Source organism: Prescottella agglutinans, assembly GCF_004011865.1.
Lineage (GTDB): Bacteria > Actinomycetota > Actinomycetes > Mycobacteriales > Mycobacteriaceae > Prescottella > Prescottella agglutinans.
This window is the reverse complement of record NZ_RKLP01000001.1, coordinates 1-56,225: the sequence shown is the minus strand read 5'-3', so window position 1 is coordinate 56,225 and position 56,225 is coordinate 1. Positions and strand designations below refer to the sequence as shown.

Genomic DNA, 56,225 nt, shown 5'->3' with positions numbered 1-56,225 from the left:
GACACCACCCGGCCGACGAGCACCTGCGCAAGGGCGGTCCGGCACTGGTCGACGTCGCGCACTGGGCCAGCGAGCAGCCGTGGTGCGCGCAGGCCAAGGAGGTGCTCGACGAACGGTTCGCCGGCGTCGACGGTTGGGACGTGCGGGTGACGGAGCTGCGGACCGACCCGTGGACCGTGGCCTGTCACTGATGTGGTCGGTGCCGGGTGTTTTCGGGGGTACGGTTGACGTCTGATCTCGGGCCGTCCGAGCACCCCTGAAGAACAAGAACACAGCAGGAGCTTCCACGCGTGAACGTCGATCCCTCAGTGCAGTCCAAGCTTCTCCAGCTCGCCGGTGTGGACACCGAGCTGGCACGGCTCGCGCACCGTCGCTCGACGCTGCCCGAGCAGCAGGAGGTGGAGCGCCTCGAAGCCGAGCGGGTCTCCCGTAAGGACGCGTCGGTGGCCGTGGAGATCGTGCTCGACGACCTGGACCGCGACATCAAGAAGCTCGAGGGCGAGGTGGACGCCGTCCGCCAGCGCGAGGCGCGCGACAAGAAGCTGCTCGAGGGCGGAACCCTGGCCCCGAAGCAGCTGTCGGAACTCCAGCACGAGCTCGGCAGCCTGGAGCGCCGGCAGAGCGTCCTCGAGGACGAGCTGCTCGAGGTGATGGAGCGTCGGGAGGCCTCGCAGGCCGACCACGACCACGCCGGTGCACGACTGACCCAGGCCGAGGACGAGCTGATCGACGCCGAGCGTCGCCGCGACGACGCGGTCGCCGACCTGGAGAAGACGCAGGAGCGGTGCGACACCGACCGCGCGGCCCTGGTCGGGCTGTTCCCGGACGAGCTGCTGGCCATCTACGAGAAGCAGCGCGAGCAGCGGGGCGTCGGGGCGGCGTTGCTGCAGGCCCGCCGCTGCGGCGCGTGCCGCATCGAGATCGACCGTGGCGAGATCGCCCGCATCGCGGCCACGCCCGCCGACGTCGTCGTGCGGTGCCCCGAGTGCAGCGCAATCATGGTGCGCACCAAGGAATCCGGTCTGTGACCCAGAGCCGGGTCGTCGTCGAGGCCGACGGTGGATCCCGGGGCAACCCGGGCCCGGCCGGCTACGGCGCGGTGGTGTTCGATGCGGACCGCGGTCGTGTCCTCGCCGAGCGCCGTGAGTCCGTCGGCATCGCCACCAACAACGTCGCCGAGTACCGCGGTCTGATCGCGGGCCTGACCGCGGCCCGCGACCTCGGCGCGCACGAGGTGGACGTGCGGATGGACTCCAAGCTCGTCGTGGAGCAGATGTCGGGCCGGTGGAAGATCAAGCATCCCGACATGATTCCGCTGGCGCAGCGGGCGCGGGAGCTGGCCGGATCGTTCGCGCGGGTGACCTACACGTGGATTCCGCGCAGCGAGAACTCGCACGCCGACCGCCTCGCGAACGAGGCGATGGACGGCGAGGACGCGATCACGGAGGGCGTCGCCGCCGACGAGGGGACCACAGAAGCCGCACCGGCCGCATCGGCGGCGCCGGCCGCCGCCGCGGCGCCGGGCTGGACGGGTGCCGTCGGCGCCCCGACCCGGATGCTGTTGTTGCGGCACGGGCAGACGGAGCTGTCGATCGAACGGCGGTATTCCGGTCGCGGGAACCCGCCGCTGACCGAGTACGGCCGCGCCCAGGCGCGCGCGGCGGCCGAGCGGATCGCGTCCAAGGGTGCGATCGCGGCAGTGGTGTCGTCGCCGCTCGGCCGCGCCCGGGAGACCGCAGAGGCGGCGGCCGGCGCGCTCGGGATGCCGGTCACGGTCCACGAGGGGCTCACCGAGACGGACTTCGGCAAGTGGGAGGGCCTGACGTTCGCCGAGGCCCAGCAGCGCGACCCGGACCTGCACAGCCGCTGGCTGTCGGACACGGCGGTGCGTCCACCCGAGGGCGAGAGTTTCGACGAGGTGCGGGCGCGGATCGAGGCCGTCCGTGACGACCTGACCGCCGCCTACGCCGGGGCGAACATCCTCGTGGTCACCCACGTGACGCCGATCAAGACGCTGCTGCAGATCGCGCTCGGCGTGGGCCCGTCGCTGCTGTACCGCCTACACCTGGATCTCGCGTCGCTCAGCATCGCCGAGTTCTACCCGGACGGCGGCTCGTCGGTGCGGCTGGTCAACGATACGTCGCATCTGTAGGGCCGTCGTCGTGTCGGGGTAGCGCGACACCGAGGAAGACGAGCGTCACCCCGGTGACGAGGTGGAGCCAGCTGGCGGTGCGGTCGATCGGCATGAAGTTCGACGCCGTATCGGCGTCGATGACCAGCCCGTACACGCCCAGCAGGATCGCCACCAGGCCCGTGCCGATGAGGAACATCTCGGCGGAGGCCAGCGTCCGGGACAGCACGAGGCCGAGGATTCCCGTCGTGATGTGCGCGGCGTTGTGGAGCACGGACACGTCCGTCCACCCGAGCAGTTGGGCGTCGGAGCCGGGACCGGCCCAGGTGATGTCGCCCAAGCCGAAGGTGACCCCCGGGACGAATCCGAGGACTCCGATCACCAGGATGGTCACCGAGACGGCAATGGTGGCGAGCTGGGTGGTGGTGCGGGCCAGGCCCTCGTCCATCGCAATCGCTCCTCGCACGGCGGCTGGTACGTGTTTCAGACCTCACGTTCACCGCTCATTGTCCGCCACCTCCCACCACGTGGGTGCCCGATTGGATTCCACACGAGCGCGGGGCGTAGCCTCATGCGCTGTGAACGCCCTGCTGACCTGTCGCCGCTACGTCGACAACTGTCTGCAGGCGAGCGCGGTCTGTCACTGCTGACATCCGGTCGACCACTCGAGTCCCGGATCGGCTCGTTCTTCCGAGCCCGCCGTGCGTCCCTCTTCGGTCGCGCACGCTGTCGTCGTGCGCCGCCGTCTCCACATCTCCACCCGAAAGGCCCTCATGTCGGCCCCCACCCTCGACGCGCCCCGGCGCGCCCTGCCCAAGTGGGCAACCTCCTTCGGCCCGCAGATCGTCGCGGGCCTGATCCTCGGCGTCGTGCTGGGTCTGATCGCCCGCACGATGCCCGATGCCGCCGACGGCAACGAGAACTGGCTCGTCGGCACGGTCAAGACGATCGGTTCGAGCTACGTGGCGCTGCTCACCGTGGCGGTCATCCCGCTGATCTTCACCGCGATCGTCAGTTCCATCGCGAACCTGCGCAACGTCGCGAACGCCGCCCGCCTCGCGGTGCAGACGCTGCTGTGGTTCGCGATCACCGCGTTCATCGCGGTGCTGATCGGCATCGCGGTCGGCCTGATCACGCAGCCCGGGTCGAACACCACGGTCGACGCCGAGACCGCGTCCGCGCCGAAGTCGTCGGGCTCGTGGTGGGCCTTCCTCACCGGCCTGGTGCCGCAGAACTTCCTCGGCCTCGGCGCCAAGACCACCGTCACGGGCGACGCCGCGTCCGGGTTCTCGGCGACGACGTCGCTGAGCTTCAACGTCCTGCAGCTGCTGGTCGTCGCGATCGCGATCGGCATCGCCGCCCTCAAGGTCGGCGAGAAGGCCGAACCGTTCCTGAACTTCAACGCCGCGCTGCTCGCGATCGTGCAGAAGGTCCTGTGGTGGATCATCCGCCTCGCCCCGATCGGCACCGCCGCGTTGATCGCCAAGGCCGTCGCCACCTACGGCTGGGACGCGATCGGTCAGCTCGGCGTGTTCACGATCGCGGTGTACGTCGGTCTGGCGATCGTGTTCTTCGTCGTGTACCCGCTCATCATCCGCGTGCACGGGCTGTCGGTGAAGAACTTCTACTCCGGCGTGTGGCCGGCCACGCAGCTGGGCTTCGTCTCCAGGTCCTCGATCGGCACGCTGCCGCTCACCGAGCGGGTCACCGAACGCAACCTCGGCGTGCCGCGCGAGTACGCGTCGTTCGCGGTGCCGCTCGGCGCCACCACCAAGATGGACGGCTGCGCGGCCGTGTACCCGGCGATCGCCGCGATCTTCGTCGCGCAGTTCTACGGCGTGGATCTGAGCCTCACCGACTACCTGCTCATCGTCGTGGTCTCGGTGATCGGTTCCGCCGCCACCGCCGGCACCACCGGTGCCACCGTGATGCTGACGCTGACCCTGTCGACGCTGGGCCTGCCGCTGGCCGGTGTCGGTCTGCTGCTCGCCGTCGAGCCGATCGTCGACATGGGCCGCACCGCGCTCAACGTCACGGGCCAGGCGCTGGTCCCGACGATCGTCGCCAAGCGGGAGGGCATTCTCGACGAGGAGCTGTACAACGCGCCGCGTCAGGGCGATCCGTTCGCGGACGAATCGCTCGAACCGACCCGCTGATCCCGGTCACAGGACCAGCCACACCGTCGTCGTCGCCGCGACGACGGTGAGGGGCGTGGTCGCCAGCCCGAGCTTGGTGAACGTGCCGAGCTCGGGCCGGCACCCGCCGTCCGCCGTGACGCGTCGCCACAGCATGGTCGCGAGCGAACCGACATAGGTGAGGTTGGGGCCGAGGTTCACGCCGATCAGCAGCGCCAGCACCAGCCCGGTCGGTGCCGACGGCCCGAGGACGGGGAGCAGCAGCAGCGTCGCCGGCAGGTTGTTGAGCAGATTCGCCTCGACTGCCGCGACGACGGCCACCGTGAGCATGCCCGCGAGGTCCGCGTCGTCGGGCAGCAGCCCGCCGAGCCAGTCCCCGATCGGGCCGGCCGCGACCCCGGCGACCACGACGCCGAGCGCGAGCACGAACGCGCAGAACCACAGGTCCGCCGCGAACAGCATCCGCCGCGGCGTCGTGCGGCCGTCCCGCAGTGCGGGCACGGCGAGGACCAGCGCGCCCGCCGCGGCCACCCAGCCGGGAGCGATCCCGACGAGACCGCCGATTGTGAACCCGACCAGTGTCGCGGCCAGCACTGCCAGCGCCGCGACCGGCGCCGGGCGCGACTCGGACGGGGGAGCCGGGGCGTCCACGGGGTCGGGCGCGGTCAGGTCGCGGCGGAAGAAGACCCGGAACACCGCCCATTCGAGGGCGATCGTCACCGCCCACGGCAGCGCCATCACCGCCGTGAAGTGAACGAACGTCAGACCGGTCGCGGCGAACGCGATGAGGTTCGTCAGGTTCGACACCGGCAGCAACGTCGACGCCGAATTCGACAGGTGCGCGGTGGCGTACGCGTGCGGCCGGACCGGCAGGCCGAGTGTGCGGGCGGCCCGGATCACGACGGGCGTCAGCAACACCACCGTAGCATCGAGGCTGAGGACGGCCGTCGTGACCGACGCGACAGCGAACACCGCCGCGAGCAGGTGCACGGGACCGCGCGTGCCGTCGCGCGTGAGGATCCCGGCCACCCAGGCGAAGACGCCCGCCGCGTCCGCCAGGTGCGCGAGGACGAGGATCGCCGCAAGGAACCCGACCGTCGGGGCCAGCGTGGTGATCTCCGACCACGCCTGCGCCGGAGTCACGACGTCGATCGCGACCGCGAGCACCGCCGCCGGTCCCGCCACCACGATCTCGGGGAGACCCCGAGGGCGGACGATCGCGAAGACCAGCACCGCGGCCACGAGCAGCGCTGCGGCGATCGCGAGCACGCTCACTTCAGGAGCTTGACCAGGGTGCGCAGGTTCCGGGTGGTGGTGACCGCCTTGAGTTTCGCCTTGCCGGTGTTCTTGCCGAAACTGCTGGTCAGTGTCATCCCGCGCTCGACCTCCCAGTACAGGACGCCGTCTCCGCCCTGGATCCGCTCGATCGCGGGATCGAGGTCGCCCTGCACCGTGAGCAGCCCCTCGAGGACGGTCGGTTCTGCGGTGAACATCACGTAGGGGTGCCAGCCGTCGCGTTCGGGATCGAACGGATACGCCTCGACGATCCCGGACAGGGTCGCGGTGTCGAGGACGAACACCCACGCCTCGTAGCCGAAGACCTTCCGCAGCGCGGCCTCGATGCTTGCTTTCAGACCCGCAACGTCCGCCGAGTCCGAGGAGAACAGCACGTTGCCCGACGCGAGGACCGTCTTCACGTCGTCGAATTCGAGGTCGACGAAGACCTGGCGCAGATCGGCCATCTTGATGTTGATGCCGCCGACGTTGATTCCTCGGAGAAGTGCCACGTAACGCGTCATGGCGCGACGATAGTGCGGGGCACCGACACCGCGGGTTCGGACACGGCGACCGCACCCAGTAGTCTTGTCGTGCGGACGAGTTGGCCGGGCGGCCGCGGCGACGGGAACCGGCATCCACGAGATGTCAGGCCCGGTGCCGAGGAAAGTCCGGACTCCACAGAGCAGGGCGGTTGCTAACGGCAACCCGAGGTGACTCGCGGGACAGTGCCACAGAAAACAGACCGCCGGCGCGTGAGCGTCGGTGAGGGTGAAACGGTGCGGTAAGAGCGCACCAGCACCCCAGGTGACTGGGGTGGCTAGGTAAACCCCGCCCGGAGCAAGGTTGAAGGCCGCACCGGTGTCCTCCGGGACGCGGTGTGCGGCTGCGCAGGTGTTCGAGGGCTGCTCGCCCGAGCCTGCGGGTGAACCGCTCGAGGTACCCGGCGACGGTGTGCCCAGATGGATGGTCGCCACCCGACGCGTGAGCGTCGGGGACAGGATCCGGCTTACACGCCGACTCGTCCGCCCAGTCCTCATACGACGAAGGCCCCCGGAATCATCCGGGGGCCTTCGTCGTACAGGCTCTACTGGAAGAAGCCGCCGATCGGATTCACGATGAGCATCTTGGCCCAGTACTCGGCGCCGGCCTGGCCGAGGTAGGGGAGCAGGGTGTCGAAGATGATGTAGGACATGCAGAACTCCGATCTCTGACGCATCGCGTCGGTACAAAGGTAGGTGGGGTGAACCGGCGGTTCGGTGACGCGGAGGCGTCGACGCGAGTGCGCCGTACGCGCAGAGATTAGCAGGCCGAGCGGTTTTGTCACAGGTCTACGTCGACAACTTCTCGACGACTTCACACAACGATCACATCGCGTCGGCGGATGCGATGGTGACCGCACCGGTCGCGGGGCACACTGAGAGCATGAGCGACGACGACAAGCAGTGGTATTTCAGCCTCTCGGACGGCTCCGTGAGCCAGGGCAAGTCGCCCAACGTCTTCGACCGCATGGGCCCGTATCCCGACCGGGAGAGCGCCGAGCGAGCGCTGCAGACGGCGGCGGAACGCAACAAGGCCGCGGACGCCGCGGACGCCGAGTGGAACGACTGAACGGCAGACCGCGGGCCGTCGGAATGGCCCGGGTCACCGCGCACGGCGTCGACTTCGACGCGGTGCGAGCCGAATTCGCCCTCCGCGACGAATTCTCGCCCGAGGTGCTCGCCGAGGTGGCCGGCGCCGCGGACACGTGGGTCGGCGAGCGCGAGGACCGGACCGACCTCGCGCTGGTGACGATCGACCCGCCGGGTTCGATGGACCTCGACCAGGCGCTGCACCTCGAGCGCACCGCGTCCGGGTTCGTGCTGCACTACGCCATCGCCGACGTGGCCGCCGTCGTGCGTCCGGGCGGCGCACTCGACAGCGCGACGCGGGACCGGGGGCAGACCTTCTACCTGCCGGACGGTTCGGTGCCGCTGCACCCGCGGGCCCTGTCGGAGGATGCGGCCAGCCTGCTGCCCGACGTGGTGCGTCCGGCGGCGCTGTGGCGGATCGAACTCGACGGGCGCGCCCGGCCGACGTCGGTGGCCGTCACGCGGGCCCTCGTCCGTTCCGTCGCCCGCTTCGATTACGAGACGGTCCAGGCGCATTCGGAGACGGGGACGCTGCACCCGTCGATTCGGTCGCTGCCCGAGTTCGGCAGGCTCCGCGCGGTGGCGGCGATCGAGCGGGGCGCGATCGAACTGCGCCTGCCCGAACAGCGGGTCGTGTGGCACGGCGACGGGTGGAAGGTCGAGATCCAGCCGCGGACCGAGGCCGACGACTGGAACGCCGAGGTGTCCCTGCTGACGGGCATGTGCGCGGCCCGGTTGATGCTCGAGGCGGGCGTCGGCCTGCTGCGGACCATGCCGCCACCGCCGGGCGGCGCGGTGGAGTCGCTGCGCCGCACCGCCGGCGCCCTCGGCGTGCCCTGGACCGACGGTCGCGGGGTCGGCGAGATGCTCGCCGGGCTCGATCCGAACACCGCGGCGTCGCTCGTGATGATGACGGAGGCGACGACGCTGCTGCGCGGCGCCGACTACGTCGCCTTCGACGGCGAGTTGCCCGCGGTGCCGGGGCATTCGGGGATCGGCGACTCCTACGCACACGTCACGGCGCCGCTGCGGCGGTTGTCCGACCGGTTCACGACCGAGGTGTGCCTCGCGGTGTCCGCGGGTGTCGCGATCCCGGAGTGGGTGCGTGCGGCGTTGCCGAGCCTGCCCGCGGTGATGCGGGCGTCGGATGCGCGCGCGAACAAGGTGGACCGCGCGTGCGTCGACCTCACCGAGGCCACCCTGCTCGCCGGACGCGTCGGGGAGGTGTTCGACGCGACGGTCCTGCGGGCGGCGGGCGACAAGCGCGGCGCCGAGGTCTTCGTGCCGACGATCTCGGTGATCGCCAAGTGCGCCGGGGATCCGGCGGAGGGCGACGAGGTGAAGGTCCGGCTCGTCGCCGCCGACGTCGTCGGCCGCTCGGTGCAGTTCGCGTTCCCGGCGTAGGCCGTTCCGGCGTCAGGTGGTGAAGTCGAGCTCCCGGTGGGCCCGTCGGATCGCCTTGACGTGCCGCGGCAGGTCGGCGATCGCCCGGGCGCCGCGCTGCTCCTCGGTGGCGTACAGCAGCCCGTACGTGAACGTGTCCTCGTCGTCGTCGCGTGCCTGCGCGACGGTGTCGATGATCCAGTCGCGGGCGAGGACGCCGTCCTGATGGTCGCCGAGCATCGTCTGCAGGGCCTTCGCGGCGGCCCCGATGTCGGCGGCGGACGGCTCGACCTCCGCGACGGCCTCGGCGGCGTACCGGAGCTTCTTGGCGCGCTTGCGCACCCGGTGCAGGGCGGGCCCGACGGCCGCCCCGTCGTCCCGGTCGAGCGCGCGGGCCTTCTTCGCGGCCTTGCGCAGCTGTCGATACGCCTTGTCCAGCCCGCCGCGCAGCGTCATCTCCGCGGGGACGGCGTGGTCGCCCGAGGTGACCTCGTCGAGCAGGGCGCACAACGCCGCGTACCGCGCTTCCGCGAGCACCTCGACCGCGTGGGCCTGCGCCGCCCGGTACAGGTCCTCCTGCGTCCCGACCAGGCGCTGGTGCACCGACCCGACCACGAGATCGGCGGGTTGGTCGTCGATCAGGTCCGAGAACCGGGCCGCGAGGACCTCGGCGTCGCGGGCCCTGCCGAGAACCGATCCGAGCCAGCGCAGTTCGTCCCGGGCCGTGTCGGTGGCCGCAGGCGGGAACGCGTGCCGGAACGAGCCCAGCAGGCTGCGGAGGCGCCGCGCGGACACCCGCATCTGGTGCACCGAGTCCGGGACGTCGGCGCGCACGTCGGCGGCGAGCGACGACAGTCGCTCGTAGTGCTGCCGCGCCGCCGGGACGATCACGTCGGCGACAGCGGTGCCGTGCTTTCGTGCTGCCACGGTTCAGGTCTACCAGTGCGGACCGTGCCCGTCGACCGAAACCGTCACGCGCGGAAGCGGTCCGTGGCCGCCACCAGGTGGTGTGTGATGCCCGGTTCGGCCGCCGCGTGCCCCGCGTCGTCGACGATGTGGAGCTCCGAGGCGGGCCACGTGCGGTGCAGCTCCCACGAGCTCGTCGCCGGGCACACCACGTCGTAGCGGCCCTGCACGATGACGCCGGGGATCGACGCCAGGGTCGCCGCGTCGCGCAGCAGCTGTCCCTCGTCGATGAAACCTGCGTTGCGGAAGTAGTGGTTCTCGATGCGCGCGAACGCCAACGCGAAACGCGGCTCGGACGTCTCCTCGACCCGCCCCGGTTTGGGCAGCAGCGCGCTCGTGGCGCCCTCCCAGCTGGACCATGCGATCGCCGCGTCCAGCGCGACGTCGGGGTCGTCGGCGTGCAACAGCCGGTGGTACGCCTCGACCAGGTCTCCGGAACGTTCCTCGGGCGGAACGGGAGCGAGGAACCGCTCCCAGCGTTCGGGGAACAGGTGCCCGGCGCCGCCGTTGTAGTACCAGTCGATCTCGCTGCGGCGCAGCAGGAAGATGCCGCGCAGCACCAGTTCCGTGACCCGCTGCGGGAACCGCTGCGCGTACGTCAGCGCCAGCGTCGACCCCCACGAGCCGCCGAACACCTGCCAGCGGTCGATGCCGAGATGCTCACGCAGCGTTTCGATGTCGGCGACGAGGTGATCGGTGGTGTTCACCGACAGGTCGGCGCCGTCCGCGACGTGCGGCGTGGAGCGTCCGCACCCGCGCTGGTCGAACAGCACGATCCGGTAGGCGGCGGGGTCGAAGAACTGCCGGTGCGCCGGATCGGTCCCGCCCCCGGGGCCGCCGTGCAGGAACACCACCGGCTTGCCGGCGGGATTGCCGCTCACTTCCCAGTACACGCGCTGGCCGTCACCGACGGCGAGGAACCCCGTCTGGTGCGGCGCGATCGGGGGATACAGCGTCCGCACGGGTCAGAACCCGACGAGCCCGGACGCCAGGTTCGGGATCTCGAGCGCGTAGAGCGCGCCGTCGCGCACCTGCGGGCACTGCGCGACGGTGATGGCGTCGATCTGTCCGCGGTCGCCGGCGAGCTTCAGTAGGTCCATGCCGTTCGCGGTCGCCCACGAGATGACGACCGTGTTCAGGCCGCCCTTGCCGAGCGTGGGCGTGTAGGTCCGCCAGTTCTGCAGCTGCGCCTCGATATCCGAGCAGAGTTGCGCGGCCTGCGCGTCGGTGACACCCGCGACCTGGGCGCCGGTCGAGCCGGGCGAGGGCGCGGACGCCGACGACGTCGCGTCGGCGGAGTTCGCGGTGTTGCCGGGCGTCGGGGACTCGCCGGTGCTGCTGCATCCGGCGGCGAGCGCGGCCAGTGCCGCGGTCACGGCGACGGTCGCCGCGAGGCGTCCTCGGCGTTCGGTCATGATGCACCTCGGTTTTCTCTCGGGGACCGGCTGCGGCGGTCGGGGATATCGAGTGTGCCAAAGATTCGGGGGCGTCGGCCGATGCCTCGGCCGACGCCCCCGATCCCGGACTCGGACGGTCGGGGCGTCAGAAGCTGTGCTCGGGGCCCGGGAAGGTACCGGCGGCGACCTCGGTGGCGTACGCGGCGGCGGCGTCCCGCAGGGCGCCCCCGACGTCGCCGAAGCGCTTGACGAACTTGGCCGTCCTGCCGCTGGTGAAACCGGCCATGTCCTGCCACACCAGCACCTGGGCGTCGCACTCGTGGCCGGCGCCGATCCCGACGGTCGGGATGGTGAGCTTGCGGGTCACCTGGCCGGCGAGTTCGGCGGGAACCATCTCCATCACGACGGAGAAGGCGCCGGCCTCCTGTACCGCGATGGCGTCGGCGATGAGCTGCTCGGCCCCGTCGCCGCGACCCTGGACGCGGAAGCCGCCGAGGCTGTTGACCGACTGCGGGGTGAAGCCGATGTGGGCCTGCACGGGAATGCCGGCCGCGGTCAGCGCCGCGATCTGCGGGGCCACCCGCTCGCCGCCCTCGAGCTTGACGGCGTGCGCCTGCCCCTCCTTCATGAAGCGGAAGGCGGTCTCGAGCGCCTGCTGCGGCGACGCCTCGTAGGTGCCGAACGGCAGGTCGGCGATCACGAGGGCGTGCGGTGCGCCGCGGACGACACCGCGCACGAGGGGCAGCATCTCGTCGATCGTGACCGGCACGGTGGTGTCGTAGCCGTACACCACGTTGGCTGCCGAGTCGCCGACGAGCAGAACGGGGATGCCGGCCTCTTCGAAGAGGCGGGCACTGGAGTAGTCGTACGCGGTCAGTTCCGCCCAGCGGGTGCCCTCGGCCTTCATCGCCTGGAGGTGATGGATCCGGGTCTTGCGCCGGGGCGTGTCGGAGGGTGTGGAACTGGTCGAACCGTACGGAGCGGTCTCGGACATCGTTGTCCCTTTCTGGCCTCGAGGCCCGCGTGTGCGGGTCCCCGGGTTGGGTGATGACGGCTCAAGTCTGCCACCGTGGCGCGGGGCCACGAAGTGCTGTTTCGGTGCCGTTCGTCACACCTGCGCCCCGCGTTTCGCGCACTTGCCGCGCCGGGGAGCCGGGTCCGGTCGCGGCAAGTGCGCAAATCGCGCGGGAGCTGGCGTTTCGGGGCGGCGTGGCACGATCGAAGGCATGCAGTCCAGACCCCGAATGCTCCTGGCCGCCGCGATCGGGACGGTCGCCGTGCTCGCGGTCGGCTGCAGTTCCGACGTGTCCGGAAGCGGCGAGAGCGTCGTGGGAACGCCGGTCGCCGCGGACGCAGGGCCCGGGGCCGGCGTCGTTCCGCCCGGTCTCGAATCCTTCTACACCCAGAGCCTCGAGTGGGGGTCGTGCGACAGCTACGCGACCGGCGGGGAGACGCTGAGCCCGTCGCTCGAGTGCGCGACGGTCACCGTCCCGCTGGACTACGCCGACCCGGGCGGGGACACCGCGCAGATCGCGATCTCCCGCTCGCGGGCGACGGGCGCGCGTCTCGGCTCGCTGCTGGTCAACCCCGGCGGCCCCGGGGCGTCCGGGCTGAGCAGCGCCTCGGTGACCGACGGCACCGAGGTGGCCGAACGGTTCGACGTCATCGGCTTCGATCCGCGCGGGGTGGGTGCGTCGACGCCGCAGGTGCGTTGCCAGACGCCGCAGGAGGCCGACGCCGAGCGCCGCGATCCCGACATCGACATGAGCCCGCAGGGGATCGCCGAGTCCGAACAGGAGAACCGCACCTACGCGCAGCGCTGCGCCGAACGGTCCGGGCTGCCCCTGCTGGCGCACGTCGGCACGCGCGAGGTGGTGCGCGACATGGACGTCATCCGCTCGGTGCTCGGCGACGCGAAGCTCAACTACCTCGGTTTCTCGTACGGGACCCGGATCGGCACCGCGTACGCCGAGACCTTCCCGGCGAACGTGCGCGCGATGGTCCTCGACGGCGCGCTCGATCCCGAGCAGGACCCGGTCGAGGAGGTGGTGCTGCAGGGGGCCGGATTCCAGCAGGCCTTCGACGCCTTCGCCGCCCAGTGCGCGACGTCCGCGGACTGCCCGCTCGGCACCGATCCGGCCGCGGCGAACGCCCGGTTCCGCGCGCTCGTCGACCCGCTCGTGGCCCGTCCCGCGGCGACGACGGACCCGCGCGGGCTGAGCTACGACGACGCGATCACCGGTGTGCAGCAGGCGCTGTACTCGCCGAGCCTGTGGAGTTCGCTGCGCGGCGGGCTGGTGCAGCTGACCCAGGGCCGCGGTGACACGCTGCTGCTGCTGTCGGACATGTACGAGGGCCGCCTGGACGACGGCAGCTACGCGAACATCAACGACGCGTTCAACGCGATCCGGTGTGTCGACGACCCGCCGTTGACCGATCGTGCGGTCGCGGGGGAGGCGGACACGCGGTACCGGCAGGCGGCGCCGTTCCTCGACGACGGGCACGGCACCGGCAACGCCCCGCTCGACATGTGCGCGTTCTGGCCGGTGCCGAACACCGGCGCACCGCACAGCGTCGACGTGCAGGGGCTCCCGAAGCTGGTGGTGGTGTCGACGACCGAGGACCCGGCCACCCCGTACCAGGCGGGCGTCGACCTGGCCAAGCAGCTCGACGCTTCGCTCATCACGTACCGGGGTGCTCAGCACACCGCGGCGTTCGACGGCGACGCGTGCGTGGACGACCCCGTGACCGCCTACTTCGTGGATCTGACCGCGCCGGATCCGGACCTCACCTGTTGAGCTGGGGCGGACGAGACTGGTTTCACCTGATCAGCTTCGACTGACTGGTCAGCGGAAGTCTGGTCCTTCAGGGCCAGGCGGAGGCTGATCCGGTTTGTTTAGAAGACCGGCGGCTACCCCGTGGGTGGTTGCCGTGGTCGATTTCGTCGTTGAACTCGGCGAGCGTAGCTCCGAACTTGTCGTAGGCCTCTGCCATGATCTGCTCGCGGGTCCGGTGAGGGACCACGCCGACCCGGGGCACGAATCGGAAGGCGGTGGGGATGAAGCGGATCGTTGTGGTCAAGCTCGTTCCCACGGGCGAGCAGGCCGCAGCGCTGAAGGCGACGTTGGTGGCGTGCAACGAGGCCGCTGACCGTGTATCCGACGTCGCGCAAACGTCGTCTGATCGTCGTGCGTTCGCGCTGCAGAAGTCGGTGTACGCGCAGTTAAAGGACGCTGGGCTGTCAGCGCAGCCCGCGATCCGTGTGATCAAGAAGGTTGCGGACGCGTATGCTGCGCGGGCATCGAATCTGAAGGCCGGGAACTATGGCCGGGTCGGGTCGAAGCGGTACGTGGCAGTGACGGAGTCCCCGATCCGTTTCCGGGTGTTGGCGGCGCAACCGTTCGACGACCGGTGCCTGTCCTGGCAGGTCGACTCGTCGATGGTGTCCATCTGGACGATCGCGGGACGGTTGAAAGGTGTGCGGTTCGTGTGCGCGCCGTGGCAGCGGACGTTGTTGGCGGACCGCAAGGGCGAGTCCGATCTGGTGTTCCGCGACGGCGAGTTCTACCTGTACGCCACGATCGACCAGCCGTCTGCGGAACCGGTCGTTCCAGCCGAGGATCCGGCCGCAGGATGGCTGGGCGTCGACCTCGGAGTGGTGAACCTGGCAGTGACCACCGATGACGACCCTGACAGCCTCGACGACCGGTGGTCGGGTGGTGCCGTGACGCGGCGACGAAAGAGATACCGCGCTGTACGGACCGCCTTGCAGAAGGTGGGAACGAAGTCCGCGAAGCGGAAACTGAAGACCCGGCGTCGAAAGGAGCGCCGGTTCGCCACCGACATCAACCATCAATTGTCGAAACAGATTGTCGCTCAGGCACAACGCACCGGGCGTGGTATCGCGATAGAGGATCTGTCGGGTATCCGCGAACGGGTACGGCTGGCCAAGAAACAACGAGCACAGGTGCATTCGTGGGCATACGCCCAGCTACGCACGCACATCGAGTACAAGGCGGAGATGGCGGGGGTGCCCGTGCAGGTTGTCGACCCGCGCAACACCTCGCGCACCTGCTCGCAGTGCGGGCACTGTGACGCGGCGAACCGTCGTACGCAATCGGTGTTCCGGTGCCGAGGATGCGGGTGGGCCGCGCACGCAGACCACAATGCCGCCCGCAACATCGCTCTCCTCGGACACAAGGACTATTGGGCCGCCCAATCAACCGAGCCTCGAGCAGCCACCGCTCTAGCACCCAGTTGGAGAAGTGAGCCGCAAACCTGGTCCTTCAGGACCAGGTAGTTGATGATGTAACACAGATTTAACGCTACGTGCTTAGTCTCACGGACATGGATCGCCAAAAGGAGTTCGTGCTTCGCACCCTCGAAGAGCGCGATATTCGGTTCGTCCGACTGTGGTTCACCGACGTGCTCGGATACCTCAAGTCGGTGGCGATCGCGCCCGCAGAACTGGAAGGTGCCTTCGAGGAGGGCATCGGCTTCGACGGCTCCGCGATCGAGGGCTTCTCGCGGGTCTCGGAGGCCGACACCGTCGCCAAGCCCGACGCGTCGACGTTCCAGATCCTGCCGTGGGCGCACAAGGACGGCGCGCAGCATTCCGCGCGCATGTTCTGTGACATCGCCATGCCCGACGGCACCCCGTCGTGGGCGGATCCGCGCCACGTGCTGCGCCGCCAGTTGAGCAAGGCCAGCGACCTCGGCTTCTCCTGCTACGTGCACCCGGAGATCGAGTTCTTCCTGCTCGAGAACGGGCCGATCGACGGCCGCCCGCCGATCCCCGCGGACAGCGGCGGCTACTTCGACCAGGCGGTCCACGACCGGGCCCCGAACTTCCGTCGCCACGCGATCGACGCCCTCGAATCCATGGGCATCTCGGTGGAGTTCAGCCACCACGAGGCCGCGCCCGGCCAGCAGGAGATCGACCTGCGCTACGCCGACGCGCTGTCGATGGCCGACAACGTGATGACGTTCCGGTACGTCGTCAAGGAGGTCGCGATCGACGAGGGCGTGCGGGCCTCGTTCATGCCGAAGCCGTTCGGCGACCAGGCCGGCTCGGCGATGCACACCCACATGAGCCTCTTCGAGGGCGACACCAACGCCTTCCACAACCCCGACGATCCGATGCAGCTGTCGGAGACGGGCAAGGCGTTCATCGCCGGAATCCTCGAGCACGCCAACGAGATCAGCGCCGTCACCAACCAGTGGGTGAACTCCTACAAGCGCCTGGTCCACGGCGGCGAGGCCCCGACGGCGGCCACCTGGGGACCGTCCAACCGGTCCGCGCTGATCCGGGTTCCCATGTACACGCCGAACAAGGCGTCGTCGCGTCGCGTCGAGATCCGCAGCCCCGACTCCGCCTGCAACCCTTACCTGACGTTCGCGGTCCTGCTCGCCGCCGGCCTGCGCGGCATCGAGAAGGGCTACGAGCTGCCGCCGGAGGCCGAGGACGACGTCTGGGCCCTCACCGACGCCGAGCGTCGGGCGATGGGTTACAAGCCGCTGCCCGGCAGCCTCGCGGACGCGCTGCGCGAGATGGAGAAGTCCGAGCTGGTCGCCGAGGCGCTCGGCGAGCACGTCTTCGACTTCTTCCTCCGCAACAAGCGGCGCGAGTGGGAGGAGTACCGCAGCCAGGTCACTCCGTTCGAGCTGAAGGCCTACCTGGGCCTGTAGGGCCGACCCGAGCAATTCGATCCCGAAGAGGTGACCGCGTGCCCCATCCGGCCAGTCCACGTCCGACACGTGACGACGTCCAGACCGGGGGCGACCGGTGAAGCCCCCGTACGCGAGGTCGGCGGTGCCCGGCGCGGGACGGCTCGGGCTGATCGAGCCGACGGCGCCCGCCGAGCTGGCCGCACTCGGATGGTCGAATCTCGACGGCGTCGAGCTGCTGTGGGCGCTGTCCCGCGCCGCGAACGCCGACCTGGCCCTGCGGACCCTGGCGCGCATGCGGGAGGAACTCGGGGACGCGTGGGCCGAACTCGACGCGGCACTGCGCGCCGACAAGGGGCTGCGGGGCCGGCTCTTCGGGCTGATCGGGGCGTCGAGCGCGTTCGGCGACCATCTGGTCGCCGACCCGGCGTCGTGGAAGCTGCTGGCCGGTGACGTCACGCTGCCGTCGAAGACGGAGCTGACGCGCCGACTCCTGGCGTGTGTCGGGGCCACTCCGGAGACGGGGCCCAACGCCTCGCCGATGCTGCACCGCGCCGCGATCACCGGTCCCGAGGCGGTGGCCGCGCTGCGGAAGTGCTACCGCGACCAGATGATGGTGCTGGCCGCTGTCGATCTCGCGGCCACCGTCGAGAACGAGCCGGTGGTCCCGTATCAGACGGTGGGACACCAACTCTCGGACATGGCCGACGCAGCCCTGACGGCGGCGCTGTCGGTGGGGGTCGCGGCCGTGTGCCCGGACGAGCCGTGCCCCACCCGGATCGCAGTGATCGCGATGGGCAAATGCGGTGCCCGCGAACTCAACTACGTCAGCGACGTCGACGTCGTGTTCGTGGCCGAGCCGTCCAACGCGCTGTCGAGTCGCATCGCCGGCGAGATGATGCGCATCGGGTCGTCGGCGTTCTTCGATGTCGATGCGGCGCTGCGTCCCGAGGGCAAGCGCGGTGAGCTGGTGCGCACGCTCGACTCCCACATCGCGTACTACAAGCGGTGGGCCAAGACGTGGGAGTTCCAGGCGCTGCTCAAGGCGCGGCCGATGACCGGTGATCTGGAGCTGGGTCGGCAGTACGCGGACGCGGTGGGCCCGATGGTGTGGACCGCGTCCGAGCGCGAGGACTTCGTGCCCGAGGTCCAGGCCATGCGCCGCCGGGTCGAGGACTCGGTGCCGCCGGAACTGCGCGAGCGCGAACTGAAGCTGGGGCGCGGCAGCCTGCGCGACGTCGAGTTCGCGGTGCAGTTGCTGCAGTTGGTGCACGGCCGCGCCGACACCTCGCTGCGTGTCAAGAGCACCGTCGACGCGCTCACGGCCCTCGCGGCCGGCGGGTACGTCGGTCGGGACGACGCCGCGAACCTGACGGCGTCGTACGAGTTCCTGCGGCTGCTCGAGCACCGCCTCCAGTTGCAGAAGCTCAAGCGCACCCACACGCTGCCGCCGCCGGAGGACGAGGAGGCGCTGCGCTGGCTCGCCCGCGCCGCCCACATGCGCCCCGACGGCCGCAACGACGCGCTCGGCGTGCTGAACGCGGAGATCAAGCGGAACTCCCACCGGGTGCGGCGCCTGCACGCCAAGCTGTTCTATCGGCCGCTGCTCGAATCGGTGGCACGGATCGACAAGGAGGCGCTGCGGCTCAGCCCGGACGCCGCCGTCCGCCAGCTGGCCGCGCTGGGCTACTCCGCGCCCGAGAACGCCCTCGGCCATCTCACCGCCCTGACGAGCGGCGCGTCGCGCAAGGGCCGTATCCAGGCGCTGCTGCTGCCGACGCTGCTCGAATGGCTCGGTGACACACCGGATCCCGACGCCGGTCTGCTCGCGTACCGCCGGCTCTCCGACGCGCTCGTCGACGCCACCTGGTTCCTGCGTCTGCTGCGCGACGAGGCGGCCGTGGCGCAGCGTCTCATGACCGTGCTCGGCTCGTCGGCCTACATTCCCGACCTGCTGATCAAGGCGCCCGACGTGATCCGGCTCTTCGCCGACGGCCCGTCCGGGCCGCGGCTGCTCGAGCCGCAGCCCGAGGACGTCGCGCGCGGCATCCTCTCGTCGTCGTCCCGGTACGTCGACCCGGTGCGGGCGGTCGGCGCGGCCCGTTCGCTGCGCCGGTACGAACTGGCGCGGGTGGCGAGCGCCGACATCCTCGGCATGCTCGACGTCCCGCAGGTGTGCCGCGCGCTGTCGTCGGTGTGGGCGGCGGTGCTGGGCGCGGCGCTGGCCGCGGTGATCCGGGCGAGCGAGGCGGAGTCGGGCGAGCCCGCACCCGCGACGTTCGCGGTGATCGGCATGGGCCGGCTCGGTGGTGGCGAACTCGGCTACGGCTCCGACGCGGACGTGCTGTTCGTGTGCGAGCCCCGCGAGGGCGTCGACGAGACCCGGGCCGTCAAGTGGGCCAACCTGATCGGCGACCGGGTGCGGACGCTGCTGGGCGCCCCGAGCACCGATCCGCCGCTCGAGGTGGACACCGGCCTGCGCCCGGAGGGGCGCAGCGGCCCGCTGGTGCGGACGCTCACGTCCTACGCGGCGTACTACGCGCAGTGGGCGCAGTCGTGGGAGGTCCAGGCGCTGCTGCGGGCGCACGCCGTCGCGGGCGACGAGGACCTGGGGCTGCGGTTCCTGCACATGATCGACAAGACCCGGTACCCCGAGGGCGGGGTGTCGGAGCAGGCGGTCCGGGAGATTCGACGGATCAAGGCGCGCGTCGACTCCGAGCGTCTGCCGCGCGGCGCCGACCCGGCCACGCACACCAAGCTCGGCCGCGGCGGCCTGGCCGACATCGAGTGGACCGTCCAGCTCATCCAGCTGCGCCACGCGCACGAGGTCCCGTCGCTGCACAACACGTCGACCCTCGAGACGCTGGACGCGATCGGGGCCGCGGAGTTGTTGAGCGAGACCGACATCGAGCTCCTGCGCGATGCGTGGCTCACCGCGACCCAGGCGCGGAACGCCCTGGTCCTCGTCCGGGGCAAGCCCACCGATCAGTTGCCGGGCCCGGGCAAGGTGCTGTCGGCGGTCGCCCAGGTGGCCGGCTGGCCGGGCGGCGACGCGAACGAGTTCCTCGACAACTACCTGCGGGTCACCCGGCGCGCGAAGGCAGTGGTGCAGCGCGTCTTCGGCGGAGAGTGACCGTGCGCTCGGAGGTGTCGGTGGTCGACGTGTACGACGTCGACTGAAGCCGGGCCGAACGCCGAAGGTCCCCCGGAGCGCAGCGAGTTCCGGGGACCCTTCGGTCGCAATCGGCAGGCGGGGTCATCTGCCGAAAAGGCGTCCCGGCGAACTGGTTCCCGCCCTCGGGATCGCCGCCCCCGGGGCGGGGGTGCGGATCGCGAGGACCGACGCGGTGCGAACCCTTCTCGTCGCGGACATGGTCGTCATCAAACCGCAGTCCGCCGTATCTGTCCCCGGTGAAAGTTGCCGGTTTCTCGCCGGGTATCCCGGTGGGATCTACCGGTTCGCCCAGATCGGCGACCGGTTTGCGGATAGCCTGCGAGGCATGGGTAGTGCCTTCGAAGCCTCCCGGATCCCGTCGGCGACACGGCACGAGGCGCGGATCGTCGGCCGGGAACGACACCTTTCCGCCCTGGCGTCCTGCGCGTCGACCGCCCGCACCGGGGAGGGCCGGATCGTGGTGGTTCACGGCGACTCCGGCTACGGAAAGACCGCCCTCGTCCACGCCTTCCTGGCCCGGGAGCGTGACTGGTCGGTGGCCTCCGCGCTGGGCGACGACAGCGACTGCGCCGCCCCGTACGGCGTGCTCGAGCAGCTCGCGGACGATCTGGTGCACGGCGGCGCCGCGTTCATGGTCGATCGTGTCGCGTTGTGGGACAGGGGAATGCGCGGTTGTGCGGACGCCCTGCTGGCGGCGATCGACGAGATCGAGGGCCCGGTCTGCCTCGTGGTCGACGACGCGCAGTGGGTGGACGACGATTCGGCGGGGGTCCTGATGCTCGTGGCGCAGGCCGTCCGGCACCGCCCGGTACTGGTGATCCTCGCGGCCCGTCGTGGCCGATCGCCGTTGCTCAATCGTGCGCGACGGATCGCGGACGACCCGCTGCGCGGAGCGGTCGTACACGTCGATGCGTTGCAGCCGCCGGATGTCCGTGAGCTGGTGGAGGACGTGCTCGACATCGACTACCCGGTGCGGGCGGCCGCGGTGTTGGCCGAGTACACGCGCGGATGCCCTTTGGACATCCTCGCGGCCATCGAGGCGATGGGTGCCGACCCGGCCCGCGCCGGCCAACTCGTGCGGCACGTCCCGAACCTCGTCGATTCGGTCCGTGCTGTCCTGTTGCAGGTCAGCGATGCGTGCCGGCGTGGAATCGAACTGATGGCGGTCCTGGACGCGCCCACCTCCGTCGCCGAACTCGACGCGGCCGCCGCACACCTCGGCGGACCGGTCGACGTGCCGGCGGCACTGCGTGTGGATCTGATCGAACTCGAGAACGTCGAGGGCGTCCTGACGGTCCGACCTCCGCACGTCAGGATCCGCGACGCGGTGCTGGCGTCGATGGGAGGGGACGCGATCCGCGCCGCCCACGCCGCCGTTGCGAAGGTGGCGAGTGGGCACCGCGCACTGGTACACCGAGCCGCGTCGTTCGGCGACGGAAACGAGGACTTCGCAGCGCATCTCGACCGTCAGGCGGCGAATGCGCGCGTCCTGGGCGACCTCGACCGGGCCGTCGAGTACGGGCTGTGGTCCGTGCGGCTGAGCACCGATCCCGGCGCGCAGCGTCGCCGCCTGCTCGCGTGCGCGGCCGGTGCCGTTTCCGGTCGTCACCTGCGCGTGTTCGACGAGCTGGTGGAGGGGATCGAGGCGCTGCCCTCGGAACCGGAGCGGGATCTGCTTCTGGCATATGCGCAGCTCAGGCGTGGCGACACGGACGCGGCGCGCGCCTACTCGGCGGGGGCGCTGGTCGCGGACCTGGGCGGTGCCGCGGAGCCGACGGCGCTCCGGGTCGTCATCACCTGCGAGCTGGCCGCGGCATTGGCTGCGATGGGCGACATGGCGGGGTTGGCGGCGCTGTGTGACGTCCTGGAACGGGACCTGGCGACGATTGCCGCGGAGCGATCCCAGGGCCGGGCGGTCGACGGCGCCGCGATCGATCTCGCAGCCCGCGAGATCGAACTGTTCGCCCTGCGCAGCGCGGTCGGGCACTACACGGAGGGCATCCCTGTGCACGGCTCGCCGGTCGCCGGACTGCTGGCGCAGGTAGCGCCCGAGCGGTACGGGAGTCGGCACGCGATCGCGCTGATCACGCGGGGCACGTTGCTGCACAAGGACGGCCGGTTGCACGCCGCCCTCGACGACCTGACCTGCGGATTGAGCCTGGTCGACGACGACTCGTCCTGGGTGGCGCAGCAGGGGCGGATCGAGTTGGCGATGGTCCAGTTCAGGCTCGGGGACTGGGACGACGCGGAGCGGACCGCGGCCGAGTCCCTGGACGTCGCGCTCGATCTCGGTGATCCGTGGTCGACGGCCCCGGCATACGCGGTTGCGGCGTTGGTGCCGGTCGGGCGGGGGCAACTCGCGATCGCGGAGCGTCGGCTGGGACTGGCGCACACGTCCCTGTCCGGGGCGGGGACGTTGCTGGCGTATCGCGCGATCGCGTTGGCGGAGGTGCTTCTGTCGGTGGCGACCCATCGTCCCGACCGCGCGTTGAGCGCCATGCGAATCCACCGAGTCCACGACGACGTCGGTGATCGGGTCGGAAACTGGGACGCGGCCGAGGCGATCGCGTTGCTCGTTTCGGGCCGGGTGGACGAGGCCCTCGCCATCCTCGAACGCAGCGAAGGCACGAGCGCCGAGCACCTCCTGGTGCGTGGGGCGGCGTCGTTCGTCGTCGGTGAGCGCGCGAGGGGCGCCGGTCAGTTGCGGCGGGCGCTCGCGGCTGTCGATGCCGATTCCTCGGTGATCATCAAGGGTGTGACGTGGCAACGGGTGGGGATGTTCCTCGTGTCGGATGGGGAACCGGAACTCGGCGAGTCGCTGATCCGCCGGGCCCGTGACCTGTACGAACGACTCGGCGCGACGCTGTGGCTCGCCGAGTGCGAAGCCGCTCTGACGTCCGCACTGGACAGGGCGCGCACGCGGGACCGGTCCACCGATCCGAGTGGTCCCGACACGGTCCTCACCGCACGTGAGCGCGAGGTCGCGCAGCTGGTCGGCGAGGGACTGACGAATCGTGAGGTGGCGGAGCAGCTCACGCTCTCGATCCGGACGGTCGACTTCCACCTGCGCAACGTGCTGCACAAGCTCGGGTTCGGGTCACGGCGACAGCTGCGGGGATGGTCGCCGCGGCACCATCGACCCATGCGGCATTCGGATCATGAATTCCTCACCGACAAATAATCATTCGACTCATCTGAAGATGTCTGTGACGCAGTGAATTTCGTGACGATTCGGTCCTGATGTCGATGACTTTTCCGAATGCTCGGTGGCACTGGACTTTTCGATTCCGCTGACAGGCCCGGGATCGTCGGTGTCATCATGGCTGCATTCCCGCCCCTCGGCATCACCGACGGCTCGTGCGGGAATTCGAGTCCGATTGGAGAGGAGAGCTCTGTGAGGATTGGATCGAATCGAAGAGGCCATCCGGCCGGTCTGCGCGTCCGATTGGCGCGGCGGGCGGTGGTCACGCCGCTGCTCGCGATGACCGCGATGACGGGACTGGTGGCGACAGCGGGAGCGGCACCCTCGGGTGTTCCGGTGCTGCCGGGCGGTGTCGCCGTCGGTGCCGGCGACACCGCGTACGGCGCCACCACTCCGCCGGCCCCACCTGCGGGGCAGACCTTTACCGCGGTGTCGACGAACACCTTCCACACGTTGGCGCTGACCTCCGGCGGGCAGGTCGTCGGGTTCGGTCTCGATCAGCTGGGGAGGCTCGACATTCCGGCACTGCCCGAGGGGCAGAAGTACACGGCAGTCTCCGCCGGTGGTTCGGCATCGATCATGCTGACGTCCGCGGGCCGGATCGTCGGTGTCGGCGACGGCGGCTACGGGGAGACCGTCGCGCCGGCACTTCCGGCCGGTCAGACGTACACGGCGATCTCCGCAGGCGGCGGGGGACACACGCTGGCGCTGACGTCGGCGGGCCAGGTGGTCGCGTTCGGCAACAACGCCCAGGGCCAGACCGACGTGCCGCCGCCGCCCGACGGGCAGACGTACACGGCGGTCGCGGCCGGCACGTTCAACTCCATCGCGCTGACCTCGGCGGGTGAGATCGTCGAATGGGGGTCGAAGAACAACGGTGCATCCGCGCCTCCGGCGCCGGCGGGGCAGACGTACACCGCGATCGCGGCCGGTCCGTTCCACGCGCTCGCACTGACCTCCGGCGGCCAGATCGTCGGGTGGGGCTCCGCCGGAAACCTGCAACTCGCCTTCCCGGCGGGGCAGACGTACACCGCGATTTCCGCGGGCACCTTCCACTCCGCTGCGCTCACCTCGACCGGCCAGGTCGTGACCACCGGCCAGAACGACAAGGGGCAGTTGAACATCCCCGCACCGCCGGAGGGGCGGATCTACACGGCGATCGCGGCGGGCGGCGCCAACACGATCGCGATCCACAGCCCGATCCCCGGACCCGACCCGGGAACCGGTTCCCTGGAACAGATCACCGGATCGCTGTCCCAGCTGTTCCCGGGCGCGGGTAGCTGACGAAACGCCGCACCGGAACACGCCGGACCGGTCGTGCACTCGTGTGGACGACCGGTCCTGGTGCCGGTGCCGTCAACTGCCGGTGTTGTCCAGCCAGCGCAGCAGCGCGTACAGGAAGCGGGTCGAGCCCGGCATGAAGTTGTTGCCGTGGTGGTACGTCGGGTCGAGCGTGGTCGCGATGATTCGGCCCGCGGTGGTGACGGTGTCCTCGTAGAGGATCATCCCGGCGTCGCGGAGGTCGCCGCTCTCGTCGGGCTCCTCCGAGACGAGCAACGGGACGACGTCGGCGTCGGTGTGCAGCAGACCGTGGTGGTGCCAGATCACCGACTTCGTCGAAAGGTACTCCCACGCATCGTGTTCGGGGCTGCGGGTGCGGATCAGCGGGTCCTCGCCCTCGAGCCACCACCAGAAGTTGGTGGGCCGCGCCGTCCACGTCACGCCCGGCAGCCACGTGTGCGCGGCGTTCTCACCGAGGACGACGAGCGTCCCGCCGCGCTCGGCGACCGCGAGGATCTGCGGGGTGTGTCGGCGCAGCAGTTCGGGATGCAGGCGGTCGGCGAGGATCACCGTGTCGAACGCGTCGAGGTCGCCGTCCGCGAGATCGGCGAGGTAGACGAACTCGGGCTGGTGCACAATGACCGCCGGATCCTTCGACGTCTGCAGGTGGAAGTGGGATCCGCCGTGCACCAGTGCGAGTCGGCGCCGCGAGCGCGGCGCGCGGTCGGTGCGGGCGAAGGGCTCGACGGTCGGTTCGGTGGCGGTCATGCCTGTGCCTCCTGACGGGCCAGCCACGTCAGCAGCTGGGGGAAGATACGGGCGGAGGTGTTCGGATCCTCCTGGTACACGGCCAGATCGAGGCCGCCGTGGACCAGGACCTCACCCGACCCCAGTGGGTAGACGTAGTCGACCGGTAGCGCGTGCCGACCGATGCGGGTGGTGACGACGGCGTCGTCCGGCAGCTTCTGGCTGTAACCGCGGGCGTAGAACCCGGACACCCCGCGGCGGAAACTGACGTCGGCGGTGTCGGCACCTTCCCACACCGGGTGCGGGTCGCCGGCGATGATCGCGAGGTCCTTGGGGCCCGAGTACTGCAGCTTGCGCCACTGGCCCAGCCCCGGCAGGAAGTCGGTGAGCGGATGGCCCATGACCGCGACCCGGCCGCCGGCGGTGACGAAGTCCGTGAGCAGAACGCGGCGGCGTTCGAGGAAGATCTGGTCGCAGTTGCCGTTGACCAGCAGGCCGCGGACGCCGTCGAGGGCGAGGCGGTCGAGGTCGTAGAGATCGACGGGCCGGACCCGCTTGCCGGCGGCGGTGCCGCCGGACATTCCGGTGTTCGATCCCATCACCAGGTGCAGGACCGGTGGAAGTGACTGCGGCGCAGTCGTGTCGAGAGTCATCGTGAGGCCTTCTGGAGAGTGTCCGCGGCCGGGGTGGCGGCCGCGAAGGTGTCGTAGCGGGTGTAGAGGACGGTGCGCGGTCCGCCGCGGTCGTCGACGGTCGCGCTCACCACCTCGATGCCGTACAGCTCGGTGAGCATGTCGTCGGTGACCAGTTCGGTGACGGCCCCGATCCGGATGTCCTCGGGCGAGCGCATCACGATCGCGCGCCCACCCAGGTGCAGCGCGTGATCCGGGTGGTGGGTGGTGAGCAGGACGCCCATGCCGTCCGCGGCCAGATCGCGCAGCAGTTCGAGTACCCGCGCCTGGTTGCGCAGGTCCAGTGCCGAGACGGGTTCGTCGAGGATCATGAACTCGGCGTCCGAGGCCAGCGCCCGCGCGATGAGCACGAGTTGGCGCTGGCCGCCGGACAGTTCGGCGAAGCTGCGGGCGGCGAGATCGGTGATGCCGACCCGGTCGAGGACCGCGCGGGTGCGGGCGATGTCGGCTCGGCCGGGTGTCGCGAAGGCCGACACCTTCTTCGCCCGTCCCATGAGGACCATGTCGAACACCGAGTACGCGAAACTCGACAGGCCGGCCTGCGGGACGTAGCCGATCGCGGTGTCCCGCTCGACGCGCCCCTCGCGTAGCGGGGTCAGCCCGGCGATGCACCGAAGCAGTGTCGTCTTGCCCTGGCCGTTGGGGCCGAGGATCGACGTGATGCCACTGTCGATGCGCAGGTTCGCGTGCCGGAACACCCAGTCGCGGCGCGGGTAGTGGAAGCCCGCATCGTGGATCTCAAGCATCGATGAAAGCCTGTCTACGCGAATTCCGAAGGAGCAGAACGAACACGGGGGCACCGATGATCGCGGTGAGGATGCCGAGCGGGATCTCTCCGGCACTGACGGTGCGCGAGAGCGTGTCGATGATCGTCAGGTACGCGGCGCCGAGCACGACCGTCGTCGGCATCGAGATCCGGTGATCCGGGCCCACCCACAGTCGGGCGATGTGCGGGACCACCAGGCCCACCCAACCGATCACGCCGGACACGGCGACCGCGCCGGCGGTCATCAGCGCCACCATCGTCAGCAGCACGGCCCGCAGCCGTCCCGGATTCACCCCGAGCGAGGCGGCGTCGTCGTCGCCGAGCGAGAGGATGTTGATCCGCCAGCGCAGTCCGATGACGACGGCGGAACCGGCGAGGATCGGGACCGCCGCGATCGCGACCTTCGCCATGTCCGCGGTGGCCAGGGATCCCATGAGCCAGAACACGATCGACGGCAGCGTCGTGTACGGGTCGGCGACGTACGTGATGAACGACACGAGCGCCGAGAAGAAGGCGCTGGTGACCACGCCGCCCAGCACGATCATGAGGATCGCGCCGCCCGACCGACTCCGGCCGATCAGCAGCACCAGGCCCAGCGCGGCAAGGCCGAACAGGAACGCGCCCCCGACGAGGAATGTCGACCCCAGCCCGAACATCAGTGCCAGCACCCCGCCGAACGACGCGCCCGAGGAGACACCCAGGATCTGCGGGCTCACCAGCGGGTTGCGGAACGCGGCCTGCAGCGCGGCACCGCCGAGGGCCAGGCCGCCGCCGACGAGCATCCCCAGCAGCACCCGTGGAAGCCGCACGCCCAGAACGACGTTGGACTCGGCGTCGGTCCACGTGCGGGGGAGTGCGATGACCTCGTTGATCAGGATGCGGGCGACCTCGTTGACCGGGACCGTGTAGCGGCCCACCGACAGCGAGATCAGCCCGACCGCGACGATCCCGACGGTGAGGACCACCGGCACCAGAATGCGCGACGACCGCCGCGGCCGCTGCTCGGTGGCCGCCTCAAGCACGGAAGGCGTCATAGCCGGTGCTGCCCCCGTTGGTCGGCATGTGCAGGATGCGGTCGATGTCCGCGTCGGTGACGTCGTACGCGTACAGCGTGCGGTACGTCTCCCGGATGCGCTGGCGCAGTTCGTGCTTCGCGTCGGGGAAGAACACCGAGTTGACCCACAGCCACATCAGGTTCGACTCGTTGCACGGCGGATCCCACGAGAAACCGCCGATCGGGGCCTTGTAGACCCGCTTGTTCTTCACCGCCGACAGCGAGGCCCACTTCGGGTCGGCGTAGACGTCGGCGGGGGTGGTCGGCTCGAAGTTGCCGAGGATCAGGATCTCCGGATCCCAGCCGAGCACCTGCTCGCGGGTGACACCCAGGCTCGATCCGCTGCCGGCGCCCGACGCGACGTTCCTGCCGCCTGCGAGCTTGATCCAGAAGTCCATGTAGCTGTTGTCGGCGCCGACCTTGATCTCGGGTGCGTTGTAGAGGTACATCGCGCGTGGGGCGGTGGAAGCGTGCGCGGCGGCGGTCTTCTCGACCAGCGCGCGGTCGGCGGCCATGGTCGCGAGGACTGCGTCGGCCTCGGCCTTCTTGTCGAGGAGATCGCCGAAGATCCGGATCCAGGTCTCGAGATCCTCTTGCGTGCCGTATTTCAGCAGCAGCACCTTCAGGCGCGCGTTGCGCAGCGGCGCGACGATGTCGTCGCCCTTGTCGCCCCACTGGATCACGACGTCCGGGTTCAGGCTCAGGATGTGCTCGACGTTCGGGACGAAGTCGTTGCCCGCCACCACCGGGGTGTCGAGGAACTCCGGGAACATCGTGCCGAGCATTCCCTTCGAGGCCATGGAGATCGCGACCTGGTTGACGCCGACGTTGCGCGCGGTGGACTGGTCGGAGCCGATGATCATCGACGGCACCGGGATGATCGCCGACGCGATCCGCCCGACGGGGGTGTCGAAGTTGACGGTCTTCCCGTACTGGTCGACGACGGAGATCGGGCCACCGGCAGCGGTGGTCGCGGCGGCGTCGGACACCGCCGCGCGGCTCGAGCACGCGGTGATGCCGAGCGCGCCGAGGGCGAGCGCCGCGACACCCATCGAACGCACGAGGTCGCGACGCGTCAGCTGAGCGAGGGGAGTGGGGGCGTGGGGAGGGGTGGGCATCGAGGCTCCGGAGCAGAAGGACGGTGACGCGGTGCGCCGTTCGAGCGCCGCCGCGTCCAGCCGCGGGTGGATGGTTAGGTGAGCATACAATAACTAAAGTAAGGCTTACCTACGGCCTGTTTGTCCGGTTCTGGACACGAAGAAGCCCGCGCGCTCGGTGCGCGCGGGCTCGGTGGCGTCGATGCCGTCGGGGGCGGTCAGCCGTTCGCGAACAGGCGGATCCGCTGCTCCCGGCTGTGCTCGAGGTGGGTGCGCATGTGCTCGCGGGCGGCCCGCTCGTCCCGGGCGCGCAGGGCCTCGAGGATCAGTTCGTGCTCGGAGTTCAGCAGGTCCGGCTCGCCGTAGTTCGACGGCGGGCCGCTGTCGTAGATCCGCAACTGCGTGGTGAGCCGCACCAGCAACGTCATGATCGTGGTGTTGTGCGCCGCCTGCCACAGTGCCTCGTGGAAGCGGAAGTTGTCCGTGCGGGCCGCGTCGTCGTCGTCAGTGTGGCAGCAGGAGTCGTGCAGTCGCTCGAGGCGGGCCATGTCGAGATCGGTGTGCCGGAGCGCGGCGGCGCCGGCCGCCTCGGACTCGAGGGCCACGCGCGCCGCGTAGATCTCGATGACGTCCTCCGCGGTACCGGACCGCACGCGGAAGCCCCGTGCGGCGCGCTCGAGGAGTCCGTCGTGGGCGAGCCAGTTCAGCGCCTCGCGGATGGGGGTGCGGGAGGCGCCGTACGTCTCGCTCAGTTGCGTCTCGTGCAGCGCGGCGCCGCGCGGGAACTTGCCGTCCAGGATGTCGGCGCGCAGGCGCAGGTACTGCTTGGACGTCTGATCGGAGCGTCCCGAACTGCCCGAAGGCAGCAGCACGCCCAGGTCTGCCAGGTCGTCCTCGCGCGTCATCGCTGTCCCATCTGTCGGTTCCAATGTCGGACCAGCTGATTATGCCATCGGTGACGGTCGAATACTTGCGTATACGCAAGTCGTCGTTTACGTTCTTGTCGTCGAACGTCGTACGACCGTCATTTCGAGGATGTGTGAGTTGAGTACCGCCGAACAGTCGCTGATCCAGGCCGAGGAACTCGCCCGGTTGCTGGGGCGGGAATCGCTCGTGGTCCTCGACGTCACCGTGGACCTCGCCAAGGCGCGCTTCGACGGCGACTATCGCCCGGAATCGGGCGCGGTCCCGTGGCGCGCGGCGCACGTGCCCGGTTCGCGGCACGTCGACCTGCTGACCAGCTTCTCTGAGTCCGCGACCGGCCTGCACTTCAGTCGACCGTCAATCGATCGGATGGCAGAAGAGCTTGCCGCGCTGGGTATCTCGGCCGAATCGGACATCGTCGTCTACGACCGCGGATCGATGACGTGGGCGTCGCGATTCTGGTGGCTGCTGCGCAGCGTCGGCGTCGACGCCCGGGTGCTCGACGGCGGGTTCGGCCGCTGGGAGGCGCTGGGTCTGCCCGTCGACACCGGCGACGACGTGCCCCCGACGCCGGCAGGGGACAGGTCGCTGGTCCGCGACTACCGGCCGATGTGGGTGGACCGCGACGAGGTGCTCGCCATCAGTGAGGGACGGGCACCCGGCACGCTCGTGTGCGCGCTGGCGCCCGAACAGTTCAGCGGTGCGGAGCAGACTCGCTACTCGCGCCGCGGGCACATCCCGGGCAGCCGGAACCTGTCCGCCAAGAGCCTGCTCGACGACCACGGGCGCCTGCGCGAGGTCGTCGAGGTGGGCGCGTTGGCGGACGACGCACTCGCCGGGACGGCGAATCCGGTGGTGCTCTACTGCGGCGGCGGCGTCTCGGCATGCCTGACCGCGCTCGGCCTCGTGCTTGCCGGCCACACCCACATCAGCGTCTACGACGGATCCCTCGAAGAATGGACGGCCGATCCGTCGCTGCCCCTCGTGACCCTGCCGGGCGGTGAACAGTGACCCGATGTCGCCGGTCCTGAACCGCCCCACCCCGACAATCGCTCTGCCCAAGGATCTTCCATGACCACAGTTCTCACCGGCGACGATCTCGCCGGCGCCCTCACCGCGCTCCGTGCCCGGGTGCCCCTCGTCCACTCGCTGACCAACGTCGTGTCGGCGAACTTCCTCACCAACGTCGTCCTCGCGGCCGGTGCCAGCAACGCGCACATCGACAACGCTCACGAGGCGGCCGGGTTCGCGCGGATCGCCGGTGGCGTCCTGGTCAACCTGGGTACCCCGGACGACGGCACCGCCGCGGCGTTCACGCTCGCCGCGGAGGCCGCCCACGACGCCGGCACCCCGTGGGTGCTCGACCCGGTCGGGGTCGGCGGACTGCCCTGGCGCAGCGCTCTCGCGGTGGACCTGCTGAAGTTCCGCCCGACCGTCGTCCGCGGCAACGCCTCCGAGATCATCGCGCTGGCCGGGCTCGGCGGAGCCACACGCGGTGTGGACAGCTCCGACGATCCCGCCGCGGCCGTCCCCGCCGCCGTCGCCCTGCTCGAGCACGCCACAGCGGTCTCCGCGTCCGGCCCGGTGGATCACCTGGTCGGACGGGACCCGGACGGCGCGATCGTCGGCGTGCGGATCGCCGGCGGCAGCGACCTGCTGCCGCGGGTCACCTCCACCGGTTGCTCGCTCGGCGGCCTGGTCGCGGCCTACCTCGCGGTGGCGCCGACCCCGCTCGTCGGCCTCGCCGCCGCGCACGCGCACGTCGCGGTCGCGTCCGAGATCGCGGCCGAGAAGTCCTCGGGTCCTGGATCGTTCGCGGTCGAGTATCTCGACGCGCTGTCCGCGGTCGATCCGGCGACGCTCGCCGAGCGTGCCCGCATCGAGTCCGTCGACCTCGTCGGCGAGGGCGTGAACCGATGAGCGTCAAGACTTTCTGGTATCTCACCCAGGCGGACGGCGACTATCCCTGGAGCCCGGGCGGGCTCTACCCGGTGGACGGCGCGCGTCAGATCGAACTCGCCAAGACGATCGACGACGGCGGCTTCGACGGCGCCCTCGTCGCCACCTGGCCCAACGACCCGTTCGTCTCGGCGACGTGGGCGGCCTCGCACACCACGCGCATGAAGTTCCTCGTCGCGGTGTACGCCAACATGACTCCGGCGCGCCTGCTCGCGGAGAAGGCGCTCACCTTCGACGCCTTCACCGGCGGCCGCCTGATGATCAACTCGGTGAACGGCCGCGACAACATCCTCACCAAGTACGACATGGACGTCGAGCATGACCGACGCTACGAACTGGGGGAGCAGTACTGGGCCGACTTCCGGCGCTACTACCGGGAGGGCGCCGAGTCGAACTTCCCGAACACTCCGCTGCGGATCGACCGTCCGGACGGGCACGACGTGCCGCTGTGGGGGACGGGCGACTCCCCGGCCGGGCTGGCCAACTCGGGCAAGGTGCTCGACGCGTACCTGGCGATGCTGCGGGAGACGTCGTTCATCGAGGACAAGTTCGCCGGCGCGCGGGCCGCGGCGGCCGCGGCGGGACGCGAGTTCACCGACTTCGGCGCGCTGTCCGGTGTGATCGTCCGACCGAACCGGGACGAGGCGATGGACCGCTTCCGGTCGCTGTTCGAGGAGACCGGCATCGACCGGATCGCCGACGTCCTCGACAGGGCGGTCCGGCGCCGGACCGCGGGCAAGCAGGATCTGACGACCTTCACGGCCCGCGACGCGCAGCGCCAGGGCTGGGTCGACACCGTCGTCGCGGGCAAGATCCCCGAACCGAACGACCTCTACCTCGGTGACGGCCTGTACGCCGGCATCACCGCGTGGTCGCCGCTCGACATCTTCGCGACGGGATCGTCGGCCGTGTACTACGTCGGCGCACCCGACGAGATCACCGATCACGTCCGCGTGCTGAAGGCGCGCACGGGTCTGACGACCCTGATCCTGGCGGGTTGGCCGCTGATCGACGAGGCGAAGCGCGTCGCCGAACACCTCGTCCCGAGGTTCGCCGAATTCGACTGAGACCCCCGGATCGAGGGGCGCCGCGGCCGTGGTCGTCGCGGCGCCCTGTCTCGTTGACGCGGTCCGTGGTTGCGAGAACAGTGAGAGGTACCGGTCGTTTTCGGAGGTGTCCGATGGTCAGCGCAGCACTGTTGGTTCGCGTCGAAGCCAAGCGCGGCAAGGAACAGCAGGTCGCCGAGTTCCTCGAGAGCGCGTTGGACCTGGTCCGGCAGGAACCGGACACCGTGGCGTGGTTCGCGCTCCGGTTCGGCCCGGCGACCTTCGGAATCTTCGACGCCTTCCCGGACGACACCGGACGCCAGGCGCACCTCGCCGGCCGGGTCGCGGAGGCCCTCATGGCCCGGGCCGACGAACTCCTCGTCACCCACCCCACCATCACCAAGGTCGACGTTCTGGCGAGCAAACTCCCCGCCTGAGACGCGAGCTCCTTCCGAGAGCCGGAACGTTCGGTTTGTCGTCACCGCGAGCCTGCGTGCCGGTAGCGCCTGGTTCGTGACTCGTTCAGATTCCACTGATGCCATCGCCGTGCAGGGTGGCTGACGAGGAGAACGGTGTGACGAGTTCACTGACACGACGGCAAGCGATGAAGGTACTGACCGCGGCGGCAGGCACCGCGGCACTGGGCGCGGGCGCGATCCGGAACGCTCCGCAGGCAGGCGCCGCGCCCTGGCGCGACGTCCGGGTGCTGTCCCTGAACACCTGGCACGGCGGGACGCAGATCGCGAACGGACTCGAGCGGATCGCCGAGATGATCCGTTCGACGCGCGCCTCGATCGTGCTGCTGTCCGAGGCCGGCGGCGCCACCACGGCACTCGCCGAACTGCTGGGCGCGCAGGGTCTGCGGTTCGAGGCGGCGACCTCGTCGGACACCGGGATCCTCTCGGCGTATCCGATCACGGAGACGGCGAATCTCGACTACATGGTCAAGGCGGTCGTGACCGTCGGCGACCTCGAGATCGCGACCTACGCCGCGCATCTGCAGTACCAGTGGTACGCCACCTACCTGCCCCGCGGATACGGCGCCGGCGTGCCGGCACCCGGTGAGTTCTCCGAGTTCGGCTGGAACAAGATGCCGAACGGACCGGTGACCGACCCGACCGCGGTTCAGCGCGTCAACACCGCTTCCGGGCGACCCGCCGTGATCTCCGCCTTCCTCGCCGACGCGGCGGCCGAGCAGGACAAGGGTCGCGCCGTCATCCTGGGCGGCGACTTCAACGAGCCGTCCCACCTCGACTGGACGGCCGCGACCCGGGACCTGTTCGACCACCACGGTGTGGTGCTGCCGTGGGAGTCCACCCGACTGCTCGAGGAGGCGGGCTTCGTCGACGCCTATCGCGCGACGTATCCGAACCCGGTGACGCACCCCGGGTTCACGTGGCCGTCGGACAACCCCGACGTCCCGGTGTCCAAGTTGACGTGGGCGCCCGAGGCCGACGAGCGCGACCGCATCGACTACGTGTTCGCGGGCCACAACACCCGCCTGCGACTGCGGTCGGCGGGGATCGTCGGGCCGCGCGAATCGATCGTCCGAAACCAGCGCACGGCGGAGGACACGAGGGACAACTTCGTCGAGTCGCCGTTCCCCTGGCCCACCGATCACAAGGCGGTCGTCGCCACCTATCGGTGCATGCCGTCGCTGGGCGGATCCGCCTCCTGACCCGCCCCGGCAGACCCGTAACGGCCCCGCAACCCACGTTGCGGGGCCGTGATTCTTTCCCTCCCAGGCCGTGATTTCCGAGTGCGGACTGTTATCTCGCCTGGGGCGCCGGATGTGGTGGCGTGGTGTGCTTCACGAACCGGACAGTCACGTCGATCTCTGCGGTTCTGCGAAGATACGCGCATATTGCCTGTTCATAAGGGATATTCTTCGCCCCTTCCTCGGGATGGGTCGAATCCGGGTACGTATGTGCGGACGGCGGAACAGGTACCCGTCCGGGTAGTTCTACCGATGTCTCGATCCGATAACGCCGGAACTCTGGGTTGTGCCCGAACACCGATGCCAGACCAAAGTGTCGGACCGCAAGCAAGACCCGGAGGACCCTCGAATGGCCCTGAAGACCACCCGCCTGACCCGTACGACTCGTGGCCTGTTGCTCGGCGCAGTGACTGCCGGCGCCCTCATGATCCCCGTCGCCCCCGCGATGGCACAGCCCTTCACCGCCCCCAGCTGGGGCAGCAGCATCGACATCCAGCCGACCCAGGTCGCCTCGCACGGCCAGGCCGTCGCGAACGCCGCCCAGTCCAAGGTCGGTTCCCCGTACGTGTGGGGCGCCACCGGCCCGAGCTCCTTCGACTGCTCCGGCCTGGTGCAGTGGGCGTACAAGCAGGCCGGCGTCTCCGTCCCCCGGACCAGCTACGACCAGGTCGGCGGCGGGACCCCGGTGTCCAAGGGCAACCTGCAGCCCGGTGACGTCGTCGGCTTCTACGGCAGCGAGCACGTCGGCATCTACATCGGCGGCGGCAAGGTCGTCCACGCCCCCACCGAGGGCGAGAACGTGAAGGTCTCGTCGGTCGACGCGATGCCCTTCTCCGGCGCGAGCCGATTCTGATCCGAGCCCCGCTCGAACGCTCCGAGCCCCGTTCACACACCGTGTGAACGGGGCTCGTCGCGTGTCGGGGTGCTGCGCGCTCAGCCGAGATAGATGTCCCGGTGCGCCGCCACGAACTCCTCGACGGTCTGCGCCGGTGTGCCCGTCAGGCGTTCGACGTCGTCCGACGCGCGGTCGTAGCGGTTCTCCCGGTGCAACCGCGCCATCGTCGCGATGTGCTGCTCGGTGTGCGGCGGCAGCCCGGACCTCGCGAGCACGTCGTCCAGCCACCGGTCCGGCGGCACGTCCTCGTAGGACACCGGCCGCCCCAGCGCCTGCGAGAACTCCGCGGCCACGCCGTGCATGTCGAGCGTGCGCGGCCCGGTCAACTCGTACACGTGGCCGAGGTGCGGGCCCGGGTCGAGCAGCACGGCCGCCGCCACCCGCGCCACGTCGTCGACGGCGACGGGGGAGGTCCGCCCGGTGCCGAACGGCAACGCGAGCGTGCCCCGCTGGCGGATCGACTCCGCCGCGAGCGTCGTGAACAGTGGATTGTCCAGGAACGCGGTCGGTCGCAGGTGGACCACCGGCAGACCGGACCAGTTCAGCACCTGCTCCGAGAGCCAGTGCAGTCGCTGCTGGCGCGACTCGCCGGTGCTGGTGGCGGTCATCTGGGACACCGTCATCTGCGACAGGTTCACCAGCACGTCGAGCCTGCCGTACTCCCGCGCGACCGTGGCCACCACCGTCGTCGCGAGCAGCAGGTCCGGAGAGACGCTCATCGCGAAGTACATCCGCCCGACGCCGTCGAGCGCGGCCGCGACCGTCTCCGGATGGGTCAGGTCCCCGAGGACAACCTCCGCGCCGAGCCCGCGCACCTCGGCCGCACGCGCGTCGTCGCGGCGGACCATCACGCGGACCGGAACGTCGCGAGCGCGCAGTCGCTCGGTGACCTGTCGGCCCACACCGCCTGCCCCGGGTACCAGGACGAGTTCACCGGTAGCCATCGACGATCCCTCCCTCACGGGTGGACGTGTACCCCTACCAGTGTCCGGCGGCATACGCAGACGAGTCCACCCGCAGTGCGATCACGGGGGATCGCGGTGCGGACGGACCCGCCTGAGTAAAGGCCGTCGCATAGGTTGGGACGCCTCGGGCCGGTGAGGCGTCCGGTAGTTCTCGGGCACGCGCGCGCCGCGCAGGCGAACCGAAGACGATGGTGGGCGGCGAAGAAGAAGGGCGTCTTGATCATGGGAATCTTCTTGAAGATCACGTGTGATTCGCAAGGAGGGAAGACGGCGGAAAAGGCCACTGTGAACCAGGGCATCCTGGACGACGTTCTCAATGGTCTGAACGACTACGCCTGGCAGGATCGAATCTCTCCCCAACTGCGGAACCTCGATGCCCAGTTCAGCCACATCACGCTCGGCCTGATCCTGCGCTTCTATCACAAGGTGAATGTCGAGCAGGGCAACCTGAGGTCGCTTGCTCGGTACATCAAGAAGGACGACAAGCTTCTGGTCGATCAGATGCTCGTCGTGGACGAGTACGAGGACCTATCGGAAGGGGAGACGAGGACTCGGCTGTGCGGCGACATCGTGAGTCATCTCGAGCAGGTCCTCATCAGGTACAGCGACCGCTTCCGAGACTTCGATGCCGTTGCGTTCATTCCGTTGCTCGGAAAGAGATTCGAAGAGATCGAGCAGCACGGAAATCACTAGCCGCGGATGGATTCGGTGGGCACGCGCCGTGGACATTGCATATGCGGCCCGGTGCAGACGAGTCGACCCGCTCGGCGATCGGTTCGGTGATCGCGGAGCGGGTCGACTGGGGAACTACTGCGGACGCGCTGCGGACGGATGCGAGTGTCGCCCGGTGGCGCAGCAGGTCAGCGCGCTACTCGACTCAGCAGTCGTAGTACAGCGAGAACTCGTAGGGGTGCGGACGCAGGTTGACCGGAGCGATCTCCTGCTCGCGCTTGATCGAGATCCAGGTCTCGATCAGGTCGGTGGTGAACACGCCACCCTCGGTCAGGTAGTCGTGATCCTGCTCGAGGCGGTCGATGACGGCGGACAGGCTGGTGGGGGCCTGCGGGATGTTGCGGGCCTCCTCCGGCGGGAGCTCGTAGAGGTCCTTGTCGACCGGAGCCATCGGCTCGATCTTGTTCTTGATGCCGTCCAGGCCGGCCATCATCTGAGCGGCGAAGTTCAGGTACGGGTTGCCCGAGGAGTCCGGCGCGCGGAACTCGATGCGCTTGGCCTTCGGGTTGTTGCCCGTGATCGGGATGCGGACCGCGGCGGAGCGGTTGCGCTGGCTGTACACCAGGTTGATCGGGGCCTCGTAGCCCGGAACCAGGCGGTGGTACGAGTTGATCGTCGGGTTGGTGAACGCCAGCAGCGACGGCGCGTGGTGCAGGATGCCGCCGATGTACCAGCGAGCGATGTCCGACAGGCCCGCGTAGCCGGCCTCGTCGTGGAACAGCGGCTTGCCGTCCTTCCACAGCGACTGGTGCACGTGCATGCCCGAGCCGTTGTCGCCGAACAGCGGCTTCGGCATGAAGGTGGCCGACTTGCCGTACTGCCAGCAGGTGTTCTTCACGATGTACTTGAACAGCTGCAGGTCGTCGGCGGCCGCGAGCAGGGTGTTGAACTTGTAGTTGATCTCCTGCTGACCGCCGGTGCCCACCTCGTGGTGGCCGCGCTCGAGCTCGAAGCCCGCGTTGGTCAGGTTCGTGGAGATCGCGTCACGCAGGTCGACGTAGTGGTCGTACGGCGCGACGGGGAAGTAACCGCCCTTGGCGCGCACCTTGTAGCCGAGGTTCGGGGAGCCGTCGGCGTTGACGTCGTTGCCGGTGTTCCAGGCGCCCGAGATCGAGTCCAGCTCGTAGAACGCGCCGTTCATCTGCGAGTCGTAGCGGACCGAGTCGAAGATGTAGAACTCGGCCTCGGCACCGAAGAACGCGGTGTCGGCGATGCCGGTGGACTTCAGGTACTCCTCGGCCTTGCGCGCGACGTTGCGGGGGTCGCGGCTGTAGGCCTCACGGGTGAACGGATCGTGGACGAAGAAGTCCATGTTCAGCGTGCGGGCCTTGCGGAACGGGTCGATGCGCGCCGTGGAGACATCGGGCAGCAGCATCATGTCCGACTCGTGGATCGACTGGAAACCGCGAACCGAGGAACCGTCGAACGCGAGGCCGTCCTCGAAGACGTCCTGGTTGAAGGCGGACGCCGGGATCGAGAAGTGCTGCTGGACGCCCGGCAGGTCGCTGAAGCGGATGTCGACGTACTCGACATCTTGGTCGGCGATGTACTTGATGACCTCTTCGGCCGTGGTGAAAGCCACGTGGTGCTCCTTCAGTCGGTTACCTGCCGGTCGGGTTTCGGCGGTTTCGTCGAGGCAAGACGGTAGAGAGCCGGTGTTGCCCGCTAATCAAGCCTATGTTTCGCCGGTGTTACACGTCGGCATTCGGCGGGTGTACCGGGGCCGATGTGAGCATTCCCACGGTCGGATGGTGTGACGAGCAGCACCGATGCGCCGCCGTCCGGCCGGTCGGCGCACGTCGACGCCTATCCTGGACGGCATGGCACGTATGACCGGTTCCTGGCTCTCCGGACCCTCGGCGGCCCTGCCGAAGAATCAGACGACGGCGCAGGCGTATCGAGGTGAACTCCTGGGGTTGCCGGCTGAAGGTCCCGGATCGTTGGCCCCGACCGGTCGCCGCGTCCTGGCCCTCGCCATCGACTGGCTCACCGCGGCGGGCGTCGTCCTGCTCCTGATCGGTGAGGAGCCGTTGCAGAATCCCCGGCTCGGCACCTACACCATGATGCTGTGGTTCGTGGTGGGCGTCGCGTGCGTCTCGCTGTTCTCGTTCACCCCGGGTCAGTACATGATGGGCCTGCAGGTGGCACGCGTCGACGCCCCGGCGAAGGTCGGATTCGTCCGGGCGCTGGCCCGGCAGGCGCTGATGGTGTTCATCGTCCCCGCCGTCATCACCGACGTCGACGGCCGCGGCATGCACGACCGCGCCACCGGCACCGGCCTGATCCGCGTGCGCTGAACGCGTCACCCCCTCCGGAAACACCGAATGCCACATCGGTTCAGTTCGACTGAACCGATGTGGCATTCGGTCATGTGAGGGGAGAGGTCAGCGGCGACGGATCGTGCGCTGCATGCCCTTCATCTTCGCGCCGGGGGGCAGCGGGCCCTTCGGCATCGCGGCGCCGCTGCGGCTTCCGAGTGCGGCCAGGCGCGACTCGATGGAATCCATGCGCTTGGTGTCGATGTTGCGCGGCAGCTTGTTGAGCTGCTTGGTGAGCTGCGACAGCGGCACCTCGCCCTCGCCGTTGCCGACGACGAAGTCGTAGATCGGGGTGTCGCCGACCAGGCGTGCGGTCTTCTTCTTCTCCTGTGCGAGCAGGCCCTTGACGCGCTGCGGCGAACCCTCGGCGACCAGGATCACACCGGGGCGTCCGATCACCCGGTGCACGGCGTCGAGCTGCGTCGTACCGGTGACCGCGTTCGTCACGCGCCACGCGCCCTGCATGTTCTCGAGCGCCCACGCCGCAGCCCCGGCCTGACCCTCGGCCTTGCCGTACACGGTCTTCTGGACGCGCTTGCCGAAGATGATGAAGGCGAGCAGGACACCGATGAGGATGCCGATCGGCAGCAGGAACCATTGGATGCCGAAGATCAGGCCGATCAGGAAGAACACGACCGCGCTCAGCACCACGGCACCGATGATCAGCGGCAGCAGCAGCTTGTCTTCCTTGCGCTGCATCTGGAACGCCTGCCAGAGCTGAGTCCGGCGTTCCTTCGACGCCTGCTTGCGGGCCGCCTTCGCCGCAGCCTTCGCTTCCTTGCTTGCCTTGCCCGCTTTTCCGGACTTACTGCCGTTCGCCATACCTCACAGGATACGTCCCTCACCGCGCACTATCGCGCGCACGGTGAGGGGACGTGCACGTCAGGCGCGGGCGAGGCGTTCGAGGACCGAGCTGGCCTCCTGCGAGGCGCTGCCCTCCTCGGCGAGGTGGGCCTGGCCCTCGGGAAGCGCGCGGCCGTGGTGCGCCATCGCCTGCGCGTAGAGGCGGCCGGCACGGTACGACGAGCGGACCAGCGGCCCGGCCATGACGCCCGCGAAGCCGATCTCCTCGGCGGCCTTGGAGTGCTCGACGAACTCCTCCGGCTTGACCCACCGCTCGACCGGATGGTGTCGCGGCGACGGGCGCAGGTACTGCGTGATGGTGATGATGTCGCAGCCGGCCTCGTGGAGGTCCACCATCGCCTGGTGCACTTCCTCCGGGGTCTCGCCCATGCCGAGGATGAGATTCGACTTGGTGACCAGACCGAACTCGCGGGCCGCGGTGATGACGCCGAGCGAGCGCTCGTAGCGGAACGCGGGACGGATCCGCTTGAAGATGCGGGGCACCGTCTCGAGGTTGTGGGCGAGCACCTCCGGGCGGGACTCGAACACCTCGGCCAGCAGGTCGGGCTTGCCGTTGAAGTCGGGGATCAGGTTCTCGACGCCCGTCCCCGGGTTCATCGTGTGGATCTGCCGGACCGTCTCCGCGTACAGCCATGCGCCGCCGTCGGGCAGGTCGTCGCGGGCGACACCGGTGATCGTCGAGTAGCGCAGCCCCATCGCCTGGACGCTCTCGGCGACGCGGCGCGGCTCGTCACGGTCGAGCGCAGCCGGCTTGCCGGTGTCGATCTGGCAGAAGTCGCAACGGCGGGTGCACTGTTCGCCGCCGATCAGGAACGTGGCCTCGCGATCCTCCCAGCACTCGTAGATGTTGGGGCAGCCGGCTTCCTCGCAGACCGTGTGCAGGCCTTCGCTTTTCACCAGGCCCTTGAGCTCGGTGTACTCGGGACCCATCTTCGCGCGGGTCCGGATCCAATTGGGCTTGCGTTCGATCGGAGTTTCCGCGTTTCGGATCTCGATGCGGAGCAGCTTCCGTCCTTCTGGGGCGACAGTCACGGCCTCGATCGTACGCCTGACCGAACTTTCGCTCCGGGCTGGGCGGGCGTCTCAGCCGAACCGGACGGTGGTGAACTCCGGCGTCCGGACCGCGGCATCGGGGCGCGGCACCGCCGCGGTGTCGAACGTCACCCGCTCGATGTCGTGCACCGTCACCGGCAGCGTCCCATCGAGGGCCGCCTGGACGGCGTCGGCGACGGCCGCGGCGACGTCGCCGATCGTGACGTCGCGGCCGAGTTCGCGCGACAGCGTCGTCACGCCGGCGTCCCGGATGCCGCACGGGACGATGTTGTCGAAGCCGTCCAGCACGGAATTGCAGTTCAGTGCGAAGCCGTGCATCGCGACCCCGCGCTGCACGCGAACACCGATCGCGGCGACCTTCCGCTCGGGCAGCCACTGCCCGTCGATCATCGCGGCCGGCAGCCACACACCCGACCGGCCCTCGACCCGTCCACAGGTGACGCCGAGGTCGGTGCACACGCTGATGAGCGCCTGCTCGATCCGGCGGACGTAGCTGACCACGTCGACGGGCTCGGCGAGCTTGACGATGGGGTAGCCGACCAGCTGACCGGGGCCGTGCCACGTGATCTTGCCGCCGCGGTCGACGTCGATGACCGGGGTGCCGTCCATCGGGCGGTCCTCGGGGGCGGTCCGTCGGCCGGCGGTGTACACGGCGGGATGCTCGAGGAGGAGCAGGGTGTCGGTGCCCTGATCGTCAGCGCGGGATTCGGCGAGGACGCGCTGCTGATCCCAGGCCTCCATGTAGTCGACGCGTCCGAGATTCTCGACGGCCATCGGCTGGGAACTGAATCGGGCCGATGCGGTGGCACTGCTCATGGCTGAAGACGTTACGCCTGCGGGACAGCGGCTCAGACGCCTGGCGTGCGCTCAGCGGAATCCGGCGCGAGGAGTTGTTCGGACAGCAGCTCCAATGCCTGCCTGGCGTAGCCGCGCCACATCGAAACGACGAGCGGCATCACGGGCCGCCCGAGAGCCTTCGGGTGCAGGACCCATCGCCAGGTGATGAGGGTTCCGGTGCCCTTCGGCGTGAACTCCCAGCATCCGTCGATGCTGTCGACCAGCGGTCTCAGCGGACCGGTGATGTTGCTCAGCCGATAGCTGAACGAGTGCGGGGCATCGATCTCGGTCAGCAGCTCTCGCATCGTTCCGCGGTCGGTGGTGACAACGGTGCGCGACTGTCCGACGTGGCCCCAGATCCCGTCCTGCCCGCGGACCCGCTTGATCGGCGGCAGCAGGCCGTAGCGCCGGGAGAATATGGCAGTCAGCGGGATCGGCAGGGTCAGGTCGAAGGCTCGCTGGAGCGTGATCGGAATCGCGCGGGACTGCTCGACGACGACCGTGGTGGACATCACTCGAGATTACCGCGGGTAGCGAAGCCGGTCAGTCGTCTCGACAGTTCACCGTCCGAAGGCGTACCCGAGCGCGGTGTCGACGGTCGCGTGCCGGAACGAGAATCCGGCCTGCTCGAGGGCGGTGGGCACGGCGCGCTGCCCGATCAGCACCGCCTCCCGCGCGAACTCGCCGATCAGCGCCGACACGGCGAAACCCGGAACCCTCCACGGAGCCGGACGATGCAGGGCGCGACTCATCGCGCTGTTGAAGCCCGCGTTGGTGACGGGTTCGGGCGCGCACAGGTTCACCGGGCCGTGCACGTCGGAGTGCGTCACGACGAACCCGATGGCGGCGACCTCGTCGGCCAGGGAGATCCACGACATGTACTGTCGGCCGCCGCCGAGGCGGCCGCCGAGCCCGACCGAATACAAGGGATGCAGCCGGCCGAGCATCCCGCCCTGCGGTGACAACACGGTCGCGGTGCGCAGCGACACGACACGGACACCGGCGTCGCGCGCCGGCGCGGTCGCGGCCTCCCAATCCCGGCACAACTCCGCCAGGAACCCGCCACCCGACGGGGAGCGCTCGTCGACGATCCGGTCCCCGGTGTCGCCGTAGTACCCGACGGCACTGCCGTTGACGAGCACCGGGACGCCGGCGTCCACCACGGCGCGGGCCAGCACGTCGGTGGTGTTGAGGCGGCTGTCGCGGAGCTCCTGCTTGTACGCACCCGACCAGCGCCGATCGCCGATGCCCGCGCCGCACAGGTTCACGACGGCGTCGACGCCCCGCAGCGCGGCACCGTCCACGACACCGGTCTGCGGATTCCACTCGAACTCGTCGGTGCCCGCCGGACGCCGCCGGACCAGGCGGGCGACGTCGTGGCCGTCGCGGCGCAGCGCCTCGACGAGTGCGCTACCGATCAGGCCGGACGATCCGGCGACGACAACGCGCATGGGGGTCCTCCTCGATCTCGGAGACGATGCTCTCGGAAACACCGAGGGGCACCATCTCTCGTGGAGATGGTGCCCCTCGCTGACGGCTCACGTCGAGTGCGTGAGGTCGCCGATCCTTACAGGCCCAGATCGGCCTCGAACGACGCCTCCTCGAGGCGCTGCTTGATGGTCGTCAGGAAGCGACCCGCGTCCGCGCCGTCGACCAGGCGGTGGTCGTAGGTGAGCGGCAGGTAGCACATCGAACGGACGCCGATGGACTCGTTGCCGTTCTCGTCCTGGACCACGACCGGGCGCTTGACGATCGCGCCGGTGCCCAGCATCGCCGCCTGCGGCGGGACCAGGATCGGGGTGTCGAACAGGGCGCCCTGGCTGCCGATGTTGGTGATGGTGAAGGTGCCACCGGCCAGCTCGTCCGGCTTGAGGCCACCGGAGCGGGCGCGCTTGGCGATGTCGGCGATCGCGCGGGCCAGACCGGCCAGCGACAGGTCACCGGCGTTGTGGATCACCGGGGAGAGCAGACCCTGCTCGGTGTCGACCGCGATGCCCAGGTGCTCGGCCGCGTGGTAGGTGATCTCCTTGCTGCCCTCGTTGTAGCTCGCGTTCACGTTCGGGTGAACCTTGAGCGCCTCGACGACGGCCTTCGCGAAGAACGGCAGGAACGTGAGGTTCACGCCCTCGCGCTCGGCGAAATCGGCCTTGGCCTGCGCGCGCAGGGCCGCGATCCTGGTGACGTCGACCTCGAAGGTCTGGGTCAGCTGCGCCGTGCTCTGCAGCGACTCGCGGGTCTTGACCGCGGTGATCTGGCGGATGCGGTTGGCCTTCTGCGTGGTGCCGCGCAGGTGAGCGAGCTCGGGGCGCACGCCGGCGGTCGCGGCCGCAGCCGGAGCGGCCGCGGGAGCCGCGGCAGCGGCCGGTGCCGCGGGAGCCTTGGCGGCCTCGGCGGCGGCGAGGACGTCCTGCTTGCGGATGCGGCCACCGACGCCGGTGCCGTTCACCTTGGACAGGTCGACGCTGTTGTCGGCGGCGAGCTTGCGGACCAGCGGCGTGACGTACGGGCCACCGTCACCCGACGGTGCCGGGGCAGCCGGGGCAGCCGGGGCAGCCGGGGCAGCCGGAGCGGCCGCGGCGGGGGCCGGGGCCGGTGCGGGCGCGGGAGCCGCCGGAGCCGGGGTGGGCTCGGGAGCCGGCGCAGGCGCAGGCGCCGGAGCTGCCGGGGCGGCCGCGGCGGGCGCACCGGAGCCGATGACGGCGAGCTGGCCGCCGACGTCGACGGTGTCGTCCTCCTGCGCGGTGATCTCGAGGAGCACACCGGCGACGGGGGACGGGATCTCGGTGTCGACCTTGTCGGTCGAAACCTCGAGGAGCGGCTCGTCCACGGCGACCTCGTCGCCGACGGCCTTGAGCCAGCGGGTGACGGTGCCCTCGGTCACCGACTCACCGAGCTCCGGCATCGTGACCGGGGTGCCGGACGCGGAACCGGCAGGCGCGGCGGCGGGCGCGGGAGCCGCGGCCGGAGCCGGGGCGGCCTCGACGACCGGGGCGGGCGCGGGAGCGGCGGGCGCGGCGGCCGGAGCGGGAGCAGCAGCGGGCGCGGGAGCCTCGCCGGCCTCACCGATCACGGCCAGCTCGCCACCGATATCGACGGTGTCGTCCTCCTGCGCGACGATCTTCGTCAGAACACCGGCAGCGGGGGACGGGATCTCGGTGTCGACCTTGTCGGTGGAGACTTCGAGCAGCGGCTCGTCTAGTTCGACCGTGTCCCCTTCCTGCTTGAGCCACCGCGTGACAGTTCCCTCGGTGACGGATTCACCAAGGGCTGGCATCTGGACGGAGAAGGCCATTTCTTTTGACTCCTCGACGGTTGTGTTCGGGTTGTTGAGTTTTGTCGACTTGTGGTCGAAAACCATTGTGCTCGAGAAGCACGGTTCCGGCGGCGTTGTACGACGTTTCCGAGGCGCCTCACTCCGGTGGTGTGCTGCGCTTCGGAAGCGTCGTGCTCCCGCTGCGCCCATCCTTTCATTGATGCCCGGAGCGTGTCCCTCGAGGGGCGGGTCGTGTCCCCGAGAGGGGCGGGTCATGGTCGTTTCCTCGTCGGCGCTCGCCGCGGCTGGCAAAATCGGACAGATCGCGGCGGGGTCGACCGCGCTGCGCCGGGAGGAGAGTTCACGTGGGGTTGTTCGACCGTTTCACGCGTCGGGGTGCGGCGCGTCCGAAGGCGGGGGTCGAGTCCGACGCGCGTCACCTGGCGGACTGGGCGCGATCGCACCGCGGCGTCGAGGCCTACATCGAACCGGAGACCACGGTGACGGAGCTGACCGTGGTCCTCGTCGCGTACGACGGCGAATGGACCCGGCGCAAGGTCGGCGGTGAGCGGGGCGCCCGCAAGCTCGGCCAGGAACTGAAGATCCCGGTCTACGACGTGCGCAAGACCGGATACCCGCAGCGGATGCGCGACTACGACAACCGTCGCCGGATCGAGCGGAAACGCGAACGCCAGCGGGAGTTCGACTAGGCGGCCGCGCCGCCCGTGCGCACTTTCGGTAGTCCCGGCTACCAGAAGTGCGCACGGGCGCGGAGCGCCTAACCGTTGGCGGCGATGTCCTCGATCACGGAGATCATGGTGCGGACCGGGACGCCGGTGCCACCCTTGCCGGTGTAGCCGAACGGGCCACCGGTGTTGAACGCCGGGCCCGCGACGTCGATGTGCGCCCACTCCACGCCGTCGGCGACGAACTCCTTCAGGAAGATCGCGGCCGCGAGCATGCCGCCCCAGCGGTGCGGGGTCACGTTCGCCAGGTCGGCGACCCGGGAGTTCAGGTCACCGCGCAGCTCGGCGGGCAGCGGCATGGGCCACGCGTTCTCGCCGATCTCCTGCGAGATCGCGGCGACCCGGTCGCGGAATCCGTCGGTGCCCATGACGCCCGGGGTGCGGTTGCCGAGCGCGACCATCTGCGCGCCGGTCAGCGTCGCGGTGTCGATGAGGTAGTCGGGCGCGTCCTCGCAGGCGCGGGCGATCGCGTCGGCGAGGATCAGCCGGCCCTCGGCGTCGGTGTTGATGACCTCGACGGTGGTGCCGCCGTACTGGGTGAGCACGTCGCCGGGGCGCTGCGCGGTCGCCGACGGCATGTTCTCGGCCATCGGCACCCACGCGGTGACGTCGACGGGCAGGCGCAGCTTGGCGGCGAGCACGACGGTGGCGACGACGGCGGCCGCACCGCCCATGTCGGAGGTCATGTTCTCCATGCCCGCGGCCGGCTTGATCGAGATGCCGCCGGTGTCGAACGTCACGCCCTTGCCGACCAGCGCGACCTTCTTGACGCCGCGGCGACGGCCGGACGAGTACGTCATCTGTACCAGGCGCGGCGGGCGCGACGAGCCCTGGCCGACGCCGACGATGCCGCCGTAGCCGGCCTTGGCGAGCGCCTTCTCGTCGAGGACCTTCACCGTCAGGTCGGCGGCGGTGCCGAGGGCCTTGGCCCGGGCGGCGAACTCGGCCGGGAAGAGGTGGCTCGGCGGGGTGTTGACGAGCTCGCGGGCGGTCGCGACGGCCTCGGCGATCGCGGTCGAACGAGCGAGCGTGTCCTTCGACGCCTTCGCGCGCGGTGACTCGACGAGCAGTTCGACGCGGGCGAGGGGCTGCGCGTCGGCGCCGGGGGCGGACTTGCCCTTGTACTCGCTGAACGCGTAGGCGCCGAGGTAGAAGCCCTCGGCCGCGGCGGCGAGGTCGACCGACGCCAGCGTCGTGGCGGCGGTCGCGACACCGGACAGCGCCCGCGCGGCCACACCGGCCGACCTGCGGACCTGCTCGGCGTCGATCTTGTCGGCGGCGCCGAGGCCGACGGCCAGGACGCTCGTGGCGGACAGCTCGGCGGGGGCCGGCACGCGGGTGAGTTCCTCCGCCTTGCCGGTCGCGCCGACGGCCTGCAGGTCGTCGAGCAGACCCGCGAGCACCTCCTCGTCGACCCCGGCGCCCACGAGTGCCTCGGGTCCGTCGGAGCCGGTCGTGAGACCGATCACCAGGACGTCGACCCGCTTGCCGAGCGAGCCGGCGAGCACCAGGTCGGGTCCGAGGTTGCGGGTGGGGGAAGGGGTTGCGGGCACGAGCATCTCCTGCGGTGGGCAATTGGGAAGTTGGTAGCCGAAATCCGATGTTAGTGCCCGGATTGCCGTACTGACGCCCCGCCGGCGTCGGCTAGGTTTGTGCCTCATGAGCGACGCGCACCTGCTGCAGGGCCCCATCCACTCCGTTCACGTCGATCTCGGCGCCACCTTCGCCCCGTTCGGCGGCTGGGAGATGCCGGTGTCGTACGCCGGCACCGTCGCCGAGCACACCGCGGTGCGCGAGTCGGTGGGACTGTTCGACGTGAGCCACCTCGGCAAGGCGCTCGTCAAGGGTGACGGTGCGGCGGACTTCGTCAATGCGACCCTCACCGCGGACCTCGGCAAGGTCGGGCCCGGCCAGGCCCAGTACACGCTGTGCTGCACCGAGACCGGCGGCGTCGTCGACGATCTGATCGCGTACTACGTCGCCGACGACGAGATCTTCCTCGTGCCCAACGCCGCCAACACGGCCGACGTCGTCGCGCGCCTGCGGGCCGCCGCGCCGGAGGGCCTCGAGATCACCGACCAGCACCGCGACTACGCGGTGTTCGCGGTGCAGGGCCCCGAGGCCGCCGACGTCCTCTCGGCGCTGGGCCTGCCGACCGACATCGAGTACATGGGCTTCGTCGACGCCGACTGGAACGGCGTGCCGGTCCGGGTCTGCCGCAGCGGCTACACCGGAGAGCGCGGCTACGAGTTGCTGCCCCGCTGGGCCGACGGCGAGGCCCTGTTCCGGGCGCTGGTCGACGCGGTCCGCGCCCAGGGAGGCCAGGTCGCGGGCCTGGGTGCGCGGGACACGCTGCGCACCGAGGCCGGCTACCCGCTGCACGGTCACGAACTGTCGCTGGAGATCTCGCCGCTGCAGGCCCGCTGCGGGTGGGCCATCGGCTGGACCAAGCCGCAGTTCTGGGGGCGCGACACCCTGGTCGCCGAGAAGGCGAGCGGACCGGCGCGGCGGATGTGGGGGATCAAGGCGCTCGACCGTGGCGTGCTCCGTCAGGGCCAGACCGTGACGAAGGACGGCGCCGCGATCGGCGAGACCACGTCGGGCACCTTCTCGCCGACCCTCAAGGTGGGTATCGCCCTGGCGTTGCTGGACACCTCGGCGGGCGTCGCGGCGGGCGACGAGATCACCGTCGACGTGCGCGGGCGTAGCCTCCGATGCGAGGTCGTCACGCCGCCGTTCGTGCCGGTCCACACCAAGTAACGCTCCATACCAGGGAAAAAGCGGCGAAACTCCGTTAGATAGGATCACGGCTTATGACAGACGGCCTCGAATTCGCGCGCACCCAGCATCCTTCTCCCGCGACCGAAGAGGCGCGGCGCGAGATTCTGGAGGCGCCCGGGTTCGGTCGGTTCTTCACCGATCACATGGTGTCGATCATGTACACCGAGGGTCGCGGCTGGCACGACGCGGAGGTGCTGCCCTACGGGCCGATCGCGCTCGATCCGGCCGGCATGGTCCTGCACTACGGGCAGGCGATCTTCGAGGGCCTCAAGGCCTACCGTCAGCCGAGCGGCGGCATCTCGTCGTTCCGCGTCACCGCGAACGCCGAGCGCCTGCGCCAGTCGGCCCGCCGCCTCGCGATGCCGGAGCTGCCCGACGAGCTGTTCGTCGGCTCGATCGACGCACTGCTCGACGTCGACGAGGCGTGGGTTCCCGCCGCCGGCGGCGAGGACTCGCTGTACCTGCGTCCGTTCATGTTCTCCACCGAGGCGGGCCTGGGCGTCCGTCCGGCCAAGGAATACCGCTACCTGCTGATCGCGTCCCCGGCCGGCGCGTACTTCCCGCGCGGCGTCAAGCCGGTCAGCGTGTGGCTCTCGCGTGAGTACGTGCGCGCCGCTCCGGGAGGCACCGGCGCCGCCAAGTTCGCCGGCAACTACGCGGCGTCCCTGCTGGCGCAGGCGGAGGCGTCGAACGAGGGCTGCGACCAGGTGGTGTGGCTCGACGCCATCGAGCGCAAGTACGTCGAGGAGATGGGCGGGATGAACCTGTTCTTCGTCTTCGGCTCGGGTCCCGACGCGCGTCTGGTGACGCCGGCGCTGTCCGGTTCGCTGCTGCCCGGCATCACCCGCGACTCGCTGCTGACGCTGGCCACCGACGCCGGTTTCGCGGTGGAGGAGCGCAAGATCAGCACCGACGAGTGGCGCGAGAAGGCGGCCTCGGGCGAGATCACCGAGGTGTTCGCGTGCGGCACCGCGGCCGTCATCACCCCGGTCGGCCGGGTGAAGTCCGCCGAGGGCGAGTTCACGATCGCCGACGGTGAGCCCGGCAAGATCACGATGGCGCTGCGTGACACGCTCACCGGCATCCAGCGCGGCACGTTCGCCGACACCCACGGCTGGATGACCAAGCTGCGCTGAGTGCGCACCGACGAATCGACATCGGGCCCTTCCGCTTCCGGCGGGAGGGCCCGATCGCGTTCAAGGAAGCAGCCACCGGTCCGCGGGATCTCACCCGCAGGCCGGGCGCCCGAGCTAGCGTGACGGCATGTTCTGGCCCCAGGTGATCACTGCGTTTCTGCTCGTGATCGGTTCCTACGTCGGGCTGGGCGTGCTGACCGCGATGGGCCAACACCGGCGAGGAGGCAGTGCCCTCGCCGTGGCGACGGCGGTCCTGTTCTTTCCCGTCCACTGGGTGGCGTGGTACGCGCGTGACTCGAGGCGGTCCTCGGGATCAGCCTCCGAGTAGGAACCCGACGGCCGTCGCCGCGACCGTGGATTCGATTGCGGCGCCGAGCACGTCGCCGTTGATGCCGGCGAACCGGCGCACGCAGTGGCGGACCAGCAGCGCCGCCGTAGCGAGCACGACGATGACGACGACGGGGCCCTGCCACCACCGCCCCGGAACCGCCCACGCCGCCGCGACCGCCAGCACCAGGCCCCACGACGCGGCCACCCACGCCGCCTGCGAGTCGGCCACGAGCGCACCGAAACCCCGCGTGCTCGACGCGGGAATGCCGCGGCGGCACGCGAATACGGCCGATACCCGGCCGGCCGCGACGGCGACCACCACCGCGAACCACGCCCCGGTCGCGCCGAGCGCGCCGAGGGCGAGGGCCTGGACGCCGATCGTCACGACGAGCGCGGCCACGCCGAACGGCCCGGCGCCGCCGCTGCGCATGACCTCGCGTGCGCGCTCGGGCGGCCCGTAGCAGCCGAGACCGTCCGCGGTGTCGGCGAGGCCGTCGACGTGCATGCCGCGGGTGAGCAGGGCCGACGCCCCCACAACGAGCAGGCCCGCGAGCGCGGCGTCGAGGCCACCGCGCAGCAGCAGCCACAGCAGACCCGCGGCGACGGCCCCGAGCAGCGCGCCCACCACGGGTGCGGCGGCGATCGCGCGGCGCCCCTCGGGTCGGCCGATGTCCTGCGGGCCGCGGACCGGCAGGACCGTCAGCCAGGACAGGGCCAGGGTCAGCCCGGTGACCGCGCCCCGCACGGTCAGTTCGATTCCGACTCGGACTCGGGTGCGGTGTTGTTGCTCACGCCCGCCTGGTCGAAGGTCGCCATGTGCGCGAGCGTCGCCACCGCACCCTGGAGCACCGGAAGGGCCACCACCGCGCCCGAACCTTCACCGAGGCGCATGTTCAGGCCGAGGATCGGATCGAGGCCGAGGTGACGCAGCGCGATGGTGTGCGCGGGCTCGGTGGACCGGTGACCGGCCACCCACCACTCGCGCGCACCCGGTGCCATCTCCTCCGCGACGAGCGCCGACGCGGTGACGACGAGGCCGTCGACGATCACCGGCGTCCGGCGGACCGCGGCCTGCGCCAGGAAACCGGCCATGGCGGCCAGGTCCGCGCCCGACACTGTGCGGAGCAGGCCCACGGCGTCGCGCACGTGCGGCCGCGCCCGGCGCAGAGCGTCACGGATCGCGGCGGTCTTGCGCATCCAGGCGGCGTCGTCGATGCCGGTGCCGCGCCCGACGGCCGCGACCGGTTCGGTGTCGGTGAGCGCGGCCACCAGGACGGTGGCGGGCGTGGTGTTGCCGATGCCCATCTCGCCGGCGATCAGCAGGTCGGCGCCGGAGTCGACCTCTTCGTCGGCGATCGCGCGTCCCGCCGCGACGGCGCGCAGCGTCTCCTCGTGGGTCATCGCGTCCTCGCGGTCGATCGACCCCGACGAGCGGCGGACCTTGTAGGTCGAGACCGCCGGATCGGTGTCGGTGTCCACGGCCATGTCGACCACCCGCACGCCGGCACCGGCGATCGAGGCGAGCACGTTCACCGCGGCGCCGCCGGTCTGGAAGTTGGCCACCATCTGGGCCGTGACCTCCGGCGGGTACGCCGACACGCCGCCCTGCGCGATGCCGTGGTCACCGGCGAAGACGACCACGCGGGGGCGCGCGAACACGTGCGGGGGACAGGCGCCCTGGCACGCGGCCGCCCACACCGACAGCTCCTCGAGTCGGCCGAGCGAGCCGGTCGGCTTGGTCAGCAACAGCTGGCGAGCCTGGGCCTGCGCTCGGACCTCCGCGTCCGGCGGGACGAGAGGCTCGAAGTGGGGAGCCGACGGACTCACGGATTCGCTTGTCACGCTTGACCTTTCATTCTCAGCGCCGATCATTTGAGCGGCATGGCGATACCGGCGATCACCAGGACGACGTCGTCGCACACCTCGGCGAGGCGGGAATTGAGGGCGCCGATCTCGTCGCGGAACAGCCGACCCGACCGGGTCTCGGGGATCACTCCCAGGCCGACCTCGGGGCTGACGAGCAGCAACCTGCCGTCGAACCCGGCGACCGCGTCGACCAGGGCGTCCGTGCGGGGAGAGATCGTGCCACGCGGCGAATCCCACGCCGCGGCGTCGTCGAGTTCGCACGTGAGCCACGTGCCGAGGTCGTCGACGAGCGTCGGCGGATGGACGCCGGGCGCGGCGAGCAGGTCGACGAGGCCGCCGTCGCCGCCGGTCTCGACCGTCGTCCACGAAGCCGGGCGGCGGCGCCGGTGCAGATCGATCCGCGCTTCCCAGTCGTCGTCGCCCGGATAGCGGCGCGCGGTGGCCACGTAGCGGACCGGATGTTCGCCGTCCGGATCGTCCAGCAGCCCCTCCGCGTGCGCGGACTTCCCGGAGCGGGCGCCGCCGAGCACGAGCGTGCGGCGCGGGGGAGGCGAAACGGGGGAGGGCACGGGCATAGACGCTACCAACAGCATCGGGCCGGTCCCCGCAGTGCGAGGACCGGCCCGATGTGCAGGAAGGTCAGACGGCGTCGCCGGGGCCCACGCGGGGCTTGGGGGCGCGCATCTTGCGGATCTGCGACGCACGGACGAACGCGTACCAGCCGAGTCGGAAGCCGCCGTCGGTGGAGTCCGGGAAGCGCTCGCGGACACGGTTGTTGATCATCCGGCCCAGGAAGAAGCCCTCGGCGGCCATGAACAGCATCATCACGAGCATGCCCAGCGTGACGTAGCTCTGGATGACGGGGCTGAGGAACATCGCCATGATCAGGATCAGCGCGAGCGGCATGAACATGCCGACCAGGTTGCGGCGGCTGTCGACGAGGTCGCGCACGTACGCGCGGACCGGGCCCTTGTCGCGCGGCAGCAGGTACTTGTCCTCGCCGGCGAGCATGCGGGCGCGTCGGTCGGCCGACTCGGCCCGGCGCACGGCGGCCGCCGCCTTGCGCTCCTCCTTGGAGCCGCGGGTCGTCTTGCGGCGGGCGCGGGCCTCCTTGGCGGTGAGGGGCGCGGGTGCGACCGGGCCGCGGCGCTTGGCCTCGGCCTCGCGGCGCTTGGGCGTCGGGCGTCCCTTGCCCGGCGTCGATGCGGTGTTGGTCTCGGTCGACTCCGCGGTGGTCTCCGCGGTCGACTCGATGACCTCGACGTCGCGCTTGTCGGAATTATCGGAGTCGCCTCGGCGTAGGAGCTTCACGTCACCAGGCTATGGGATAACCGACGCGCTGGCGAAACCGACCACGGTTCGAACCTCCAGGACGACGATAGAAATGCCGAGGTCGAGTGGCCGCCATACACTGCGCTGATGCGCGTGCTGATCGCCCCCGACTCGTTCGGCGAAACCCTCACTGCGGTAGAAGCGGCCGCCGCGATGGCGGCCGGCTGGTCGGCCGCCAGGCCCGACGACGAGATCGTTCGCGCACCACAGTCCGACGGCGGCCCCGGATTCGTCGATGTGATTTCCGGCACGGTCGGCGGTCTGCGCACCACACGGGTGGACGGACCGCTGGGCAGCGCCACCGACGCCCGCTGGGTGCTCGCCGACGGCGTCGCCTACATCGAATCGGCGCAGGCCGTCGGGCTCGGGCTGCTCGACGGACCGCCCACACCGGAGAGCGCGCTTCGCGCCGGCAGCCGCGGGGTGGGGCAGTTGGTGGCCGCTGCCGTCGACGCGGGCGCGCGGAGGATCGTGGTCGGCCTCGGCGGCAGCTGCTGCACCGACGGCGGCCGCGGCACGGTGGCCGCGCTCGGCGGCCTCGACCGGGCCCGGACCCGGCTCGCCGGGATCGACCTGGTCGCGGCGACGGACGTCGAGCACCCGCTGCTCGGCGAGCACGGCGCCGCGCGGATCTTCGGGCCCCAGAAGGGCGCCGACGCGGCGGCGATCGAGGTGCTGGAACAGCGCAACGCCGCGTGGGCGGCCGAACTGGAGTCGGCGTGCGGTCGTGCCGTCGCCGACCTCGACGGGGCGGGCGCGGCCGGGGGGCTCGGCGCCGCGCTGCTCGCGTTGGGCGCGGTCCGGGAATCGGGTGCGGCCGTCGTGGCGCGGTGCACCGACCAGACCGGGCAGGTGGCGGCGGCGGACGTCGTGCTCACCGGTGAGGGGAAGTTCGATCACCAGTCGCTGCGCGGCAAGCTCGTCACCGCGCTCGCCGCGGTCGCGGCCGACGCCGGGGTGCCGACCGTCGTGATCGCCGGCCAGGTCGCCGTCGACCGGGACGCGGTGCGGGCCGCCGGGATCGTGGCGGCGTTCTCGGTCGCGGACTTCGCCGGCTCGGTCGACCGGGCCATGACGGAGGCGGCTTCGCGGCTCGAGGCTCTGACGTCGTGCGTCGCAGGTGGTTGGCGCGGTGCGTCGGGGTTCGTACAGTAAGGGCCGACACGTGAGGAATAGCGGGACGCAGAGTACCGTTGAAGCGATCACGGGTTTGGCACGAGCGACAGGGAGAGCCCATGACTGTGGAGAACGAGACCGCCACTCACGGCGTCACGATGACCGAGACTGCGTCCGCGAAGGCGAAGGCGCTGCTCGATCAGGAGGGTCGCGACGACCTCGCGCTGCGCATCGCCGTGCAGCCGGGTGGCTGTGCCGGCCTGCGGTACCAGCTGTTCTTCGACGACCGCAGCCTCGACGGTGACCTCGTCGTCGATTTCGGTGGCGTCAACCTCGCCGTCGACCGGATGAGTGCCCCCTACGTCGAGGGCGCCTCCATCGACTTCGTCGACACCATCGAGAAGCAGGGCTTCACGATCGACAACCCGAACGCGACCGGGTCCTGCGCTTGCGGCGACTCCTTCAACTGAGTCCCGTACAACCTCATCACGCACTCTGACGCGGAGTCGGCCACACCGGCAGGCTCCGCGTCAGACTGCGTTGCGCACCACTCACCATCCGAGCTGAAAGGCACCCGCGCGTGACTATTGCGGTTACCGGTTCCATCGCCACCGACCACCTGATGCGGTTCCCGGGCCGCTTCGCCGAGCAGTTGCTCGCCGATCAGCTCGCGCACATCTCGCTGAGCTTCCTGGTCGACGATCTCGTGATCCGCCGCGGTGGCGTCGGCGGCAACATCGCATACGCGATGGGTGTGCTCGGCGGCTCGCCGCTGCTGGTCGGTGCCGCGGGCGCCGACTTCGCGGAGTACCGCACGTGGCTCGAGTCCAACGGCGTCGACTGCAGCGGGGTGCGCGTCTCCGACAGCGCGTACACCGCGCGTTTCGTCTGCACCACCGACGAGGACATGGCGCAGATCGCCTCGTTCTACCCCGGCGCGATGAGCGAGGCCCGCGACATCGAACTCGCGGCCGTCGCCGAGTCCGCCGGCGGTGTCGACCTGGTGCTCGTCGGGGCCAACGACCCCGACGCGATGCTCCGCCACACCGACGAGTGCCGACAGCTCGGGATCCCGTTCGCGGCCGACCCGTCCCAGCAGCTCGCGCGCCTGTCCGGCGACGACGCCAAGAAGCTCATCGACGGCGCCAAGTACCTGTTCACCAACGAGTACGAGTGGGGCCTGCTGCAGCAGAAGACGGGGCTGTCCGAGGAGGAGATCCGCGCGCAGGTCGGGCTGCGGGTCACCACGCTCGGCGCGAAGGGCGTCGAGATCGTCGACGCCGACGGCAACTGGGTCCGCGTCGGCGTCGTGCCCGAGCGCGGCAAGGTCGACCCCACCGGTGTCGGCGACGCCTTCCGTGCCGGCTTCCTGCTCGCGCACTCGGCGGGCCTGAGCCTCGAGCGTTCCGCGCAGCTCGGCTCGCTGGTCGCGGTGTACGTCCTCGAGACCGTCGGCACCCAGGAATGGAGCTTCCAGCGCGACGACGCGATCAAGCGCCTCACCGAGGCGTACGGCAAGGACGCCGCCGACGAGATCGCCACGCTGCTGCCGTAAGGCGGCTGCGCCGCCCGTGCGCCTTTTCGGTAGTACCAGCTACCGAAAAGGCGCACGGGCGCGGAGCGCCTAGATGTACCTGGCCATCAGGTTGGTTGCAGTCGGCTGATCGGTGGTAGTCCTCCGAGTGCGCTGTGGCGTCGTCGAGTGTTGTAGTACTCGAGCCAAGGTGCAAGCGCGTCGGCGCGTTCGGTGTTGCTG

At 70.1% G+C, this 56,225-nt stretch carries 55 protein-coding genes and 1 other RNA gene (1 of these 56 running past the window's edge); 29 read left to right on the top strand and 27 right to left on the bottom strand.

The window, feature by feature from the left end; genetic code table 11:
* The 3 genes from EGT67_RS00275 to EGT67_RS00265 all read left to right on the top strand — a co-directional run.
* Positions 1-191, top strand: partial view of a Nif3-like dinuclear metal center hexameric protein gene (locus EGT67_RS00275; protein ID WP_127914059.1) — the 3' portion only. 943 nt of this gene lie to the left of the window's left edge; only the last 191 of its 1,134 coding nucleotides appear in the window; the start codon falls outside the window, past its left edge; its stop codon occupies positions 189-191.
* A 99-nt stretch (positions 192-290) separates the two neighbouring features.
* On the top strand, positions 291-1,028 hold the full coding sequence (locus EGT67_RS00270; protein ID WP_127914058.1) for a zinc ribbon domain-containing protein: 738 nt from the start codon (positions 291-293) through the stop codon (positions 1,026-1,028).
* Complete coding sequence (locus EGT67_RS00265) at positions 1,025-2,152, top strand: bifunctional RNase H/acid phosphatase (protein ID WP_127914057.1); 1,128 nt, start codon at positions 1,025-1,027, stop codon at positions 2,150-2,152. Before EGT67_RS00270 ends, EGT67_RS00265 begins: the two co-directional genes overlap by 4 nt.
* On the opposite strand, the gene EGT67_RS00260 is transcribed toward EGT67_RS00265, so the two are convergent.
* On the bottom strand, positions 2,130-2,579 hold the full coding sequence (locus tag EGT67_RS00260; protein ID WP_127914056.1) for a DUF4383 domain-containing protein: 450 nt from the start codon (positions 2,577-2,579) through the stop codon (positions 2,130-2,132). The genes EGT67_RS00265 and EGT67_RS00260 overlap by 23 nt on opposite strands.
* Positions 2,580-2,904: 325 nt before the next feature.
* On the opposite strand from EGT67_RS00260, the gene EGT67_RS00255 reads away from it, so the two are divergent.
* A complete protein-coding gene (locus EGT67_RS00255; RefSeq protein WP_127914700.1) occupies positions 2,905-4,287 on the top strand; it encodes a dicarboxylate/amino acid:cation symporter in 1,383 nt (460 codons plus the stop codon).
* Positions 4,288-4,293: 6 nt separating this feature from the next.
* Here the strand turns inward: EGT67_RS00255 and EGT67_RS00250 are convergent, their stop codons facing one another.
* Positions 4,294-5,541, bottom strand: a complete 1,248-nt coding sequence (locus EGT67_RS00250) for an SLC13 family permease (protein ID WP_127914055.1) — start codon at positions 5,539-5,541, stop codon at positions 4,294-4,296.
* Positions 5,538-6,065, bottom strand: a complete 528-nt coding sequence (locus EGT67_RS00245) for a DUF1697 domain-containing protein (RefSeq protein WP_127914054.1) — start codon at positions 6,063-6,065, stop codon at positions 5,538-5,540. The genes EGT67_RS00250 and EGT67_RS00245 overlap by 4 nt, the downstream gene beginning before the upstream one ends.
* Positions 6,066-6,141: 76 nt before the next feature.
* Between EGT67_RS00245 and rnpB the strand changes: the two genes are divergently transcribed.
* The 3 genes from rnpB to EGT67_RS00230 all read left to right on the top strand — a co-directional run bounded on the left by rnpB (position 6,142) and on the right by EGT67_RS00230 (position 8,576).
* Positions 6,142-6,569: RNase P RNA component class A (gene rnpB, locus EGT67_RS00240), an RNA gene on the top strand.
* 397 nt (positions 6,570-6,966) lie between these two features.
* Positions 6,967-7,152, top strand: a complete 186-nt coding sequence (locus EGT67_RS00235; protein WP_127914053.1) for a hypothetical protein — start codon at positions 6,967-6,969, stop codon at positions 7,150-7,152.
* Positions 7,153-7,175: 23 nt separating this feature from the next.
* Complete coding sequence (locus EGT67_RS00230) at positions 7,176-8,576, top strand: RNB domain-containing ribonuclease (protein ID WP_127914699.1); 1,401 nt, start codon at positions 7,176-7,178, stop codon at positions 8,574-8,576.
* 12 nt (positions 8,577-8,588) lie between these two features.
* Here EGT67_RS00230 and EGT67_RS00225 read toward each other — a convergent pair whose 3' ends face one another.
* From EGT67_RS00225 to panB, 4 genes are all read right to left on the bottom strand, one after another.
* The gene (locus tag EGT67_RS00225) at positions 8,589-9,482 is read right to left on the bottom strand and encodes a CHAD domain-containing protein (RefSeq protein WP_127914052.1); all 894 of its coding nucleotides are present in this window, start codon (positions 9,480-9,482) and stop codon (positions 8,589-8,591) included.
* A gap of 44 nt (positions 9,483-9,526) precedes the next feature.
* Complete coding sequence (pip, locus tag EGT67_RS00220; protein WP_127914051.1) at positions 9,527-10,483, bottom strand: prolyl aminopeptidase; 957 nt, start codon at positions 10,481-10,483, stop codon at positions 9,527-9,529.
* 3 nt (positions 10,484-10,486) lie between these two features.
* Entirely contained in the window at positions 10,487-10,936 is a 450-nt protein-coding gene (locus EGT67_RS00215) for a hypothetical protein (RefSeq protein ID WP_127914050.1), read from the bottom strand.
* A gap of 127 nt (positions 10,937-11,063) precedes the next feature.
* Complete coding sequence (gene panB / locus EGT67_RS00210) at positions 11,064-11,912, bottom strand: 3-methyl-2-oxobutanoate hydroxymethyltransferase (protein ID WP_127914049.1); 849 nt, start codon at positions 11,910-11,912, stop codon at positions 11,064-11,066.
* Positions 11,913-12,144: 232 nt separating this feature from the next.
* On the opposite strand from panB, the gene EGT67_RS00205 reads away from it, so the two are divergent.
* The 6 genes from EGT67_RS00205 to EGT67_RS00180 all read left to right on the top strand — a co-directional run bounded on the left by EGT67_RS00205 (position 12,145) and on the right by EGT67_RS00180 (position 24,246).
* Positions 12,145-13,716 carry an alpha/beta hydrolase gene (locus EGT67_RS00205; RefSeq protein ID WP_127914048.1) on the top strand — a complete coding sequence of 524 codons (1,572 nt, stop codon included), beginning with the start codon at positions 12,145-12,147 and terminating at the stop codon, positions 13,714-13,716.
* A gap of 260 nt (positions 13,717-13,976) precedes the next feature.
* Entirely contained in the window at positions 13,977-15,218 is a 1,242-nt protein-coding gene (locus EGT67_RS00200; RefSeq protein ID WP_127914047.1) for an RNA-guided endonuclease InsQ/TnpB family protein, read from the top strand.
* A gap of 47 nt (positions 15,219-15,265) precedes the next feature.
* A complete protein-coding gene (locus tag EGT67_RS00195; protein WP_127914046.1) occupies positions 15,266-16,606 on the top strand; it encodes a glutamine synthetase family protein in 1,341 nt (446 codons plus the stop codon).
* 97 nt (positions 16,607-16,703) lie between these two features.
* Positions 16,704-19,718 (top strand): bifunctional [glutamine synthetase] adenylyltransferase/[glutamine synthetase]-adenylyl-L-tyrosine phosphorylase, encoded by a 3,015-nt coding sequence (locus EGT67_RS00190; RefSeq protein WP_127914045.1) that lies wholly within the window; start codon positions 16,704-16,706, stop codon positions 19,716-19,718.
* Positions 19,719-20,085: 367 nt separating this feature from the next.
* Positions 20,086-22,941 carry an AAA family ATPase gene (locus EGT67_RS00185; protein WP_164877447.1) on the top strand — a complete coding sequence of 952 codons (2,856 nt, stop codon included), beginning with the start codon at positions 20,086-20,088 and terminating at the stop codon, positions 22,939-22,941.
* A gap of 213 nt (positions 22,942-23,154) precedes the next feature.
* Complete coding sequence (locus EGT67_RS00180) at positions 23,155-24,246, top strand: RCC1 domain-containing protein (protein ID WP_164877446.1); 1,092 nt, start codon at positions 23,155-23,157, stop codon at positions 24,244-24,246.
* Positions 24,247-24,318: 72 nt separating this feature from the next.
* Here EGT67_RS00180 and EGT67_RS00175 read toward each other — a convergent pair whose 3' ends face one another.
* The 6 genes from EGT67_RS00175 to EGT67_RS00150 form a co-directional block, all read right to left on the bottom strand.
* Positions 24,319-25,011 (bottom strand): hypothetical protein, encoded by a 693-nt coding sequence (locus tag EGT67_RS00175; RefSeq protein WP_127914042.1) that lies wholly within the window; start codon positions 25,009-25,011, stop codon positions 24,319-24,321.
* On the bottom strand, positions 25,008-25,643 hold the full coding sequence (locus EGT67_RS00170; protein ID WP_127914041.1) for a hypothetical protein: 636 nt from the start codon (positions 25,641-25,643) through the stop codon (positions 25,008-25,010). The genes EGT67_RS00175 and EGT67_RS00170 overlap by 4 nt, the downstream gene beginning before the upstream one ends.
* The gene (locus EGT67_RS00165; protein WP_127914040.1) at positions 25,640-26,428 is read right to left on the bottom strand and encodes an ABC transporter ATP-binding protein; all 789 of its coding nucleotides are present in this window, start codon (positions 26,426-26,428) and stop codon (positions 25,640-25,642) included. Before EGT67_RS00165 ends, EGT67_RS00170 begins: the two co-directional genes overlap by 4 nt.
* Complete coding sequence (locus tag EGT67_RS00160) at positions 26,421-27,482, bottom strand: FecCD family ABC transporter permease (RefSeq protein WP_127914039.1); 1,062 nt, start codon at positions 27,480-27,482, stop codon at positions 26,421-26,423. The genes EGT67_RS00165 and EGT67_RS00160 overlap by 8 nt, the downstream gene beginning before the upstream one ends.
* Complete coding sequence (locus tag EGT67_RS00155; RefSeq protein ID WP_127914038.1) at positions 27,463-28,620, bottom strand: ABC transporter substrate-binding protein; 1,158 nt, start codon at positions 28,618-28,620, stop codon at positions 27,463-27,465. Before EGT67_RS00155 ends, EGT67_RS00160 begins: the two co-directional genes overlap by 20 nt.
* A 197-nt stretch (positions 28,621-28,817) precedes the next feature.
* Positions 28,818-29,504 (bottom strand): GntR family transcriptional regulator, encoded by a 687-nt coding sequence (locus EGT67_RS00150; RefSeq protein ID WP_127914037.1) that lies wholly within the window; start codon positions 29,502-29,504, stop codon positions 28,818-28,820.
* A gap of 130 nt (positions 29,505-29,634) precedes the next feature.
* On the opposite strand from EGT67_RS00150, the gene EGT67_RS00145 reads away from it, so the two are divergent.
* The 6 genes from EGT67_RS00145 to EGT67_RS00120 all read left to right on the top strand — a co-directional run bounded on the left by EGT67_RS00145 (position 29,635) and on the right by EGT67_RS00120 (position 35,098).
* Positions 29,635-30,534, top strand: coding sequence for a sulfurtransferase (locus tag EGT67_RS00145; protein WP_127914036.1), 900 nt, complete (start codon positions 29,635-29,637; stop codon positions 30,532-30,534).
* Positions 30,535-30,594: 60 nt separating this feature from the next.
* Positions 30,595-31,443 carry a hydroxyethylthiazole kinase gene (thiM, locus tag EGT67_RS00140; RefSeq protein ID WP_127914035.1) on the top strand — a complete coding sequence of 283 codons (849 nt, stop codon included), beginning with the start codon at positions 30,595-30,597 and terminating at the stop codon, positions 31,441-31,443.
* On the top strand, positions 31,440-32,549 hold the full coding sequence (locus EGT67_RS00135; RefSeq protein ID WP_127914034.1) for an LLM class flavin-dependent oxidoreductase: 1,110 nt from the start codon (positions 31,440-31,442) through the stop codon (positions 32,547-32,549). The genes thiM and EGT67_RS00135 overlap by 4 nt, the downstream gene beginning before the upstream one ends.
* A 113-nt stretch (positions 32,550-32,662) precedes the next feature.
* Positions 32,663-32,965 (top strand): putative quinol monooxygenase, encoded by a 303-nt coding sequence (locus tag EGT67_RS00130; RefSeq protein WP_127914033.1) that lies wholly within the window; start codon positions 32,663-32,665, stop codon positions 32,963-32,965.
* Between the two features lie 137 nt (positions 32,966-33,102).
* Entirely contained in the window at positions 33,103-34,206 is a 1,104-nt protein-coding gene (locus EGT67_RS00125) for an endonuclease/exonuclease/phosphatase family protein (protein WP_241565824.1), read from the top strand.
* A gap of 388 nt (positions 34,207-34,594) precedes the next feature.
* Positions 34,595-35,098: a C40 family peptidase gene (locus EGT67_RS00120; protein WP_127914031.1), complete on the top strand. Its 504-nt coding sequence runs from the start codon at positions 34,595-34,597 to the stop codon at positions 35,096-35,098.
* An 80-nt stretch (positions 35,099-35,178) separates the two neighbouring features.
* Here EGT67_RS00120 and EGT67_RS00115 read toward each other — a convergent pair whose 3' ends face one another.
* On the bottom strand, positions 35,179-36,084 hold the full coding sequence (locus EGT67_RS00115) for an NAD(P)H-binding protein (protein WP_127914030.1): 906 nt from the start codon (positions 36,082-36,084) through the stop codon (positions 35,179-35,181).
* A 153-nt stretch (positions 36,085-36,237) separates the two neighbouring features.
* Between EGT67_RS00115 and EGT67_RS00110 the strand changes: the two genes are divergently transcribed.
* Positions 36,238-36,798, top strand: a complete 561-nt coding sequence (locus tag EGT67_RS00110) for a hypothetical protein (protein ID WP_206612248.1) — start codon at positions 36,238-36,240, stop codon at positions 36,796-36,798.
* A gap of 41 nt (positions 36,799-36,839) precedes the next feature.
* Positions 36,840-36,995: a hypothetical protein gene (locus tag EGT67_RS24975; protein WP_164877444.1), complete on the top strand. Its 156-nt coding sequence runs from the start codon at positions 36,840-36,842 to the stop codon at positions 36,993-36,995.
* Here the strand turns inward: EGT67_RS24975 and glnA are convergent.
* A complete protein-coding gene (glnA, locus tag EGT67_RS00105) occupies positions 36,983-38,419 on the bottom strand; it encodes a type I glutamate--ammonia ligase (protein ID WP_127914028.1) in 1,437 nt (478 codons plus the stop codon). The genes EGT67_RS24975 and glnA overlap by 13 nt on opposite strands.
* 238 nt (positions 38,420-38,657) lie before the next feature.
* Between glnA and EGT67_RS00100 the strand changes: the two genes are divergently transcribed.
* Complete coding sequence (locus EGT67_RS00100) at positions 38,658-39,134, top strand: RDD family protein (RefSeq protein WP_127914027.1); 477 nt, start codon at positions 38,658-38,660, stop codon at positions 39,132-39,134.
* Between the two features lie 87 nt (positions 39,135-39,221).
* On the opposite strand, the gene EGT67_RS00095 is transcribed toward EGT67_RS00100, so the two are convergent.
* The 6 genes from EGT67_RS00095 to sucB form a co-directional block, all read right to left on the bottom strand.
* Complete coding sequence (locus EGT67_RS00095; RefSeq protein ID WP_127914026.1) at positions 39,222-39,977, bottom strand: DUF4191 domain-containing protein; 756 nt, start codon at positions 39,975-39,977, stop codon at positions 39,222-39,224.
* Between the two features lie 60 nt (positions 39,978-40,037).
* Positions 40,038-41,051 (bottom strand): lipoyl synthase, encoded by a 1,014-nt coding sequence (lipA, locus tag EGT67_RS00090; RefSeq protein WP_127914025.1) that lies wholly within the window; start codon positions 41,049-41,051, stop codon positions 40,038-40,040.
* Between the two features lie 51 nt (positions 41,052-41,102).
* Positions 41,103-41,888, bottom strand: a complete 786-nt coding sequence (gene lipB, locus EGT67_RS00085) for a lipoyl(octanoyl) transferase LipB (protein ID WP_127914024.1) — start codon at positions 41,886-41,888, stop codon at positions 41,103-41,105.
* A 32-nt stretch (positions 41,889-41,920) separates the two neighbouring features.
* Positions 41,921-42,421 carry an SRPBCC family protein gene (locus EGT67_RS00080; protein ID WP_127914023.1) on the bottom strand — a complete coding sequence of 167 codons (501 nt, stop codon included), beginning with the start codon at positions 42,419-42,421 and terminating at the stop codon, positions 41,921-41,923.
* Positions 42,422-42,469: 48 nt separating this feature from the next.
* The gene (locus EGT67_RS00075) at positions 42,470-43,360 is read right to left on the bottom strand and encodes a TIGR01777 family oxidoreductase (RefSeq protein WP_127914022.1); all 891 of its coding nucleotides are present in this window, start codon (positions 43,358-43,360) and stop codon (positions 42,470-42,472) included.
* A gap of 116 nt (positions 43,361-43,476) precedes the next feature.
* Positions 43,477-45,201 (bottom strand): 2-oxoglutarate dehydrogenase, E2 component, dihydrolipoamide succinyltransferase, encoded by a 1,725-nt coding sequence (gene sucB, locus EGT67_RS00070; RefSeq protein WP_127914021.1) that lies wholly within the window; start codon positions 45,199-45,201, stop codon positions 43,477-43,479.
* 326 nt (positions 45,202-45,527) lie between these two features.
* Between sucB and EGT67_RS00065 the strand changes: the two genes are divergently transcribed.
* Positions 45,528-45,872 carry an oxidoreductase gene (locus EGT67_RS00065; RefSeq protein ID WP_127914020.1) on the top strand — a complete coding sequence of 115 codons (345 nt, stop codon included), beginning with the start codon at positions 45,528-45,530 and terminating at the stop codon, positions 45,870-45,872.
* 68 nt (positions 45,873-45,940) lie between these two features.
* Here EGT67_RS00065 and EGT67_RS00060 read toward each other — a convergent pair whose 3' ends face one another.
* A complete protein-coding gene (locus EGT67_RS00060; RefSeq protein ID WP_127914019.1) occupies positions 45,941-47,467 on the bottom strand; it encodes a leucyl aminopeptidase in 1,527 nt (508 codons plus the stop codon).
* A 100-nt stretch (positions 47,468-47,567) separates the two neighbouring features.
* Here EGT67_RS00060 and gcvT point away from each other — a divergent pair, with 100 nt between their 5' ends.
* From gcvT to EGT67_RS00045, 3 genes are all read left to right on the top strand, one after another.
* Positions 47,568-48,668 carry a glycine cleavage system aminomethyltransferase GcvT gene (gcvT, locus tag EGT67_RS00055; protein ID WP_127914018.1) on the top strand — a complete coding sequence of 367 codons (1,101 nt, stop codon included), beginning with the start codon at positions 47,568-47,570 and terminating at the stop codon, positions 48,666-48,668.
* 53 nt (positions 48,669-48,721) lie between these two features.
* Entirely contained in the window at positions 48,722-49,825 is a 1,104-nt protein-coding gene (locus tag EGT67_RS00050; protein WP_127914017.1) for a branched-chain amino acid aminotransferase, read from the top strand.
* Between the two features lie 127 nt (positions 49,826-49,952).
* Complete coding sequence (locus tag EGT67_RS00045; protein ID WP_127914016.1) at positions 49,953-50,153, top strand: hypothetical protein; 201 nt, start codon at positions 49,953-49,955, stop codon at positions 50,151-50,153.
* Here EGT67_RS00045 and EGT67_RS00040 read toward each other — a convergent pair.
* From EGT67_RS00040 to EGT67_RS00025, 4 genes are all read right to left on the bottom strand, one after another.
* The gene (locus EGT67_RS00040; RefSeq protein WP_127914015.1) at positions 50,139-50,900 is read right to left on the bottom strand and encodes an adenosylcobinamide-GDP ribazoletransferase; all 762 of its coding nucleotides are present in this window, start codon (positions 50,898-50,900) and stop codon (positions 50,139-50,141) included. The two genes, EGT67_RS00045 and EGT67_RS00040, sit on opposite strands and share 15 nt — an antisense overlap.
* Positions 50,901-50,902: 2 nt before the next feature.
* The gene (gene cobT, locus EGT67_RS00035; protein WP_127914014.1) at positions 50,903-51,997 is read right to left on the bottom strand and encodes a nicotinate-nucleotide--dimethylbenzimidazole phosphoribosyltransferase; all 1,095 of its coding nucleotides are present in this window, start codon (positions 51,995-51,997) and stop codon (positions 50,903-50,905) included.
* Positions 51,998-52,023: 26 nt separating this feature from the next.
* On the bottom strand, positions 52,024-52,596 hold the full coding sequence (locus tag EGT67_RS00030; protein WP_127914013.1) for a bifunctional adenosylcobinamide kinase/adenosylcobinamide-phosphate guanylyltransferase: 573 nt from the start codon (positions 52,594-52,596) through the stop codon (positions 52,024-52,026).
* Positions 52,597-52,660: 64 nt separating this feature from the next.
* The gene (locus tag EGT67_RS00025) at positions 52,661-53,332 is read right to left on the bottom strand and encodes a DUF3043 domain-containing protein (RefSeq protein WP_127914012.1); all 672 of its coding nucleotides are present in this window, start codon (positions 53,330-53,332) and stop codon (positions 52,661-52,663) included.
* 108 nt (positions 53,333-53,440) lie between these two features.
* Here EGT67_RS00025 and EGT67_RS00020 point away from each other — a divergent pair, with 108 nt between their 5' ends.
* The 3 genes from EGT67_RS00020 to EGT67_RS00010 all read left to right on the top strand — a co-directional run bounded on the left by EGT67_RS00020 (position 53,441) and on the right by EGT67_RS00010 (position 56,024).
* Positions 53,441-54,508, top strand: a complete 1,068-nt coding sequence (locus EGT67_RS00020) for a glycerate kinase family protein (protein ID WP_127914011.1) — start codon at positions 53,441-53,443, stop codon at positions 54,506-54,508.
* Between the two features lie 80 nt (positions 54,509-54,588).
* Entirely contained in the window at positions 54,589-54,939 is a 351-nt protein-coding gene (locus tag EGT67_RS00015; protein ID WP_127914010.1) for a HesB/IscA family protein, read from the top strand.
* A gap of 110 nt (positions 54,940-55,049) precedes the next feature.
* Positions 55,050-56,024, top strand: a complete 975-nt coding sequence (locus tag EGT67_RS00010; RefSeq protein WP_127914009.1) for a carbohydrate kinase family protein — start codon at positions 55,050-55,052, stop codon at positions 56,022-56,024.
* Positions 56,025-56,110: 86 nt separating this feature from the next.
* Here EGT67_RS00010 and EGT67_RS00005 read toward each other — a convergent pair.
* Positions 56,111-56,225, bottom strand: a 115-nt coding sequence (locus EGT67_RS00005; RefSeq protein ID WP_164877445.1) for an integrase core domain-containing protein, incomplete at its 5' end; no start/stop codon positions are given.

Coding starts and splice junctions, on each gene's coding strand:
- EGT67_RS00260 (WP_127914056.1), bottom strand. CDS start 2,579: ATGGACGAGGGCCTGGCCCGCACCACCACCCAGCTCGCCACCATTGCC.
- EGT67_RS00255 (WP_127914700.1), top strand. CDS start 2,905: ATGTCGGCCCCCACCCTCGACGCGCCCCGGCGCGCCCTGCCCAAGTGG.
- EGT67_RS00245 (WP_127914054.1), bottom strand. CDS start 6,065: ATGACGCGTTACGTGGCACTTCTCCGAGGAATCAACGTCGGCGGCATC.
- EGT67_RS00235 (WP_127914053.1), top strand. CDS start 6,967: ATGAGCGACGACGACAAGCAGTGGTATTTCAGCCTCTCGGACGGCTCC.
- EGT67_RS00230 (WP_127914699.1), top strand. CDS start 7,176: ATGGCCCGGGTCACCGCGCACGGCGTCGACTTCGACGCGGTGCGAGCC.
- EGT67_RS00215 (WP_127914050.1), bottom strand. CDS start 10,936: ATGACCGAACGCCGAGGACGCCTCGCGGCGACCGTCGCCGTGACCGCG.
- panB (WP_127914049.1), bottom strand. CDS start 11,912: ATGTCCGAGACCGCTCCGTACGGTTCGACCAGTTCCACACCCTCCGAC.
- EGT67_RS00205 (WP_127914048.1), top strand. CDS start 12,145: ATGCAGTCCAGACCCCGAATGCTCCTGGCCGCCGCGATCGGGACGGTC.
- EGT67_RS00200 (WP_127914047.1), top strand. CDS start 13,977: ATGAAGCGGATCGTTGTGGTCAAGCTCGTTCCCACGGGCGAGCAGGCC.
- EGT67_RS00195 (WP_127914046.1), top strand. CDS start 15,266: ATGGATCGCCAAAAGGAGTTCGTGCTTCGCACCCTCGAAGAGCGCGAT.
- EGT67_RS00185 (WP_164877447.1), top strand. CDS start 20,086: ATGGGTAGTGCCTTCGAAGCCTCCCGGATCCCGTCGGCGACACGGCAC.
- EGT67_RS00175 (WP_127914042.1), bottom strand. CDS start 25,011: ATGACCGCCACCGAACCGACCGTCGAGCCCTTCGCCCGCACCGACCGC.
- EGT67_RS00170 (WP_127914041.1), bottom strand. CDS start 25,643: ATGACTCTCGACACGACTGCGCCGCAGTCACTTCCACCGGTCCTGCAC.
- EGT67_RS00165 (WP_127914040.1), bottom strand. CDS start 26,428: ATGCTTGAGATCCACGATGCGGGCTTCCACTACCCGCGCCGCGACTGG.
- EGT67_RS00160 (WP_127914039.1), bottom strand. CDS start 27,482: ATGACGCCTTCCGTGCTTGAGGCGGCCACCGAGCAGCGGCCGCGGCGG.
- EGT67_RS00155 (WP_127914038.1), bottom strand. CDS start 28,620: ATGCCCACCCCTCCCCACGCCCCCACTCCCCTCGCTCAGCTGACGCGT.
- EGT67_RS00150 (WP_127914037.1), bottom strand. CDS start 29,504: ATGACGCGCGAGGACGACCTGGCAGACCTGGGCGTGCTGCTGCCTTCG.
- EGT67_RS00145 (WP_127914036.1), top strand. CDS start 29,635: ATGTGTGAGTTGAGTACCGCCGAACAGTCGCTGATCCAGGCCGAGGAA.
- thiM (WP_127914035.1), top strand. CDS start 30,595: ATGACCACAGTTCTCACCGGCGACGATCTCGCCGGCGCCCTCACCGCG.
- EGT67_RS00135 (WP_127914034.1), top strand. CDS start 31,440: ATGAGCGTCAAGACTTTCTGGTATCTCACCCAGGCGGACGGCGACTAT.
- EGT67_RS00130 (WP_127914033.1), top strand. CDS start 32,663: ATGGTCAGCGCAGCACTGTTGGTTCGCGTCGAAGCCAAGCGCGGCAAG.
- EGT67_RS00120 (WP_127914031.1), top strand. CDS start 34,595: ATGGCCCTGAAGACCACCCGCCTGACCCGTACGACTCGTGGCCTGTTG.
- EGT67_RS00115 (WP_127914030.1), bottom strand. CDS start 36,084: ATGGCTACCGGTGAACTCGTCCTGGTACCCGGGGCAGGCGGTGTGGGC.
- EGT67_RS24975 (WP_164877444.1), top strand. CDS start 36,840: ATGCGGCCCGGTGCAGACGAGTCGACCCGCTCGGCGATCGGTTCGGTG.
- EGT67_RS00100 (WP_127914027.1), top strand. CDS start 38,658: ATGGCACGTATGACCGGTTCCTGGCTCTCCGGACCCTCGGCGGCCCTG.
- EGT67_RS00095 (WP_127914026.1), bottom strand. CDS start 39,977: ATGGCGAACGGCAGTAAGTCCGGAAAAGCGGGCAAGGCAAGCAAGGAA.
- lipB (WP_127914024.1), bottom strand. CDS start 41,888: ATGAGCAGTGCCACCGCATCGGCCCGATTCAGTTCCCAGCCGATGGCC.
- EGT67_RS00080 (WP_127914023.1), bottom strand. CDS start 42,421: ATGTCCACCACGGTCGTCGTCGAGCAGTCCCGCGCGATTCCGATCACG.
- EGT67_RS00075 (WP_127914022.1), bottom strand. CDS start 43,360: ATGCGCGTTGTCGTCGCCGGATCGTCCGGCCTGATCGGTAGCGCACTC.
- sucB (WP_127914021.1), bottom strand. CDS start 45,201: ATGGCCTTCTCCGTCCAGATGCCAGCCCTTGGTGAATCCGTCACCGAG.
- EGT67_RS00060 (WP_127914019.1), bottom strand. CDS start 47,467: ATGCTCGTGCCCGCAACCCCTTCCCCCACCCGCAACCTCGGACCCGAC.
- gcvT (WP_127914018.1), top strand. CDS start 47,568: ATGAGCGACGCGCACCTGCTGCAGGGCCCCATCCACTCCGTTCACGTC.
- EGT67_RS00050 (WP_127914017.1), top strand. CDS start 48,722: ATGACAGACGGCCTCGAATTCGCGCGCACCCAGCATCCTTCTCCCGCG.
- EGT67_RS00045 (WP_127914016.1), top strand. CDS start 49,953: ATGTTCTGGCCCCAGGTGATCACTGCGTTTCTGCTCGTGATCGGTTCC.
- EGT67_RS00030 (WP_127914013.1), bottom strand. CDS start 52,596: ATGCCCGTGCCCTCCCCCGTTTCGCCTCCCCCGCGCCGCACGCTCGTG.
- EGT67_RS00020 (WP_127914011.1), top strand. CDS start 53,441: ATGCGCGTGCTGATCGCCCCCGACTCGTTCGGCGAAACCCTCACTGCG.
- EGT67_RS00015 (WP_127914010.1), top strand. CDS start 54,589: ATGACTGTGGAGAACGAGACCGCCACTCACGGCGTCACGATGACCGAG.